Source organism: Streptomyces sp. NPDC006655 (assembly GCF_040703965.1).
Lineage (GTDB): Bacteria > Actinomycetota > Actinomycetes > Streptomycetales > Streptomycetaceae > Streptomyces.
In genome coordinates, this window is sequence record NZ_JBEYJU010000081.1 from 1 (window position 1) to 42,178 (window position 42,178).

Consider the following 42,178-nt stretch of genomic DNA (forward strand, 5'->3'; position numbering starts at 1 on the left):
GTTTTTTCCCCCCCCCTTATTTTTCCGTTTGTTTTTTGGGTGGGGGGGTTGGGGCGGCGGGGGGGGGGGGGGGGGCCCCCCCCCCGCCGCTGCTGCTCAGCCCTTGCCGAGGAGCTTGTTCATCTCCTTGATCTCGGCGTTCTGCCCGGTGACGATGGAGCCGGCCATGCTCGTGGCCGGGGCGTACGCGCCCTTGGCCTGCTCGGTCCCGGCCATCTCGACGGCCCCCCGGTGGTGCTGGACCATCATGGTCAGGAACATCGTGTCGAAGTCCTTGCCCTTGGCCTGCTTCAGCATGGTCATGTCCTTGTCGGACATCATCCCGGCCATGCCGCGGTGACCGCTGTGGTCCATGCCTGCCATGGGCACGTCCTCGCCCCAGGCCTTCAGCCAGCCGGTCATGGTGTTGATCTCCGGGTCCTGGGCCTTCTCGATCCGGGCGGCGAGGTCCTTCACCTGCGCGGAGGAGGCCCGGTCGGCGGCGAGGGAGGCCATCTCCAGGGCCTGCTGGTGGTGCGGGATCATGGTCTGGGCGAAGGACACGTCCTGCGCGTTGTGCGTGCCGGCGGAGGCGGACGCGGTCGCGCCGGCCGCCGCCGAGTGGGACGCGTGCGTGGCGCCGGCGCTGTCGTCGCCGCCGCACGCGGTGAGGGCGAGGGCGGCGGTCGCGGTGAGGGCGACGAGGACGGCGCGGGTACGCGTGGTGGTCATGCTGGATCTCCTGCGATGGGTGTGAGTGGGCACGCGGGAGCGCGACCGGCGCGCCGCACGCGCGCGGCCGGCTCGGGTGCCGCTAGATCCGCAGGAGCTGGAGTTCGGCGAGATCGGGTGGTGCACGGGCGGCGTCGGGTGCCGTCGCCGCGCGGGAGGAGACGGTGCGATCCGTCACGGGGACGTGCACCGGGTCCGGGGCCGGGGCGGGCAGCGCCGGGCCACCGCTGAGCGCGCCCGAGGCGCAGGTCGCGTCGGCGTGGTGCGCGTGGCCGCCGCCGCAGTGACCGTCGTCGCCGCAGCCGTCGTAGGAGGTGACCGTGACCGCCGTGCGCGGGACGGCCCGCTCGGGTGCGCCGTGGTGCCCCATGACACCGCCGGGCGCCAGCGCGTGCATGCCGAGCAGCCCGGCCAGCAGCCCGAGGACGAGCAGCGCTCGCCACCGCCTCTGGGGCGGTCGCTTCGGGGGCGGCTCGGTCGGACGCATCGGGGCCATCCTATGCATGCCCGGGGAGCGGCCCCGCACGGGCACCGCCCGGAACGTGCCGGAGGGCCGACGTCAGCCGGTGAGGTCGCCGAAGCGGCGGCGGACGGACTCGGGATCCGTCAGTTCGGCGCGGTGCAGGACGAGTTCGCGGCCGAGCAGCAGGGAACGGCGGGAGGCGGTCAGCTGGAGGGGGTCGGGCAGGGTGGTCAGGTCGGTGAGGTGGGCGAAGCCGATGACGCGGCGGATCAGCTCCGTACCCGCGAAGCCGACCGACTCCGTCCAGACCCGGCCCAGGAACCGCTCCAGGTAGGCGTCGTCGAAGAAGGTGTCGATGCGCGAGGGCCAGAGCCGGCGGAACTCGGCCTCGAACCCCTCCCAGCTGAGGCGCAGTTGCTCGGCGTGGTCGCCCTCGGTACCCAGCGCGTCCGCGCGGGCCTCGGAGACGAGGACGTTCGCCCAGTACAGGCCGAGGTCGAAGCCGATCGGTCCGACGAAGGAGAACTCGGGGTCGAAGACCCGGACGAGCTCGGCGCCGTCCCGCCGGCCCGCCATGACGCTGCCGGTGTGCAGGTCGCCGTGGAGCAGCGCCTGGCCGCTCGTCATGAAGACGTGCCGGAGGTCGGCGACCTCGGTGCGCAGCCGGGTGTCGGCGCGGAACGCGGCGGCCAGGTCGTCGAGTCCGGGGTGCCAGTGGTTGTGCTCGTGCTCGAGGTACGGCTCCGACAGCACCACGTCCTCGGTGATCTTGCAGAGTTCGGGGTTGGCGGAGGCGGCGATCAGTGCCTTGCGTGCGACGGAGGGCATCCCGAAGTCACTGGTGGCGAAGGAGAGCTGGGCGACGAGTTCCCCGATGCGCACCGAGGTGTACGGGCCGTAGGAGCCGCCCTCGTTGAGGTGGGTGCGCAGGACCGCCAGGTCGGAGAGGTCCTCCATGACGAGGACGTGGTTCTCGGCGTCGTAGCCGTGGATCGCGGGGATCTTGTCCGGGGCGACCTTGGCGATCTGCGCGTAGGCGCGGGCCTCGGCGTCGGAGCGGTCGGGGCTCAGCGGCCACGAGGGACCGGCGACGCGGACCCAGGGCAGGGCCTGCTTGACGGCGAGGCTGCGCGTTCCGGCGCTGTCCGAGGCCAGGAACACGTGGTTGAGGTTGCCGTCGGAGACCTCGCGGACGTGGATGTCGCCGAGGTCGTCCCAGTGGCCGCGCTCGCCCAGGTAGCCGGGGACGTCGCCGGCGTCCAGGATGCGGTAGCCCATCGTGTCGGTCTCCTTATGCGGTACGGCGCTTGGACAGGGTGAAGCTGAAGACCAGGGCCAGGATGAGGACGGCGCCCTCGACCACGTCCTGCGTGTAGTACGGCAGGCCCTTGATGGTCAGGCCGGTGGTGATGATGCCGATGAGGACCGCGCCCAGGGCCGTGCCCCACACGTTCGGGCGGCCCCGGCCGAGTACCGAGGTGCCCACGAGGGCGACGGCGACCGCTTCCAGGAGCTGGGAGGTGCCGGCGCTCACGTCGCCCTGGCCGATGCGGGAGGCCAGGATCAGGCCGCCGACCGAGGCGAGCACACCGGAGATGACGTAGGCCAGGGCCCGGTAGGCGCCGACGCGGATGCCGGCCAGCCGGGAGGCCTCGGGGTTGGCGCCGATGGCGTACAGGACCCGGCCCCAGCGGGTGCGGGCGAGGAAGACCCAGGCGGCGACCGTCAGCGCGGCGAAGATCAGGACCGAGACGGGGATCCCGAGGACAGTGCCGCGGTCGATGCGCAGGAAGCCCGCGGTGAACTTCCCGGGCGCCGTGGAGCCGTCGGACATCGTCATGCCCGGGGTGACGGACTGGCCGTCGACCAGGATGAGTTTGCCGCCCTGGATCACGAACATGACGCCGAGGGTGGCCAGCATGTCGGGGATCTTCAGCACGACGATCAGGAGGGCGTTGAGCAGGCCCGCGAGGGCGCCCGCCGCCAGCACCGCCACGATCGCGACCGCGCCGACCTGGTTGTGGACGACCATGGTCTGGGCGGCGACCGAGACGCCGAGGCCGGCGACGGCGCCGACGGACATGTCCATTCCGCCGACGGCCATGGTGAGGGTGACGCCGAGGCCGAGGATCGCGGCGACGGAGACGTACCGGAGGGTGTCGAGGAGGGTCGCCGACTCGCGGAAGGTGCCCTCGCTCAGCGCGAAGTACAGGAAGAGCGCGACCGTGACGAAGATGAAGCCGTACTTGATCACGGCGTTCTGGACGCGCGCGGCGGTGGAGGTCGCGGGCCGGGTCGCCGTCTTGGCGGGGACCTCGGTGCTCTGGGTGGTGGTCATGGTGCTGCTTCCTTCGGCGGCCGGTGTCGGAGGGTCTCAGAGGGACCCGGCGATGGTCTGGATGACGCGGTCGCGCTCCGCGTCCTCGCCGTACGCGTCGAGGTGGACCTCACCGGCCGCGAGGACGACGACCCGGTCGGCGATCTCCAGGACCTCGTCGACGTCGGCGGACAGGACGAGCACGGCCGCGCCCTCGGCGGCGAGGGCGCGGGCGCGGCGGCCGATGTCGCGGCGCGCGCCGATGTCCACGCCGCGGAACGGCTCGTCCAGGATGAGGACACGCGGGGTCTCGGCGAGCCAGCGGCCGACGACCACCTTCTGCTGGTTTCCGCCGGAGAGTTCCTCCACGGTGCTGTGCTCGTCGCGGGTGACGATCCCGAGGGCCTCGACCGTGCCGCGGCCCAGGGCGTCCTCCCGGGACCGGCTCAGCAGGCCCGACGGCGAGAGGGACCTGAGGAACGGCAACGAGATGTTCTGCGCCACCGACCAGCCCGGGACCAGCGCGTCGGCGTGCCGGTCCTCGGGGACCAGGTGGACGCCCGCCCGGATGGCGTCGGCGGGACGGCGCGGCGCGTAGGCCCTGCCGTCCAGCGTGACGGCCCCGGTGCGGAAGGGCTCGGCGCCGAACAGGCCGCGGGCCAGTTCGGTCTTGCCCGCGCCCAGCAGGCCGACGACGCCGGTGACCTCGCCGGTGCGCAGGTCGAGGTCGAGCGGGGCGCGGCCGTCGAAGAGCCGTACGCCGCGCAGCGACAGGACGGTCTCGCCCTGGTCGCCCTCGCGGACGGGGCGGGCCGTCTGGGCCTCCTGGGCATGGGCGAGCATCGCGCGCAGGGCGGTGTCCCAGTCGAAGGGCCGGGTCTGGTCCTCGGTGAGCCGGCCGTCGCGCAGCACCACCAGCCGGTCGGCGAGGGCGTCGATCTCGCCGAGGCGGTGGGAGACGTAGAGCACCGCGATGCCGTCCTCGCGCATCCTGCCGATCAGCGCGAAGAGGCGTTCGGCCTCGGCCGCCGAGAGCGCGGAGGTGGGCTCGTCCAGGATGAGCAGGCGGGGGCGGGTGGCCAGGGCGCGGGCGAGGATCAGCAACTGTCGGTCGGAGATGCCGAGTTCGGTTACGTCCTGGCGCAGGACGGGGTCGCTCCAGTCCAGGCCGAGGGCCGCCTGGATCTCGCGGGCGCGGGCCAGGGTGCGGCTGCCGCTGAGGAACGGGTTGCCGCGCCTGCGGGCCAGTTCCTCGAAGACCAGGTTCTCGGCCACGCTGAGGCCGGGCACGATGCCCTCGCCGATGCGCTGGTGGACGGTCTGGATGCCCAACTGGCGGGCGGCGGCGGGGGACGGGAGGGCCACGGGCTCCCCCGCGACCCGTACCTCACCGCCGTGGCCGGGGTGCACGCCCGACAGGATCTTGATCAGCGTGGACTTTCCGGCGCCGTTCGCCCCGAGCAGCGCGACCACGCTGCCCGGGGCGATGTCGAGCGAGACCCCGGCCAGCACCGTCTTGCCGCCGAAGGCCATGCTGACGTCCGTCAGGCCGACCGCGGGCGTTCCCTCGGGAGCCGTCTCAGTGGGCGACATTGGGGATCCAGTCCGCGGTGCTGACCTTGGAGAGGTTCAGCGCGGGCAGGGCGGTGCGCAGCTGGTCCATGTTCTCGATCTTGTTCTTGACCAGGAAGTCCCGGGTGATGGCGACGGCCGGGAACTCGACCGAGGACTGGTTCAGCCGGCCGGCCAGTTCCAGCGCGGTGGTGCGGACCACGGCGGCGCCCACGGCGGACGGGTCGGTGCCCGCGGTGGCGACCCAGGGGCTGCCCGCGGCCGTCATGTTCTGGATGTCGGCGTTGGAGACGTCCGCGCCGAAGACCTTCACCTTGCCCTGGAGCTTCTTGTTCTGCACGGCGAGGACGGTGCCCTTGGCGAGCTCGTCGTAGGGCGCGAAGACGCCGGTCACGTCGGAGTGCTGGGTCAGGGCGGCGGAGACCAGCGGGACGTTGTCGGTGGCGGTCGAGTCGGTGACCTTGCCGACCTTGAACTCCTGGGTCCAGCCGTTGGCGGTGAGCGCCTTCTTCCAGACCGAGTCGCGCTTGTCGAGGGCCGCGTAACCGGCCACGTTGACGTAGCCGACCTTGGCGTTCTTCCCGACCGTCTGGGCCATCACGTCGAGGACGGCCTGCGCCATGCTGGCGTCGTCCTGCTCGGTGCTGACGACGGACTTGTTGGTCTGGTCGACGTCGTACACGACGACCTTGATGCCCTTCTTCACGGCCTGGTCGATCTCGGGCTGGATGGTGGCCGGGAACCCGTGGTCGACGATGATCGCCTGAGCGCCGGAGTTGATGGCGGAGGACAGGTCGGTGGCCTGCTTGGCGTTGTCGGCCTGGGCGTCGTACACCGTCAGGTCGATGCCGAGGGCCTTGGCCTGGGCCTTGGCGCCGTTGCCCCACTGCTCGAAGTAGTCGCCGGCGCCGCTCTGCCGGACCAGGGCGACCTTGACCGTGCCCTTGCTGAAGGGGGCGGGCTTCTTGCCGGTGGCGGCCGAGGCCGAGGCGGCGGTGTCGCTGCCCGTCTTGGCGGCGGCGTCCGAGGACTGCGAGCAGCCGGAGAGGGCCAGGGCGGAGACGGACGCCAGGGAGAGCGCGGCGAGAGGCAGGCGGACACGGGACATGACGGGCTCCAGGTGCGAGGGTGGTGCGAGAAGGGCGACGCGAAACAGCGCGAGGAGGAGGGCGGTGGCTCGGACCGGAGCGGGAACGGACGCGTCATTGCGCAACGTGTGGGCGTGCGCCCGTGGGACGGGCGTGCGGGGGCTCCGGGAGGGGTCAGCGACAGCTGGCCGTGGTCGACCGGAGCAGGTCCACGTACAGCCGCCGCACGAGCAGCAGCGTCTTCATACGCAGATCATGAGAACGGTTTCGGCCACTCGTCAAAGGGTGGGAAGCGGTTTCTCAACAGATGAGACAACTACTGGGTCACACATGGTGGCCGTTCGCCCTGGAGTTACCATCACGGTGGCGGCTTCCGCCCCGGAACGGTGAGGCCTGATGACGACATCGCGCACGAACGCGCTGCTCACGCCCCACGCGCGTCGCTGTAGCGGCGCGCGATGTCAGGGCTGACCCACCGCACCGCCCCCGCGCCGCCCGCAACCCGCCTCTCTCGCTCGTCCGGCGCTGTCTCGGTATCCGGACTTTCCTTCCCTTCTCCTGGAGTTGCTTCCATGACGCTGCTGACGACGTGGCCGGAATCCGGTCCCGAGACCCAGGTCCGCCGCACTTCGGACCCCGCCGAGATCGCGGAGGCGCTCAAGCCGCTCGGCGTGCGCTACGAGCAGTGGCCGATCCGCGAGGACGTGCCGTTCGACGCCGACAGCACAACCGTGTTCGCCGCGTACGGCCCCGAGATCGACAAGCTCAACGCCGAGGAGGGCTTCACCACCGTCGACGTGCTCGGTCTGCACCCGAGCGACGACCCCGAGTACCCCGCGAAGGCGAAGGCCGCGCGGGAGAAGTTCCTCCAGGAGCACACCCACGACGACGATGACGAGGTCCGCTTCTTCGTCTCCGGCTCCGGCATCTTCTACCTGCACGTCGACGGGGAGGTGCACGCGGTCCTCTGCGAGAAGGGCGACCTGCTGGGCGTGCCGCGGGGCACCACCCACTGGTTCGACATGGGCACGAAGCCGTCGTTCACCGCGATCCGGTTCTTCCACGAGGAGGACGGCTGGATCGGCACCTTCACGGGTGCGGCCATCTCCTCCCGCTTCCCGGACTACGACACGATCGCGGCCGGGTACGGGGCGGACAAGGGCGCGGTGTGAGCGTCCCGGTCCCGCCCCCGCGGTTCGCCGTGGACGCCGTGGTGCTCGACATCGAGGGCACCACGAGCGCCACGGGTTTCGTCGTGGACGTGCTGTACCCGTACTCCCGCTCCCGGTTCGCGGCACTGCTCTCCGAGCGGAGCGGTGATCCGGAGGTGGCGCGGGCCCTCGCACAGGTACGCGAGCTGACCGGCGACCCGCACGCCGGACCGGCCGCGGTCGTCAGGACGCTGAACGCCTGGCTCGACGAGGACCGCAAGGCGACCCCGCTGAAGACCCTTCAGGGCCTCATCTGGTCGGAGGGTTTCGCCCGCGGCGACCTCGTCTCGCACTTCTACGACGACGTCGTACCGGCCCTGCGCGCCTGGCACGCCGCGGGCCTGCGCCTGTACGTCTACTCCTCCGGCTCGGTGGCGGCCCAGCGGGCCTGGTTCTCCTCGACCCCCGAGGGCGACCTGCTGCCGCTGGTCCACGGCCTCTACGACACCGAGAACGCCGGTCCCAAGCAGGAGCCGGAGTCGTACCGGCGTATCGCGGAGTCGACGGGCCTCGCGCCCGGACGGCTCCTGTTCCTCTCCGACCGGCCCGGCGAACTGGACGCGGCCCGTACCGCGGGCTGGCACACCGTCGGGATCCGGCGGCCCGGGGAGCCGTTCTTCCAGCAGGGCGTCGGCGACCACGCGCAGGCGGGGACGTTCGACGAGATCCGCATCAGCACGACCGGGAGCACCACGTGAGCGCCGACATCACCGCATCCGACCTCCGGGAGGCCGGGGCCGTCCTCGCCGCCGAGTCCGCCCGGTTCGCCTCCTTCGGCTGGATGCGCGGTACGTCCGGCAACCTGTCCGTGGTGGTCTCCCGGGACCCGCTGCGGCTCGCGGTCACCGCGAGCGGCCACGACAAGGGCGAACTGACGCCCCAGGACGTGGTGCTGGTCGACGGGCAGGGCACCGCCGTGGGCGAGGGCAGGCCGTCGGCGGAGGCGGAACTGCACGCGCGGGTGGCCGCGCTGACGGGCGCGGGCGCGGTGGTGCACGTGCACACCGTGGCGTCGGTGGCCATGGGGCACCGGCAGCCGGGCGGGATCGTCCTCCGGGACCTGGAGATGCTCAAGGGCGTCGGGCAGCCCGCCCATGACGTCGAGGTGACGCTGCCGGTCATCGGCAACAGCCAGGACATGAAGGTGCTCGGCGACCGGCTGGCGGCGGCCCGGGATCCGCGGATGCCCGCGGTGGTCGTCGCCGGGCACGGCCTGTACGTGTGGGGCGCCGATCCGCGGCAGGCCCGGCACCACACGGAAGTCGTCGAGTGGCTGCTGGAGCTGGAGCTGACGCGGCGCTGAGCCGAGCGCGCGGGCGGCCACGGGGGCCGCGGCCGGCCGGCCGTGGCCCCCGGCGTGTTCAGCGCAGCCGGTCCCCGGGCAGCTCCCCCGCCGACACCTCCAGCACACCCCGCTCGGTCACCAGCCCCGTGACCAGCCGGCCCGGCGTCACGTCGAACGCCGGGTTGTGGCCGCGCGACCCGGCCGGCGCCGTGCGGACGCCCGCCCACTCCAGCACCTCGTCCTCGCCGCGCAGTTCGATGTGGATGTCGTCGCCGGTCGGCGTCGTCAGGTCGACCGTGGTCGTCGGCGCCGCCACCAGGAACGGGATCCCGGCGTACGCGCAGGCGAGGGCCACGCCCACGGTGCCCACCTTGTTGGCCGTGTCGCCGTTGGCCGCGATCCGGTCGGCGCCGACGACCGCCGCGTCGACCTCGCCGCGCAGAATGGTCCCGGCGGCGGCCGCGTCGGCCTGGACGTAGTGCGGGATGCCCTCCTGGACGAGTTCCCAGGCGGTCAGCCGGGAGCCCTGCAGCAGAGGGCGTGTCTCGTCGGCGTACACGGACTCCAGGCATCCGCGCGCGTGCAGTTCCCGGATCACGCCGAGCGCCGTGCCCCAGCCGGCCGTGGCCAGCGCGCCCGTGTTGCAGTGGGTGAGGATCCGCAGCGGCCGGTCCACGCCGGCCTTCTTCAGCAGCCAGTCGGCCCCGTGACCGCCCATCGCGCGGTTGGCGTCGACGTCCTCGCGCTGGACGGCGGCGGCCTCCGCGAGCACGGCGTCGAGCCCCTCCGCGAAGCGGGCCATGACCCGGTCCACGCACACCATCAGGTTGACCGCGGTCGGGCGTGCCTCCCGGATGCGGGCCACGGCCTCGCGCACCCGCGCCTCGCTCCAGCCCTCGCGTTCGCCCTGGAGCAGCGCCAGCGCGACGCCGTAGGCGCCGGCCGCCCCGATCGCGGGCGCGCCCCGCACCACGAGCCGCTGGATCGCGTCCACCAGGGTGTCCACATCCCGGACGTCCACGGTCTCGGTGCGATGCGGCAGCCGGGTCTGGTCTATGAGCGTGAGGCCGGTTCCCGTCCAGTCGACGGCGCGCAGTTCCTGGGACATGACGGAACGCTCCTGATGTTTCGATGGTGCCCGCCACCGTACATGACCTGGGCGAACCACAGTTCGAGACAGAGGGGCGGTGGGCCGGGCCCGGGTGTTAGAGTCCTGCCCCCGCATGGCCGCACGGACGATCTTGGAGGCCCTGGTATGATCGTCACCCGGGGTTTCACCGGACGCTCGCGCGCCGAGGAGCGTGATCCGCGGCTGCCGCCCGGCCAGTACGACGCGGGGGACTCCTGGCCCGTGCTCTCCGCCGAGGTCACCCCCGACCTCGCGGCCGCCGACTGGTCGTTTCGCGTCGACGGTCTGGTGGCCGAGGAACGCACCTGGTCCTGGGAGGAGGCCCACACCCTTCCGCGGTCCGGGTACGAGGGCGACATCCACTGCGTCACCAGCTGGTCGAAGTTCGGGGTGCGGTTCGGCGGGGTGTCCCTGGACACCTTCCTGGAGCTCGCCCGCCCCCTCCCCTCGGCCACGCACGCCGTCGCGTACGCGCACACCGGGTACACCGCGAACCTGCCGCTGTCCGACCTGACCGGGGGACGCGCGTGGATCGCCTGGGAGTTCGGCGACGAGCCGCTGGAACCCGGACACGGCGGCCCGGCCCGGCTCGTCGTACCCCACCTGTACTTCTGGAAGAGCGTCAAGTGGATCGCGGGCCTGCGCCTCCTCGACCACGACGAACCCGGCTTCTGGGAGCAGAACGGCTACCACGCCCGCGGCAACCCGTGGCACGAGGAGCGCTACGCCGGTGACTGAGAAGACGGCCGAGCCCTTCGCTCCGCCGACCCGGTTCGCGGTGCCGGGACGGATCGCCGTGAGCAACCGGGCCGCGGCCACCTGGCAGCCGGCCCGGCTCGTCGAGATCCGCCGTGAGACGCCACGCGCCTCGACGTTCCGGTTCGCCGTGCCCGGCTGGGCGGGCCATCTGGCCGGCCAGCACCTGATGCTGCGTCTGACGGCCGCCGACGGATACGTCGCCCAGCGTCACTACTCGATCGCGTCGGCGCCCGGCGACGGCAGCCACGTCGAACTCACCCTCGACCACGTCGAGGGCGGCGAGGTGTCGGGCTGGTTCCACCGGGTCGCCCGGCTCGGTGACACCGTCGAGGTACGCGGCCCGCTCAGCGGGTTCTTCGCCTGGCCCGGCGACCGCCCGGCCCTGCTGCTCGGTGCCGGCTCCGGCGTCGTCCCGCTGATGTCGATGGTCCGCGACCACCGCCTGCGCCGGCTGACCGTCCCGATGCGCCTGCTGGTCTCGGCCCGCTCCCCCGAGGACCTGATCTACGCCGACGAGTACGGGGCGGAGACCACCCCCGTCTTCACCCGCACGGGCCCGCCCGGAGTACGGCCCGGAGTACGGCCCGGCCGCCTGTCCGCGGCCCACCTCGAACCGTACCTGGCGCAGCCTCCGGCCGGGGGCTGGGAGGCGTACGTGTGCGGCTCCAACGGCTTCGCCGAGCACGCCTCCCGGCTGCTCGCCGGGCTGGGCCAGCCCGTGGACCGGATCCGCGTCGAGCGCTTCGGCTGAGCCCGGCCCCGAGGGAAGCGGGGCGGGCGACGACTCGGCCGCCGCCGTGGTGAAATCCAACGAGACGACGTCCGACGAGCTGCGCGCGGTCACCGGCAGCGGGTCGGCAGGGGACCGACCGGGCATGGCCACAGTGACGACAGGCGCACATCGCCCCGGGCCCGCCGTGGCCGAGCCGACCCGGCAGGACGCCGGTTCCGGCGGGGACCGGCGGAAGTGAGGAGAGAGCCGTGTTCTACCACCTGCTCAAGTACGTGCTGCTCGGGCCGCTGTTGCGCGTGGTGTTCCGGCCCCGGATCGAGGGTCTGGAGCACGTGCCCGCGTCGGGGCCGGCCATCGTCGCCGGCAATCACCTCTCCTTCTCCGACCACTTCCTGATGCCGGCCGTCCTGAAGCGGCGCATCACCTTCCTGGCCAAGGCGGAGTACTTCACCGGACCGGGTCTCAAGGGCCGGCTGACCGCGTTCTTCTTCCGCAGCGCCGGACAGATCCCGGTGGACCGCTCGGGGAAGGAGGCCGGCCAGGCGGCGATCCGCGAGGGGCTCGGGGTGCTGGCCGAGGGAGAGCTGCTCGGCATCTACCCGGAGGGCACCCGCTCGCACGACGGCCGTCTCTACAAGGGCAAGGTGGGGGTCGCCGTGATGGCGCTGCGCGCCGGTGTCCCGGTGATCCCGTGCGCCATGATCGGCACCTTCGAGGCGCAGCCGCCCGGGAAGGTCGTCCCCACCCTGCACCCCGTCGTGATCCGCTTCGGCCGGCCTCTGGACTTCTCACGCTACGCGGGCATGGAGAGCGAGAAGGCGATCCTGCGCGCCATCACCGACGAGATCATGTACGCCATCCTGACCCTCTCCGGTCAGGAGTACGTCGACCAGTACGCGGCGGTCGTCAAGGCGGAGCAGACGGCGGCGAAGGGCGAGAAGGAGCGCAGGTTCCCGCGCGCGCCGCTGAGTTGACGTCGGACGGCGCAGGGGCGGCGGGAAGGGGCGGCGGGAACGCTCCCGCCGCCCCGCACCGCGGTGCGAGAAGGGTTACGGCTGCGGTGTGGCGTGCGGTGTGCAGGTGACGTCCGCGCCGTCCAGCTCGCCGGTGAGCAGGTAGGAGTCGACACGGCTGTTGATGCACGGGTTGACCAGGCCGGTCACGCCGTGCGAGCCGGCGCCCTGCTCGGTGATGAGGCGGGAGCCCCTGAAGCGCTTGTGCAGTTCGACGGCGCCCTGGTACGGGGTGGCGGCGTCACGGGTGGACTGCACGATCAGCACCGGCGGCAGGCCCTTGTGGGTGGTGACGTCCACCGGGGTCTGCTGCTTGACCGGCCAGGTGGCGCAGGGCAGGTTCATCCATGCGTTGGCCCAGGTCATGAACGGGTACTTCTTGTTGAGCTCGGTGTTGTCGCGGTCCCACTTCCGCCAGCGGGTGGGCCACTTGGCGTCGGTGCACTCGACGGCGGTGTAGACGGCGTTGCCGTTCTCCGAGGAGATGTTGCCGGCGGTGTCGGAGAGGTCCGGAGCGGCGGCGTCGACCAGCGCCTGGGTGTCACCGGCGACGTACTTGCTGAACACCGTGGCGACCGGGACCCACGAGGAGTCGTAGTACGGGGCGTTCTGGAAGAAGGAGATCAGCTCGGCCGGGCCGACGACCCCGCCGATCGGGTTCGCCTTGGCGGTGGCGCGCAGCTGGAGCCACTTGGCCTGGACGGCGTCGCGCGTGGTGCCCAGGTGGAAGGCGGAGTCGTGGGCGGCGACCCAGTCCTCCCAGTCCTTCCAGCGGCCCTCGAAGGCGATGTCCTGGCCGAGGTTGGCCTCGTACCAGATGTTCTCGCGGGACGGGTTGACGACGCTGTCCACGATCATCCGGCGGACGTGCCCCGCGAACAGCGTCCCGTACACGGCGCCGAGGTAGGTGCCGTAGGAGACACCGAGGTAGTTGAGCTTCTTCTCGCCGAGCGCGGCCCGGATGACGTCGAGGTCCCGGGCGGTGTTCGGGGTGGTCATCTGCTGGAGCACCGCCTTGCCGGTGCGCTCGGCGCAGCCGTCCGCGTACTCCCTGGCGAGCTTGCGCTGGGCCGTCTTGTCGGCCTCGGTGTCCGGCACCGGGTCGGCCTTCGGCGCCTTCACGAACTCCTGCGGGTCCATGCAGGAGATGGGCGCGGAGTGGCCGACGCCGCGGGGGTCGAAGCCCACGAAGTCGTATGCCTTGGAGGCGTTGACCCACAGGGGGTTCTTGTTGACGACCCGGAGCGGGAAGCGCATCCCGGAGCCGCCGGGGCCGCCGGGGTTGTAGACGAGCGCGCCCTGGCGCTCCGCCTTCGTCCCCGTGCTGGCTATTCGGTCGACGGCGAGCCGGATCTGCTTGCCGTAGGGCTTCGTGTAGTCGAGCGGCACAGTGACCCAGCCGCACTGGACGGGCTTGGCGAAGCCCCAGTCGGCCGGGCAGTCCGCCCAGTCGATGCCCGCCTTGGCGGCCCGCGCGGCGGCGATCGCCGCGCCGCGCTGCTGCCGGTCCTGGCCGCCGTGCCGGGCCTCGGCGCCGGCCGCGGGGGCCGCGAGCGCCCCGGTGATCAGGCTCGCGGTGACGAGCGCGCCCGCCGAACCGAGCGCCAGCGTCCGGCTCCTCGATCTGAAGTTGTCCCTCAAGTGGGCCCCTCCCCCTACATGGTTACGAATGGTCAGGGAGGATCTTTCCGGCTGCGACTCTCCTCTGCACAAGGCATGTCAGCCGTTCTTTACCAATCCGATATCCGGTTGACGTGCCCCGCTGAGCGGATCACCCTCCCCATTCCCCCAGGGCCGCGTCCAACACCCGCCGAAGCCGCAGCGCGTCCGCCGCCACCGCGCTCACCAGCACCGCGGGCCCGGCCAGCGGAGTGAGCGCCGCGTACTCCCCCAGCATCCGCGCCCGCACCGGCTCGTCGGCGAACTCCGGTCGTACGATGACGAGTTGACCCACGGCCCGGTGTCCCGCCACAACGGCGGGGCCGTCCCAGCCGCCGGGCGCGCCGGGCCCGCAGGCCAGTTCCTGATCGAGTACGACGCTCCCGGCGACCCGCACGGTGAGCCGGCTGCCCAGTCGTCCCGGTGTCTCCCCGGCCCGTCCGAGCACCTGCTCCTCACGCAGCACGAGCCGGCCGCCCGCACCCACCTCGACCCGGGTGGTGACGTACAGTTCGCTCCCCTTGGCCGAGATCAACTGCTCGGGCAGCCAGTGCAGTTCGCCGCCGTCTTCGACGTCGAGCCGGACGTCGTACCGGGCCTCGCCCTTCGACTGTCCCGGCAGCGCGATGGTCGCGGCGGCCGACCCCACCCGCAGCCGGGCGCCGCGCTCCACCGTGGCCTCGACGGCGAACCGGTCCCCGCCGAGCGGGCCGCTCATCGCCCCGACGACCATCACCCGGGCCTCGGCACCGCTCCCCCGGGTACGCCGCAGGGCCAGCGGCCCCTCGCCCTCCAGCACGGGCAGCGAGGTGCCGCCCCGCCCGTCCTCCCGTGCGACCATCCTCGCGGTCGCACGCACGCCGGTGGCGGTCACGCCGTCCATGCGGCGAGCCGCTCCCGCACCCAGCCGGCCACGTCGCCCACCCCGGTCTCACCGCGCAACGACTGGAAGACCACCGGCAGTTCGGCGCGCTGCGCCTTGGCGTCCGCGGCCATCCGGGCCAGGTCGGACCCCACGTACGGCGCCAGGTCGGTCTTGTTGACGACCAGCAGGTCGGCGGTGGTGACACCGGGTCCGCCCTTGCGGGGGATGTCGTCGCCCCCGGCCACGTCGATCACGAAGATCTGCGCGTCCACGAGTCCCCTGGAGAAGGTGGCCGTGAGGTTGTCCCCGCCGGACTCGACGAGGATGAGGTCCAGCGGCCCGACTTCCTCCTCCAGGTCCTCCACGGCTTCGAGGTTGGCCGAGATGTCGTCCCTGATCGCGGTGTGCGGGCAGGCCCCCGTCTCGACGGCGGCGATCCGCTCGGGGGGCAGCACGGCTTCCCTCAGCAGGAACTCGGCGTCCTCGCGGGTGTAGATGTCATTGGTGACGACGGCGAGGGACAGTTCGTCCCGCAGCAACCGGCACAGCGCGGCGACGGTGGCGGTCTTGCCGGATCCGACCGGCCCGCCGAGTCCGATCCGCAGGGCGCGCCGGGACCCGTCGGGCCGGCGGGCGTCGGCGCTGACGGCGACGGGACCGTGCCGGTGATCGTGGTCGAGATGCATGTACGGCTCCTTGTTCAGCAGGTTCTGCGGTCGGCCCGTCCGGGACCGTCCCGTCGGGCCGGGTGCGGGGTGGAGACGGCTACGAGGCGAACAACCGCACCGCCCACCCCGCATGCCACTCGGCGCCGATCTCCAGCAGCGGCGCGGACGCCGCCGGCAGTGCCTCGGCCCCGTCCCCGACCGCTCTGCGCGCCGCCTCCACCGCCCGGTCGGCCACCCGGTCCACCTCGGGCGCCAGCCGGCCGAGCACACCCGTCGCCTCGAACGGATCCAGACTCAGCAGCCGCACCACCGCCGTGGCCGGCCCGCTGACGCACTCGTACGCCGCGCAGTGGGCCGCGTCCTGGGCGGAGAGACCCGCCGCCCTGGCCACCACGCCCAGCACCACGGGCTGGTGGGCACCCTTGGGGAACTCCTCGGCCACGGCGTCGAGTTCAGCGCTCGGCCAGGTGGTACGCGCGGCCCTCAGCAGTTGCCGTCCGAGCCGGCGCGCGGCGCCCCGCAACGCGGGCGACGGGGTCCGCGCGTCGGCTGCGGCGTCCAACTCCCGCACCTCGACACCGAGTACGGCGGCCGCGGCGAGCGCACCCGCCACCAGCCCCGTGGTGTGCAGCCGGCCACGGCAGAACTCCTCGAGGCTCGCCGCCCCGGTGATCCGCCCGGCCTTCACGGCCGCCTCCGCCCCACCCGAGTGCGCATGGCCTCCGGCGGGGAAGCGGCCGTCGGCCAGCACCAGCAACGCTGCCCGGGACATCAGGGACCTCGGCTCTCAGAAGAGGAAGTAGCGCTGGGCCATGGGCAGTTCGGCCGCCGGTGCGGCCTCCACCAGCTCTCCGTCGATGTGCACCGCGAAGCTGTCGGGATCGATCCGGACACTGGGCCGCGCGTCGTTCTCCCGCATGTCCGCCTTGGTCACACCGCGGGTGGAGTCGATGGCGACGAACCGCTTGCCGAGCTGCAACCGCTCGGGCAGTCCGTCCTCGATCGCCAGCGGGGCGACGAAGTTGAAGGAGTTGGCGGCCGGGGCCCGCCCGATCGCCCCGTACATGGGGCGCGGCAGGATCGGCTGGGGCGTCGGGATCGACGCGTTGGCGTCGCCCATCTGGGCGTAGGCGATCTGGCCGCCCTTGAGGACGAGGTGCGGCTTGACGCCGAAGAACGCGGGCTCCCAGAGCACGAGGTCGGCGAGTTTCCCGGTCTCCACCGAGCCGATCTCCCGGGCCAGGCCCTGGGCGAGCGCCGGGTTGATCGTGTACTTGGCGACGTACCGCCGTACCCGGTGGTTGTCGGCCCGGCCGTCGCCCGGCAGGGCGCCCCGCCGCCGCTTCATCACGTGGGCGGTCTGCCAGGTCCGCAGGATCACCTCGCCCACCCGGCCCATGGCCTGCGCGTCGGAGGAGATGATGGAGATCGCGCCGAGGTCGTGGAGTATGTCCTCGGCGCCGATGGTCGAGGGCCGGATCCGGGACTCGGCGAACGCCAGGTCCTCCGGCACCGCCGGGTTGAGGTGGTGACACACCATCAGCATGTCGAGGTGTTCCTCGGCGGTGTTCACCGTGTACGGGCGCGTGGGGTTCGTCGAACTCGGCAGCACGTGCGGCTCGGAGACGACGGTCATGATGTCCGGCGCGTGCCCGCCGCCCGCGCCCTCGGTGTGGTAAGCGTGGATGCCGCGCCCGCCGATCGCGGCGAGCGTGTCCCCGACGAACCCGGCCTCGTTCAGCGTGTCCGTGTGGATGGCCACCTGGATGCCCGTCCGGTCGGCGACGGTCAGGGCGGCGTCGATGACGGCGGGGGTGGAGCCCCAGTCCTCGTGGAGCTTCAGGCCCAGGGCGCCGCCCCGGATCTGGGAGAGCATCGCCTCGTGCGAGACGGTGTTGCCCTTGCCGAGGAAGCCGATGTTGAGCGGGTACTGCTCCATCGCCTCCAGCATCCGGGCGAGGTGCCAGGGGCCGGGGGTGACGGTGGTCGCCTTGGATCCCTCGGCGGGGCCGGTGCCGCCGCCCACCAGGGTGGTGACGCCCGCCGCCAGCGCCTCGTCGGCGATCTGGGGGCAGATGAAGTGGACGTGGGCGTCGATGGCGCCCGCGGTCAGGATCCGCCCGTTGCCGGCGATGACCTCGGTCTCGGGCCCGATCACCAGGTCCGGGTGCACCCCGTCCATGGTGTCGGGGTTGCCGGCCTTGCCGATGCCGGTGATACGGCCGTCGCGGATGCCGACGTCGGCCTTGACGACGCCCCAGTGGTCGATGATCACCGCGCCGGTGACGATCGTGTCCGGGGTGCCTTCCGCGCGGGTGGCGCGGGACTGGCCCATGGACTCGCGGATGACCTTGCCGCCGCCGAAGACCGCCTCGTCACCGGCGAGCCCGGGGCCGCCCGAGCGGTCCTCCTCGATCTCCACGAGCAGGTCGGTGTCGGCGAGCCGGATCCGGTCGCCGGTGGTCGGGCCGAACAGGTCGGCGTAGGCGGCGCGGGAGATCTCAGGCATCGAGGGCACCTCCGGTCTCCCCGCGCAGCCCGGGCACCACACGGGCACCGGCGAGCGGGACGAGTTCGACGTCGACGGGGATGCCGGGCTCGAAGCGGACGGCGGTGCCGGCGGCGATGTTCAGCCGCTTGCCGCGCGCCGCGGCCCGGTCGAACTCCAGTCCGGGGTTGGCCTCGGCGAAGTGGTAGTGGGAGCCGACCTGGACGGGGCGGTCGGCGGCGTTCAGGACGGTCAGCGAGGTGGTCTCGCGGCCCTCGTTGTACACGACCGGCCCCTCGGCGAAGAGGACCTCTCCGGGAATCATCGGCGGCCTCTCAGACGATCGGGTCGTGGACGGTGACGAGCTTGGTGCCGTCCGGGAAGGTCGCCTCGACCTGCACGTCATGGATCATCTCGGGGATGCCCTCCATGACGTCGTCCCGGGTGAGCAGCTTGCGCCCGGAGGCCATCAGTTCGGCGACGGTACGGCCGTCACGTGCGCCTTCGAGGATGTGCGACGTGATGAGGGCGACCGCCTCGGGGTGGTTCAGCCTCAGTCCGCGGGCCCGGCGCCTCTCGGCCACGTCGGCCGCCACATGGATCAGCAGCCGCTCTTGCTCGTGCGGGGTCAGTTGCACGTCCCACCTCACAGTCCTCGCTCCGGACCGTGCGGGGTCCGGTTGCCGCAGCCACCGCGGCGGATCGGGCCCGCGAACCCGATCCGGCCAGGAAAACCGCTGGTGGCATGGATCGGCAGGCTAGTTTGCCGGAGTTTCGGTGACGTTAACCGGACCTTGATCACTCCATGACCGGCGCATGGGGGCGCACGGCTGGGCCGAACGGGTCGTCCCGTCACCGGCCGCCCCGCGCACGGCCGTCCGGGTGACCACCGCGCGCCGGGCACACGGCATCGGCCCTTACCCGGGACACCCCGGGGAGGGCCGATACCGGTGCCGACTGCCGTGCCGGCGGCTAGGAGCCCGCGGTCCCGCGGTGCTCCGCAGCGATGCCGAAGCGGCCGCGCTCGGGGCGTACGGCGGCGGTCTCGCGCACGCCGGAGACGGAGCTGACCACCTGGCTCTCGGTGGCTTCGGGGAGCTCTTCGAGGCGCTCGAGGTCGTCGGCGGAGACGAGGGCGACCAGCGGCTTGCCGTGGCGTGTCACGACCACGCGTTCACCGCCGTACACCACCCGGTTGATCAGTTCGGCGAGCTCAGCCCTGGCTTGCGTCACCGGAATCTCGTAGGCCATACACCCCAGCTTACGGGGCGCCCCCGGCGACACATCTTGTTCGGCGACAGCGGAATCTCCGCCCTGACGTATGTACGTCCTGTACATTTCTTACAGTCTGCTCAGCCGTCGAGACGCCCAGCCGCGAGGAAGTGGTATCGCCATGACCCGACCGTCCGCCCGTTACGTCCTGCCCGAGTTCACCGAACGCACCACCGCCGGGCAACGCACCCTGGACCCGTACTCCAAGCTGCTGGAGGAGCGGATCGTCTTCCTGGGCGCCCCCGTCGACGAGACCTCGGCCAACGACGTGCTGGCGCAGCTCATGTACCTGGAGTACGCGGCTCCGGAGCGGGACATCTCGCTGTACATCAACTCCCCGGGCGGGTCGTTCAGCGCGATGGCCGCGATCTACGACACGCTCCGGTACGTCACCTGCGAGGTGGCGACCGTCTGCCTGGGTCAGGCCGGGGCCTCGGCCGCGGTGCTGCTCGCGGCCGGCACCCCGGGCAAACGCTCGGTGCTGCCCGGCGCCCGCATCGTGCTGCAGCAACCGGCGCTGCCGGAACCGGTGCGGGGGCAGCCGAGTGATCTGCTCATCCAGGCGGCCGAGTGGGAACGGACCCGCGGGATGGTGGAGGAGATGCTCGTCCGGCACACCGGGCGCACCCCCGAGCAGGTCCAGCGGGATCTGGAGCGGGACCTGGTCCTGGACGCGCCGGGGGCGGTGGCGTACGGGCTGGCGGACCGGGTGATGCCCACGCACAGGCCCCCGCTCGGCCGGCCGCACGCGGGGTGAGCCGCCGATGCTGCCACCGGAGCTGCCGCCGCTGCCCGCGCTGACCCGCGCGGAGGGCGAGCTGATCGACCGTTACCTGGACGTGGTCGATCTGCTGGGCCGTATCAACCCGGCGCAGAACGAGGACACCTACCGCGGTCTGCGCGCCGCGCAGGCGCTGGTGCGCGCGGCGTCCGAGCTGCGCGACGCCCTGGCCCTGATGCATCGACGGGGCGAGACGGAGCTGCACGGGGACACGCTGGCACGGGCGTTGCGGGTGCTCGACGGCGAGCGCCGGACCGCTCGCGTCGCACTCCCGCCCGACTGCGTACGGTGACCTCCGCAGGACTCCGGTCCGATGCGTCGACGCCACGCCCGGACCGGAGTTGAAACGACCCAAAGGGGTTACCGCCGTTCGGCGGAGTGTGGCGTGGTTTTACCTGACCGAAAAAGCCGCTCGACTCGCCTGCGCCATGGTGGTCGTGGAGGGCTTCGACGCAGGTCCGGGGCTACGCAGGGGAGTTGACGGATAATCGAACACAGAGCTGTCCACCCGAACGGGTGGGTGGTGAGTAACCCCACAAATCCCCGATTCCGTTGGGATTTTCGGACACGAGTGCGTGAAGATCCCGTCTGACGACAAGCCCCCGCCACCACGGCGGGGCGGTCCGGGCGGACGCCGAGTCCTGCCGCCGCCCGGATGACGTCGACAGCAGTGCATCGGCAGGAGTGGAGGACCCAAGCACGACGGGTCGCCGGCACGGTCACGCCATGACCGGACCGAGCAGCCCTTGGGGTGAAGCCGTGGCAACGCGGCCGGGCAACTTCGCCAGCCCGAATCCGACAGGTCATCCTTCACAGGCGGCTGACGAAGGGTTGCGCATGACTGCGCTCAATCGTGTTCCGTCGCTCATGGCTCGGGCCGGTACGGCCTCGGCGCTGACGATCGCCGCCGTGGGCGGCTCGATCGTGATCCCTGGTGTCGCCTCCGACGCCTCGGCCGCCACGCTGGCGACGAAGGCACTGCAGGTCGCTGCCTCGAAAAAGGGCTCACCCTACCGGTGGGGCGCCACCGGACCGAACAGGTTCGACTGCTCCGGGCTCACGCTGTACTCGTTCAAGAAGGCGGGCAAGACCCTGCCGCGAACGGCGGCCCAGCAGTACAACAAGACCCGTCACATCTCGGCCGGCAGCCGCAAGGCCGGGGACCTGGTCTTCTTCCACTCGGGTTCCAGCGTGTACCACGTCGGCATCTACGCCGGGAAGGGAAAGATCTGGCACGCCCCGAAGACCGGGGACGTGGTGAAGCTCCAGAAGATCTGGACGAAGAGCGTCTGGTACGGCCGGGTCAGCTGACCCCGCCGCGCACCGGCCGGCGGGAGCCCAGGGCTACGGCTCCTGCTGGCCGACCGCGGTGACGGGGTGGGCCGGGACCGTCCAGGGCAGTTCGACGAAGACCGTCTTGCCGCCCTCCCGGGTGGGGCGGACCCGGAGTCTGCCGCCGTACTCGGCGGTGAGCCAGCGGATGATGACCATGCCGCGGCCGTTGTCCTGCTGGACCGCGGCGGGAAGTCTCCTGGGGAAGCGCGGATGACTGTCCGTGACGCCGATGCGCAGGTGCTCGTCACGGTCGAGGACGAGGTCCAGCGTGAAGGTGGGCGACTGCCCGAAGGTGTGCTGCACGGCGTTGGTGGCGAGTTCGGAGACGATGAGGCGGATGGTGTCCGCCGTTTCCGTCTCCGGTGGCAGTCCCCACTCCGCGAGGGTGTCCAGCGCATACGCCCGGGCCGCGGCGACCGAGGCGGGTTCGCTCGGCAGGGTGACGGATGCTTCCAGGTGGTCTGCCATGGCGACGTCGTCCCTTTCCTCGGGACCGGAGTCCGACTTCCTCGGGACCGGGGTCCGGCACGGTGGGGATGGTTCGAGTACGGTCCCGGACTGGTACTTCTCCGCCAGACTGCCATCACGGGGGCGGTCACGGGGAGCGATCCACCAAGATGTGCATATATCTGTCGCTCGAAGCGGTGAACTCTGCGACACCGGACCGTATATGGGCGGCCAGATTGAGTAGGGAGTAGCCCATGCAGAACGGTCCCGCGGTACGCCGCCGGAAACTGGGCACCGAACTGCGCATGCTGCGCACCGGTGCGGGTCTCACGAGCGGCGAGGCCGCCCGCCTGGTGGGCTGGCACCAGTCGAAAGTGAGCCGGATCGAGACCGGCGCCAGCGGTGTGAAACCGGCCGATGTGCGGTTACTCCTCGACGCCTACGGGGTGGCCGAGGGGCAACTGCGCGAGTTGCTCCTGGTATTGGCGGGGTCGGAGGACACCGCGGGGCGACACCACTGGTGGCACGCCTATCGAGGGGTGCTGCCGCCCGCCTACCGGGATTTCATCAGCCTGGAGTCGCAGGCGGGCGCGATGCGCACGCTGGAGACCTCGGTGGTGCCGGGGCTGCTGCAGACCGCCGAGTACGCCCGCGCGGTGACCCGGGCGGCCGCCGACGGGCTCGACGACGAGGCCCTCGACGCGCTGGTGGAGGTACGTCTGGCCAGGCAGGACGTGCTACGGGGCGATCCGCCGCTCAAGCTGAGCGCAGTCCTGGACGAGGCGGTGCTGCGCCGGGAGGTGGGCGGCCCGGGGGTGATGGCCCGCCAGCTGGAGCGGCTGACGGAGGCGGCCCGGTTGCCGCAGGTGCGGCTCCAGGTGCTGCCGTTCGCCGCGGGGGCGCATATCGGCATCACCGGCCCTTTCGTAATCTTCTCATTTCCGCGCACTTCCGATCTGGATGTGGTTGTTCTCGACCAGTTGACGAGTAGCCTCTACCTCGAACGGAAAGAAGACCTCCAGGCCTACGCGGAGGCCTTCAACACCCTTCAGATCCACGCCCTTTCACCCGAGGACTCGTTGGATTACATCGCCGGGATAGGTGACGGCGCGTAAGGAGGCACCATGACTGCACTGCCTCGGAATGTACCTTCAAGTACGGATCTGCCCGGTGTGCGATGGCTGCGCAGCAGCTACAGCACCGGAGCGAACAACTGCGTGGAGACGGCACGGCCGCACTCCGGCCCACCGGCCGGGCTGCTCGCCGTACGCGACTCCAAGCACCCCGCCGGGCCCGCGCTGCTCTTCTCCCCCGAGAGCTGGGCGGGTTTCGTGGCCACGTTCACCGGCTGATCAGCCGGCAACCGATTCCGTATCCGCATGCGCGCAAGGCCCGGCCGTGTCACGCCGACTCATGGTCGTGTCTCGCCGATCACACGTACAGCGCGTTCGATCTCGGCCCCGGAGAGGTCGGCACGGGCGGTCAGCCTGAGCCGTGAGATGCCGTCCGGCACGGAAGGCGGACGGAAACAGCCCACGGCCAGGCCTGCCGACCGGCAGTCGGCCACCCACCGCACGGCCTCCTCCGGGGACGGGGCCCGCACGGAGACCACCGCGGCGTCCGGTCGTACCGCCGACAGGCCCGCGGCGGTCAGCCGTGCGTGCAGTTCGGCGGCCACCTCGCGGGCCCGGGCCGCGCGGGCGGGCTCGCGCCGCAGCAGCCTGAGGGCCGCCAGCGCCGCGCCCGCGGCGGCGGGCGCCAGACCGGTGTCGAAGATGAAGGTCCGCGCCGCGTTCACCAGGTGGTCGATCACCCGGGCGGGCCCCAGCACGGCCCCGCCCTGGCTGCCCAGCGACTTGGACAGGGTCACGGTGACCACCACGTCGTCGGCCCCGGCGAGACGGGCCGCGTACGGCGCGCCCCGCCCGCCGTCCCCGACGACCCCGAGCCCGTGGGCGTCGTCCACGAGCAGTCCGGCGCCGCGCTCCCGGCACGCCTCGGCCAGTGCGGCCAGCGGCGCCGCGTCGCCGTCGACCGAGAACACCGTGTCGGAGACGACCAGCGCGGGCCCCTCGCGCGTGCCGAGCGCCTTGCGCACGGCGTCCGGGTCGGCGTGCCCGACGACCTGCGTGGTCCCCCGCGCCAGCCGGCAGCCGTCGATCAGGGAGGCGTGGTTGAGGGCGTCGGAGACGATCAGGGAGCCGTGCGGGCCGAGCGCCGTGACGGCGGCGAGGTTGGCCGCGTAGCCCGAGGAGAAGACCAGGGCCGCCTCGAACCCGCAGAACCCGGCCAGCTCGCGCTCCAGCTCGGTGTGCAGCTCCGTCGTGCCGGTCACCAGTCGGGAGCCGGTGGAGCCGCCGCCCCACGTCCGGGCGGCCTCGGCCGCGCCCTCGGCGACCTCGGGATGGTGGGCGAGGCCCAGGTAGTCGTTGCTCGCCAGGTCCAGCAGCGGCGAGTCGGCGGGACGGGGGCGCAGGTTCCGTACGAGCCCGGCGCGGCGGCGGAGTTCCGCCTGTTCGTCGATCCAGCCGAACGCCATGGCCCCTCCGGTGCTTTTGTAGGCAATGAACAGACCCTAGCGGGAGCGTCGGCCACCCACTGTGTGGCGATACCCACATGTCGATCTGACAGGGTTGTGCGAACTCTCCTTGGCCCGGAGCAGCCTCGTAGTACAGGATCGGCTCTCATGGACCTGCTGAACACGCTGGTGGACAAGGGGCTTCGGCGCGAGCTGCCGACCCGCGAGGAAGCGCTCGCCGTGCTGGCGACCTCCGACGACGACGTGCTGGACGTGGTGGCCGCGGCGGGCAAGGTGCGCCGGCAGTGGTTCGGCCGGCGCGTGAAACTCAACTACCTGGTCAACCTCAAGTCGGGCCTGTGCCCGGAGGACTGCTCGTACTGCTCGCAGCGCCTCGGCTCCTCGACCGGGATCCTGAAGTACAGCTGGCTCAAACCCGACGAGGCCTCCAGGGCGGCGGCCGCGGGCCTCGCCGGGGGCGCCAAGCGGGTCTGCCTGGTGGCCTCCGGGCGCGGTCCGACCGACCGGGACGTGGACCGGGTCGCCGGCACCATCAAGGCGATCAAGGAGCAGAACGAGGGCGTCGAGGTGTGCGCCTGCCTCGGACTGCTCTCCGACGGTCAGGCGGAGCGGCTGCGCGAGGCGGGCGCGGACGCCTACAACCACAACCTCAACACGTCCGAGGGGACGTACGGGGACATCACGACCACGCACACGTACGCCGACCGGGTGGACACCGTCAACAAGGCGCACGCGGCCGGCCTTTCGGCGTGCTCCGGGCTGATCGCCGGCATGGGCGAGACGGACGAGGACCTGGTCGACGTGGTCTTCTCGCTGCGCGCGCTGGACCCGGACTCGGTGCCGGTCAACTTCCTGATCCCGGTCGAGGGCACTCCGCTGGCCAAGGAGTGGAACCTCACCCCGCAGCGCTGTCTGCGCATCCTGGCGATGGTGCGCTTCGTCTGCCCCGACGTCGAGGTGCGCATCGCGGGCGGCCGTGAGGTGCATCTGCGCACCATGCAGCCGCTGGCCCTGCACCTGGCCAACTCGATCTTCCTCGGCGACTACCTGACCACCGAGGGCCAGGCCGGCCAGGCCGACCTGGAGATGATCGCGGACGCCGGGTTCGTGGTGGAGGGGTCCGACGAGACGACGCTGCCCCGGCACCGGGCCGAGGCCAGGGACGCGGTCCCTGGGTCGCACGCGGACGCCGGGTGCGGGTCGGACGCCGGGTGCGCGTCGGGGTGCGGTTCCCACGAGGGTTCCGGTTCCCACGCGGACGTGTGCGGTACGGCCGTCGCCAACGAGCCCCGCACCGACCTGGTCGCCGTCCGCCGCCGGGGTGCCGGAACGGACCTCGCGCCCAATGCCTGACCTGAGCCTCCCCGAGCTGCTGGAACTGGACCGGCGGCACGTCTGGCATCCGTACGGTCCGATGCCCGGCCGGGCCGAACCGCTCGTCGTGGAGTCGGCGAGCGGGGTCCGGCTGCGGCTCGCGGACGGCTCGGGCGAACTGGTCGACGGCATGTCCTCCTGGTGGTCGGCGATCCACGGCTACAACCACCCCGTGCTCAACGAGGCCGCGCGCGACCAGCTCGGCCGGATGAGCCATGTGATGTTCGGCGGGCTCACCCACGAGCCCGCCGTCCGGCTGGCGAAGCTCCTTGTCGACATGTCTCCGGAGGGTCTCGAGCACGTCTTCCTGGCGGACTCCGGTTCGGTGTCCGTCGAGGTCGCGATCAAGATGTGCCTCCAGCACTGGCGTTCCCTCGGCCGTCCGGCGAAGCAGCGCCTGCTGACCTGGCGCGGCGGCTACCACGGCGACACCTGGCAGCCGATGTCCGTGTGCGACCCCGAGGGCGGGATGCACGAGCTGTGGTCCGGGGTGCTGCCCCGCCAGCTCTTCGCGGACGCGCCCCCGGCGGAGTACGACGAGCGGTACGCCGACCGGCTGCGGTCGATGGTCGAACGGCACGCGCACGAACTGGCCGCGGTGATCGTGGAGCCGGTGGTCCAGGGCGCGGGCGGGATGCGGTTCCACTCCCCCGCCTATCTGCGGGTGCTGCGCGAGGCGTGCGACGCCCACGACGTGCTGCTGGTGTTCGACGAGATCGCGACCGGCTTCGGACGCACGGGGGCGCTGTTCGCGGCGGACCACGCGGCCGTCACGCCGGACGTGATGTGCGTGGGCAAGGCGCTGACCGGCGGTTACCTGACCATGGCGGCGACGCTGTGCACGTCCCGGGTGGCCGAGGGGATCTCGCGGGGCGATGTGCCGGTACTGGCCCACGGGCCCACGTTCATGGGGAATCCGCTCGCCGCTTCCGTGGCCTGCGCCTCGCTCGGGCTGCTGCTGGGGCAGGACTGGCGCACGGAGGTCAAGCGGATCGAGTCGGGCCTGCGGGAGGGGCTCGCCCCGGCCCGGGACCTCCCCGGGGTCCGGGACGTCCGGGTCCTCGGCGCCATCGGGGTCGTCCAGCTCGACCACGACGTCGACATGAAGGCCGCGACGGCGGCCGCGGTGCGCGCGGGCGTGTGGCTGCGCCCCTTCCGCGACCTGGTCTACACGATGCCGCCGTACGTCACCGGTGACGCGGACGTGGCACGGATCGCGCGCGCGGTGTGTGCCGCGGCGCGGGAGGGATGAACATGCCGATCCTGGTGATCACGGGGACGGGCACGGAGGTCGGCAAGACCGTCACCACGGCGGCGGTCGCCGCCGCCGCGGTCGCGGCCGGCCGCTCGGTGGCGGTCCTCAAGGCCGCGCAGACCGGCCTACGCCCGGACGAGCGCGGGGACGCCGACGAGGTCGCGCGGCTCGCGGGCGCCGTGACGGCGGCCGAAGTCGCCCGTTTCCCGGAGCCGTTGGCGCCGGGGACGGCGGCCAGGAGGGCGGGGCTGCCCCCGGTGTGTCCGCAGGACGTGGCGGAGGCGGCCGCCAAGCTGGCCACCGAGCACGACCTGGTACTGGTCGAGGGGGCGGGCGGGCTGCTCGTCCGGTTCGACGAGGCCGGCGGCACGCTGGCGGACGTGGCCCGGCTGCTGAACGCGCCGGTGCTCGTGGTGGCGTCGGCCGGTCTCGGCACGCTCAACGCCACCGAGCTGACGGCCCGCGAACTGCGAGCCCGTGAGCTGGAGTTGGTCGGCGTGGTGATCGGGAGCTGGCCCGCCGCACCGGACCTGGCGTCGCGTTGCAACGTCGCGGACCTGCCGGAGGTCGCCGGGGCACCGCTGCTGGGCGCGCCGCCCGCCGGAGCGGGTGCCCTCGATCCCGACGACTTCCGTGCGCTGGCCCCGAGTTGGCTGTCGGCCCGCCTGGACGGCAGCTGGGACGCGGAGGCGTTCCGGGCACGGGAGGCGGCGTAGGCCGACGGTCCGTCCGTCGGGTGCGGCGCCGTCGTGGCCGGTCGCGCAGTTCCCCGCGTCCCTGGAGGGGCGCCTCACCCGGCGCCCCCGAAGGGGCGCGGGGAACTGCGCGACCAGCCCCCACACAGCCGCACCCGACCTGCCGGAGATTCCAAGGATCTCTAGGACGACTCGCCGAGCAGCCGGACCAGTTCGATCCGGGAGCGGATCCCCAACCGGGCGAAGACACCGCGCAGATGGTGGTCGATGGTGCGCGGGCTGAGGTTGAGCCGGTCGCCGATCTCGCGGTTGGTGGCCCCCTCCGCCGCCATCCGGGCGACCGTCAGCTGCTGCGCCGTGAGCACGGCGGCCGGATCCACACCCGGGTGGGAGGCCAACGGCGCCCCCAGGGCCCGCAGTTCCGCGCGGGCCTGGGCGGCGCAGTGCGGGGCGCCGAAGGACTCGAAGGCCTCCAGGGCGCTGTGCAGCCGGTCCCTGGCCTCGGCGCGCTGCCGCGTCCGGCGCAGCGCGCCGGCGAACAGCAGCTCGGTGCGGGCGCGTTCGAAGTCACGGGTGCCGCGGGCGTGCAGGTCGAGCGCGGCTCGGTAGTGCGGGACCGCCTCGGCGCCGGGAGCGAGCAGGGCCCGGCAGCGGGCGCTCAACGCAAGGTCGTCGGGGCTGCGGACGGCGGTGGCCCAGCGGTGGTAGTCGGCGTGCGCGGTGCGGGCCACCCGGGTGTCGCCGGTGCGGACGGCGGCCTCGACGTAGTGCGGGGTGGCCAGGTGCCGGATCGCCCGGTGGCCGTGGCCGGGGCCGAAGCCCGCGAGGGCGCGCAGCCGGGCCGCCGCGGCGGGGAAGCGGCCGTGGGTCAGGTCGAGGAAGGCGAGGGCCCACTGGGCGAGGGCGGCGGCCAGGCCCAGCCCGTGCGCCAGGGCGTACGACCGGACGGCCGCCGCGCGCTCCCGGCAGGCCTCCTCGTCGCCCGTGACCGCTGCGAACATGGCGAGGGCGGCCCGGAGATGGCAGGCGCCGTTGTCCTGCCCGGTGGCGTGGGCCAGGGTGAGGGCCTCCTGGGCGGCGGCCTCGGCGGACCGGGTGCGGCCGGTCCAGAAGTCGGCGTAGACGCGGAACTCCATGGCCTGCACGACCGTCCCCGGGGTGCCGCGGGCCCGGGCCGAGGCGGCGGCGCGGAGGGTGGCGGCGACGGCCCGGGTGGGGTCGCCGAGCAGCAGGGCGGCGATGCCGGAGTGGATCAGCGGGCCGGGGGCGCCGCCGGGTCCGCAGCGTCCCGCGGTGCCCTTCAGGAGGACCCGGGCCTCGTCGTAGCGGCCCTCGAATGCGGCGGCGAGCCCGGCGAGGACGCCGGACGGGGCCAGTCCCAGCCAGTGGGCCACGGCCTGGGCCTCGCGGCAGCGTCCGAGGTCGCCGGTGTACACGGCGGCCTCGGTGGCGAGCGCGAGCAGGGCCGCGGCATCGACGGAACGTTCCTGCCGTACGGCGGCGGTGAGCAGGGCGTCGAAGGCCTCGGCGGCGTTGCCGGCTCTGAGGGCGAGGACCCCGCCCAGGGCGGGGTTGTCGGTGCGGGCGGCGAGCCGTCTCGCCCGGTCGGGTTCGCCGGAACGCCAGGCGTCGGCGGCGGCCGCGGCGAGCAGCCCGGCCTCCGCCACCGGGTCCGGGCTGAGTTCGGCGGCGCGTTCGGCGAGGGCGCGGGCGAGCGCGGGTCTGCCCTCCGCGCGGGCCCGGTCGGCGGCCAGACGCAGTTCCGCGGCGAGCCGGGCGCTGGGGCCGAGCGCGGCGGCGCCCCGGTGCCAGGAGCGGTGGGTCGTCTCCGCCTTGCCGCCCAGCACCCGGGCGAGCAGTTGGTGGGCCGCGCGCCGGTCGGCCGGTGAGGCGGTCTCGTAGGCGGCGATCCGGGTCCAGGCGTCCCGGAAGGACACCCCGCCGGCGCCGGCGTGGGCGATCCCGGCGGTCTCGGCGGCCTCCAGCGGGCGGGTGTCGACCCGGACGGCGGTGACCGCGCGCAGGAAGGCGTGGGTGGTGACCGGGTACTGGTCGGCGGCGGCGAGGAGCAGCAGCAGCCGGGTGTCGTCGGGCAGGGCGCGGATCTCCCGGCGCAGGGTGCCCAGCAACCGCGGTGCCAGTTCGGCCGGTTCCACGGGCAGCGGGTCGGCGCCCGCGGCCTGACGTTCGGTGAGGCGCGGCACGAGTTCGGCCGCGGCGCGCTGGTCCTCGTACACGAGGCGCCGGAGCCGGGCGCGTACGCCCTCGGGGAGCGCCGAAGCCGGGCTCGGCCCCGCGTCGGTGGTCCACGGTGGCGAAGTGCGGTCCAGAGGTGGGGGGTTCACCGGTATCACCACACGAATGACGTTACTGGCGAGTTAGTTGACTCGTAAAGACTGGCGACTTAGCCGATGCGGCGCGCGTAGACCCGTCCCGACACTCCTGACCAACCCCACCCGTTTCAGGAGGCATCATGCAACGCGCCAAGCGTCGCATCGCAACGGCTCTGTCGGCGATAGCCGGTTCGCTCCTTCTGTCACTCCCCCTGGCCGCGACTCCCGCGCAGGCGGCGAGCCACGACCCGATCGTGTTCGTGCACGGTCTGAGCGGCGACTCCAGCAGCTGGAACGACTGGATCGCCGACTTCGAGGCGGACGGCTACTCGTCCTCCGAGCTGTATGCGATCTCGTACGACTGGACGAAGTCGAACGTCACCACCGCCTCGACGCTGGCGACGTACATCCAGTCCGTCCTCTCCAGGACCGGCGCCTCGAAGGTCGACCTGGTGGTGCACTCCATGGGTGCGCTCAACAGCCGCTATTACCTCAAGAACCTCGGCGGGACCTCGTACGTGGACCACTTCGTGTCGGTCGCCGGGGTGAACCACGGCACGAGCATCGCCTCGCTGTGCGGGTGGCTCTACACGTCCTGCAAGGAGATGCAGACCGGCAGCTCCTTCCTGACCGCCCTGAACTCCGGTGACGAGACGCCGGGCAGCGTCTCCTACGCGGCGTACTGGTCGGACTGCGACGCGGCCGTCGTCCCGAACTCCTCGGCGGAGCTGAGCGGGGCGACCAACGTGGACGTCGGGTGCATCTCGCACACCGACATGAACAACGACCACGGCGTGTACGAGCAGGTGCGTGCCTTCATCTCCTGAGCCGCCGCGGGCAGCGGGGGTGCGACGGGCTCCTTCGGGGGACAATCACCGTAGACCTGCTTCCTTCCGTCCGGGAGGTCGTCATGCGGCTGATGTCCCTCAGTGCCGGGACACCGGTGCGGGATCCCGTCCACCACCCGCTGTTCGCCCGTTTCTACGCGCGGTGCAGTGTGACCGCCGAGACCCGACTGGGGATGGCCGCGATCCGGGAGCGACTGCTGTCGGGGCTGTCCGGGCGAGTGATCGAGATCGGCGCGGGCAACGGGCTGAACTTCGCGCGGTATCCGGGTTCGGTGGCGGAGGTGGTCGCGATCGAACCGGAGCGCACCCTGCGGCTGCTGGCGGCTCAGGCGGCCGTGCGCGCCGAGGTCCCGGTGGACGTGGTGCCGGGCGCGGCGGAGGCGCTGCCGGTCAAGAGCGAGGCCTATGACGCGGCGGTGCTGTCGCTGGTGCTGTGCAGCGTCCGGGACGTGCCGCGGGCGCTCGCGGAGGTACGGCGGGTGTTGCGGCCGGGCGGTGAGCTGCGGTTCTTCGAGCACGGCCGGGGCGGCGGCCCGGTGATGCGGTTCACCCAGCGGGCCCTGGACAGGACGGTGTGGCCGGTGCTGGCCGGCGGCTGCCGGCTGTCCCGCGAGCCGGTCGCCGCCCTGCGTGCGGCCGGGTTCGAACTCGGCCCGTACCGGCCGCTGTCGGTGCCGGAGACCGGGCCGCGGCTGCCGTCCTCGTACTGCGTGCTGGGGGTCGCGCGGCGCCCTCCGGAGCCCGGGGCCTGAGAGCCCGCTCAGCCGCTCACAGGCTCCAGCTGCGCAGCTCCTCGGCGATGTCGGCGACGCTGGCCCCGTCGGTCTTGACCAGCCGGGCCAGGTCGCGGACCTGCTCCGGCGAGGTGGCGACCTTCAGGCCGCTGGCGACCAGGTAGGCGTACGCGACCGAGGACGCGAACAGAGCGTTCGAACGCTCCAGCGCCGGGACGTGGATGAGGAGTTGCAGCAGGGCCGCGGCGCGGGCGTGCGGGGTGTCGTAGACGGGGACGTCGAATATCTCGGCCTGGTGCCGGGCCACGGCCGCGATCAGCGCGCCCCAGTCGGTGACCTGCGGGTCACCGGGGGTCTTCTGCTCGGCGAGCATGAGGAGCCAGGCGAGGTCGATGGTCAGGTCGCTCAAGGGATCAGTGACGGCCTTCGGTCTTGTCAGAGGTGTCGGTACCGTGCGTCTCCCCGAACTCCTCGGCGAAGACGGACTCGTACTGCTTCATGAAGTCGGCGGCGGCCTCGACGAAGGTCCGGCCCGCTTCACCCGTGTCCTGCATGACCAGTTCCTCTATGTAGCGGTTGACACTCATGCCGCGCGCGAGGGCGCGTTCGCGGGCCGCCTTGGCGGTGCCCTCGTCCACCCGCACGTTCAGCTGGGTCTTAGCCATACCTCGAAGCTAGCGCCGGAACGCTAGCAACGGCAAGCGCGCATCGGGACCGAAATGTGATACCGCCTGTGCGGCGGGTCACACTACGCTCGCCCCGGGCAAAGAGTCGCGACCGGGGGAGGCAGGCTTGTCCACAGCAGCTGCGAAGGCGGCCAGGGCCGACGGGATCGCGGCCCGCGCCCGCGGACTGACCAAGGCGTACGGGGCGGGCGAGACGGCCGTGCTCGCGCTGGACTCGGTGGACGTGGACATCGCGCGCGGCCGTTTCACCGCGGTGATGGGCCCGTCGGGCTCGGGCAAGTCCACCCTGATGCACTGCCTGGCGGGGCTGGACAGCGTGTCGGCCGGTCAGGTGTGGCTGGGCGGCACCGAGATAACGGGGCTGAAGGACCGCGAGCTGACGCGGCTGCGCCGGGACCGGATCGGGTTCATGTTCCAGTCGTTCAACCTGATCCCGACGCTCGACGCGGCCGAGAACATCACGCTGCCCATGGACATCGCGGGCCGCAAGCCCGACCAGGAGTGGCTGGACCAGGTCGTCGACACGCTGGGGCTGCGGGACCGGCTGAGACACCGGCCGGCCCAACTCTCCGGCGGTCAGCAGCAGCGGGTGGCCTGTGCCCGGGCGCTGGCCTCCCGCCCGGAGCTGATCTTCGCCGACGAGCCCACGGGCAACCTGGACTCCCGGGCGGGCCTCGAGGTGCTGGGGTTCCTGCGGGAGGCGGTCGACCGGCTCGGGCAGACGGTCGTCATGGTCACCCACGATCCGAGCGCCGCCGCCCACTCCGACCTGGTGCTCTTCCTCGCGGACGGCCGTCTGGTGGACCGGATCGAGAGTCCCACCGCGCAGGCCGTGCTGGAACGGATGCGGCTGTTCTCCCCGCGGCCCGGGGAGGACTGAGCCGGTGCTCAAGGCAACCCTGCGCAGCTTCCTCGCCCACAAGGGTCGGCTGCTGCTGTCCGCGCTGGCCATCGTCCTGTCCGTGGCGTTCGTCGCGGGCAGCCTGATCTTCTCCGACACCGTCACCCGCACCTTCGACCGGCTGTTCGCCTCCACCTCCGCCGATGTGACGGTGCGGCCGAAGGAGGACCTCAAGTCGTCGGTGCCGACGGGGGCCGTGGCAACCGTGCCCGCCGCGCTGGCGCACCGGGTGGCCGAGGTCGACGGGGTCGCCGCGGCGCACGCGGACGTGTCGGTGCAGAACATCGTGGTGGTCGACCGGCACGACAAGTCGGTCGGCCCCACGACCGGTGCCCCGACCATCGCCACCGACTGGTACCTCACCCACCGCAGTCCCGTGAGACTCACCTCGGGGCACGTCCCGCGGGGCGCGGGGCAGGCCCTCCTCGACGCGGACACCGCCGACAGGAAGCACGTCCGCATCGGCGACACCCTGACCGTGCAGGCGCGGCCGGGCAGCTTCCGCGTCGAGATCGTCGGCATCGCCACCTTCACCACCACCAACCCCGGTGCCGCCCTCGTCTACCTGGACCCGGCGGTCGCGGCCAGGGAACTGCTGGGCTCCCCCGGCCGGGCCACCAGCATCTCGGTGGACGCGGCGAAGGGCGTGCCGGACGCCGTGCTCAAACGGCGGATCGGCGCGGCCATCGGCACCGGGACGTACGACCTGAAGACCGCCGACGAGCAGGCGAAGTCCTCGGCGGCGGACCTCGGCGGCTTCCTCGACGTCATCAAGTACGTGATGCTCGGTTTCGCCGGGATCGCGACCCTGGTCGGTGTCTTCCTGATCGTCAACACCTTCTCCATGCTGATCGCCCAACGCACCCGGGAGCTGGGTCTGCTGCGGGCGCTGGGCGCGGACCGGCGGCAGGTCCGCCGGTCGGTGCTCACCGAGGCCGCGCTGCTCGGCCTGGTCGGCTCGACGCTGGGGCTCGGTGCCGGGATCGGGCTGGCGTTCGGACTGATCGGGCTGATGACCGCGTTCGGCATGAACCTCAAGGCCACCGAGATGGTCATCGGCTGGCCCACACCCCTCGCCTCGTACGTCGTGGGCGTCGGGGTCACCTTCGTCGCCGCGTATCTGCCCGCCCGGCGCGCGGCCGCCGTGTCTCCGATGGCGGCGCTCGCGGACGCCGAGATCGGCGGTGTGGGCAAGCCGTTGAAGGTGCGGGCCGTCGTGGGCTCGGTCGTGGGGGCGCTCGGGGCGGCCGCCCTCGCGGGCTGCGCGGCGGCCACCAGGACCGCCTCCGCCGCCTCGCTGCTCGGTCTCGGCGTCGTCCTCACCCTGATCGCGACGGTCATCGCCGGACCGCTGCTGGTCCGGCCCGTGATCCGGGTCCTCGGCGCGGCCTTCCCCGCGCTGTTCGGCTCGGTGGGCCGGATGAGCCAGCGCAACGCCCTGCGCAACCCGCGCCGGACCGGTGCCACCGCCGCCGCGCTGATGGTGGGCCTCGCCCTGGTCGGCGGGATGTCGGTGGCCAGCGCCTCCATGTCCAGGTCGTTCGACCAGCAGATCGACAAGACGCTGGGTGCCGACTTCGTGATCCAGAACGGCAACTTCCTGCCGTTCACCAAGGAGATCACCGACAAGGTCAGCGGCACCGAGGGCGTGGGGCTCGTCGTACGGCAGCGGTTCGCGCCGGTGGCGGTCCGGCTGCCGGACGGCAAGCGGGTCACCACCACCGCCGCCGGGTACGATCCGCAGGTCGATCGGGTCGCCCATGTCACCTACCGGGGCGGCGACAGCGCGGCGGCGCTGGCCGACGGCGGTCTCGGCATGGACGTCGGCTTCGCCGAGGACCACGGGGTGCGGCTGGGCAGTGAGCTCCCCGTGGAGTTCCCGGGCGGCAGGACCGCCGAGCTGCGGGTCGGTGCCCTCACCGGCCAGGACGGCGGCAGCGGCTTCGGCACCCAGGGCGGGCTGTTCTTCGGCATCGCCACCGTGGAGAAGTACATCCCCGACGGCCAGGACTCGTCGCTGTACGTGAACCGGTCCGCGGGCACGAGCGCCGACCGGCTCCGCGCGAACCTGGAGCGGACCCTCGCCCCGTTCCCGCAGGTGCAGGTCCGCGACCAGGCCGACTACAAGAAACTGGTCCACGACCAGATCTCCGTGCTGCTCTACCTGGTGTACGCCCTGCTCGGCCTCGCGATCGTGATCGCGGTGCTCGGCGTGGTCAACACCCTCGCCCTCTCCGTGGTGGAACGCACCCGGGAGATCGGGCTGCTGCGCGCGATCGGGCTGGCCCGGCGGCAGTTGCGCCGGATGATCCGGCTGGAGTCGGTGGTGATCGCGGTGTTCGGCGCCGTACTGGGGCTGGCGCTCGGCCTGGTGTGGGGCGTGTGCACGCAGCGGGTGCTGGCGCTCCAGGGCATGAAGGCACTGGCCGTCCCGTGGGGCACGATCGTCGCGGTCGTGATCGGCTCGGCGGTCGTGGGCATCGTGGCCGCGCTGCTGCCGGCGCTGCGCGCGTCCCGCATGAACGTGCTCGCCGCCATCGCGCACGACTGAGGCGCCCCGGGCCGGCGGCGAAGCGCCCCGGCCGGTCCGTCCGCATACTGGAATTGACCGGCCCGCACAGGCCGACGTGGTGGGATCGGCACATGACCGACCTGCGCGTACGGGCCGCCGCGCCCGACGATCTGGACGCCGTGCTCGCCTTCTGGAAGGCGGCGGCCGAGGGCACCAGCATCAGCGACGACCGCGCCGGGGTGGACCGCCTGGTCGCCCGGGATCCCGGGGCCCTGCTCCTCGCCGAGCTCGACGGCGAACTGGTGGGGACGGTGATCGCGGGCTTCGACGGCTGGCGCTGCCATCTGTACCGGCTGGCGGTGCACCCGGCGCGGCGCCGCCGGGGTGTCGGCTCGGCGTTGCTGGCGGCCGCCGAGGAACGCTTCGTACGGCTCGGCGGGCGGCGCGGGGACGCGATGGTGCTGGTGCGCAACGAGACCGCCCACCATGCCTGGCGCGCGGCGGGGTACGCGCCCGAGGAGAAGTGGCGTCGGTGGGTGAAGCCGCTGGCCGCGGCCACCGAGTGACACGCTTTGCCGATCCTTTACCATTGAGGGGTCGTCCCGTTTCTCCATGAAAGGTGTGTGAGCGTCCGCCCATGGGCGAGCCTCCCAGTCCTCAGCGCCGGCAACACCGCGCGGTCCCGTCCGCCCTGTCCGATCCTGGGACGGAGGTGACCCGATGACCGAAGTGCTCCTGCTGCTGGTGGCGATCCTGCTCTCACTCGCCTGCGGTGCCTTCGTCGCGGCCGAGTTCTCGCTGACCACGGTCGAGCGCGGCGAGCTGGAGCGTGCCGTGGAGCGCGGCGAACGCGGGGCCGCGGGCGCCCTCAAGGCCGTACGGCACCTGACGTTCCAGCTCTCGGGGGCCCAGCTGGGCATCACGGTCACCAATCTGGTGGTCGGCATGCTCGCCGAGCCCTCGATCGCCAAGCTGCTGGCCGGGCCCCTGGAGGCGATCGGCGTCCCGGCCTCGGCGGCGAGCTCGGTCGCACTGGTGATCGGCACCGCGCTGTCCACGGTGTTCCTGATGGTCGTCGGCGAGCTGGTGCCCAAGAACTGGGCGATCTCCTCGCCGCTGTCCGTCGCCAAGCGGGTGGGCAACGCCCAGCGCTGGTTCAGTGCGGCCTTCCGGCCCTTCATCACCCATCTGAACAACACCGCGAACCGGGTGGTTCGGCGCTTCGGCGTGGAGCCGGCCGAGGAACTGGCCTCCGCGCGCGGGCCCCAGGAGCTGGCGGCGCTGGCCCGGCACTCCGCCAAGCAGGGCGCGCTGGAGCCGGACACCGCCGAGCTGTTCGTGCGCACGCTGAACCTCGCCGACCTCACCGCGGAGAACGTGATGACCCCGCGCGTCCAGGTGGTCGCCCTGGAGGTCCGGGCGACCTGCGAGGACGTGGCGAACGCGACCCGCGCGACCGGCCTGTCCCGGTTCCCGGTCTACCGGGACAGCCTGGACGCGGTCGTCGGCACCGCCCACATCAAGGACGTCCTGGCGCTGCCCGCCGAGGAGCGGGCCCGGGTCCGGGTCGACCAGGTGATGCGCGAACCCCTGCTGGTCCCCGAGTCCCTCACCGTCGACCGTCTCCTGGACCGCCTCGGCGGCCGGCGCACCATGGCCGTCGTCATCGACGAGTACGGCGGGACGGCCGGCGTGGCCACGCTGGAGGACATCGTCGAGGAGGTCGTCGGCGAGGTCCGCGACGAGCACGACCCGCACGAGACCCCCGATCTCGCCCCCGCGGGCGCCGACGACCAGGGCCACGCGCTGTACTCGGCTGACGGCGCGGCCCGCATGGACCAGCTCGCGCGCGTGGGGCTGAAGGCGCCGGAGGGGCCGTACGAGACGCTGGCCGGGCTCGTCGCGGCCCAGCTCGGGCGGATACCCGAGACCGGGGACAGTGTCGAGGTCGCCGGCTGGCGGCTGGACGTGGTGGACGCGGCGGGGCGGCGGGCGTCCCGGGTGCTGCTGCACGCACCGCTGGACGACGAGACGGAGCAGGGGGCCCGGCGATGACCGCCGTACAGCTGTTGATCGGTCTGGCGACGCTGGTGGTGAACGCCTTCTTCGTCGGCGCCGAGTTCGCGTTGATCTCCGTCCGCCGCTCCCAGATCGAGCCGTACGCCGAGGCGGGCGACCGGCGGGCCAGGAGCGTGCTGTGGGGTCTGGAGCACGTCTCCGCGCTCCTGGCCGCCGCCCAGCTCGGCATCACGCTGTGCACGCTGGTGCTGGGCGTGGTCGCGGAGCCGGCGATCGAGCACCTGCTGGAGCCGGTGTTCCACGCGGTCGGCGTGCCCGAGAGCGCGGGCCACGTCGTGTCCTTCGCGATCGCGCTGGCCCTGGCGACCTACCTGCACATGCTGCTGGGCGAGATGGTGCCGAAGAACGTGGCACTGGCCGAGCCGGTGCGCAGCGCCCTGCTGCTCGGACCGCCGCTGGTCACGCTGTCGCGTGCGCTGCGTCCGGTGATCTTCACGATCAACGCGTTCGCCAACACCCTGCTCAGGCTGCTCCGCGTGGAGGCCAAGGACGAGGTGTCGGCGACCTTCACGGACGCCGAGCTCGCCGAGATCGTCAAGGACGCCAGCGAGGCGGGTCTGATCGACGACCGGGCGCAGGAGCGGCTGCACGACGCCCTGGAACTGGGCCGCCGACCCGTACGGGACGTGGTCGTACCGCTGGAACGCGTCGTGTACGCGCGCGTGGGCGTCACCCCGGTGGAGCTGGAGCGGCTGGCGGCCGAGTCGGGGTTCTCCCGCTTCCCCGTGGTCGACGAGGTACGGCGGATCGTCGGCTATCTGCACGTCAAGGACGCGCTGGACGCCCCGTCCCAGGACGTGGCGTTCCGGCTGCGGGACATGCGGCCCATCGCACGGGTGCGCGAGAACACACCGCTGGACGACGTGCTCACCGCGATGCGCGGCAGCCGCACCCATCTGGCGGGCGTGCTCGGCGACGACGGGCGGATGGCGGGCCTGGTGACCATGGAGGACGTGCTGCGGGAGCTGTTCGGCCAGCATGCGTGAGCCGGCGGCGGACGGGGCGGTGGCCACCAGGCCCCGTCCGCCGCGTGGACCACCCCGCCCCGTTGGGGACGGGGGGCCACCGGACCGACCGACCGACGGGTATGGGCCTGGGGATACCATTTCTGTCGCCATGCAGACGAACCCTGTGCCTCCCGCACACTCCAGCCTGGTCGCGGTCGGCGACTCCTTCACCGAGGGCATGTCGGACCTGCTGCCCGACGGCTCCTACCGGGGCTGGGCCGATGTGCTCGCCGCCCGGATGGCCGCCCGGACCCCCGGCTTCCGCTACGCCAACCTCGCCGTGCGCGGCAAGCTGATCGGACAGATCGTCGCGGAGCAGGTCGACGTGGCGGTCGCGATGCGGCCCGACGTGGTCACCCTGGTCGGCGGCCTCAACGACACGCTCCGCCCCAAGTGCGACATGGGCCGGGTCCGGGATCTGCTCACCGAGGCGGTGGAGCGGCTCGCGCCGGCCTGCGAACAGCTGGTGCTGATGCGCAGCCCCGGCCGCCAGGGCCCGGTGCTCGATCGGTTCCGGCCGCGCATGGAGGAGCTGTTCGCCTGCGTGGACGAACTGGCCGGGCGCACCGGCGCCCTCGTGGTCGACCTGTACGGCGCGCCCTCGCTGGCCGACCCCCGGATGTGGGACGTGGACCGCCTGCACCTGACGGCCGAAGGGCACCGCAGAGTCGCCGAGGCGGTCTGGCAGGCCCTCGGCCACGACCCCGAGGACACCGAGTGGCACACCCCGATGCCGGCCACCGCGCCGCCCGGCTGGGTCGCGCGCCGGGTCGCGGACGCCCGCTTCACCCGGCAGCACCTGCTGCCGTGGATAGGCCGCAGGCTCTCCGGCCGTTCCTCCGGAGACGACCGCGCGCCGAAGCGGCCGGAGCTGCTGCCGTACGAGGCGTAGCGTCGGTCCTGTGCACACTCGGGTGATCAGTGTCAGGGGCCGGATCCATGAGTTCGGCCCCCGGCTCCAGAACGCCCCCGCGGACGTCGTCTACGTCGGCCGCCGCTGGACCATGGGCGGCTGGGACCTGCCCGCCCACCCGCTCCGCAACCCCTTCGCCTACGACACCCCGAAGCGCAAGCGGGACGGCACCCGGGCCGAGGTGATGGCCATGTACCGCGCCTATCTGCTGGAGCGTCCCGACCTGCTGGAACTCGTGGCCGAACTGCGCGGCAGGACGCTGGCGTGCTGGTGCGCGCCCGAGCGGTGCCACGCCGACGTGCTGGCGGAACTCGCCGACCTGCCCCAGCCGTGACGTGGCTCTCGTAGCTTCACACGACCGGGGCCGTGGCGCTGGCCTGCATGAATCGACCAGTAGAATCCGTACACGTGACCTCTGCCGCAGCCGCCAAGCCCCGCATCCCGAACGTCCTCGCCGGACGCTACGCCTCCGCCGAACTCGCCACGCTCTGGTCGCCCGAGCAGAAGGTGAAGCTGGAGCGCCGGCTCTGGCTCGCCGTGCTGCGGGCCCAGAAGGACCTCGGCATCGAGGTGCCGGACGCGGCGATCGCCGACTACGAGCGGGTCCTCGACACCGTCGACCTGGCCTCGATCGCCGAGCGCGAGAAGGTCACCCGGCACGACGTGAAGGCGCGGATCGAGGAGTTCAACGACCTCGCCGGGCACGAGCACGTGCACAAGGGCATGACCTCCCGTGACCTCACCGAGAACGTCGAACAGCTGCAGATCCGGCTCTCGCTCGAGCTGGTGCGCGACCGCACGGTGGCCGTCCTGGCCCGGCTTGGCAAGCTGGCCGGCGAGTACGCCGAACTGGTGATGGCCGGCCGCTCCCACAACGTCGCCGCGCAGGCCACCACCCTCGGCAAGCGCTTCGCGACCGCCGCCGACGAACTGCTCGTGGCGTACGGCCGGGTCGAGGAACTGCTCGGCCGCTACCCGCTGCGCGGCATCAAGGGCCCGGTCGGCACCGCCCAGGACATGCTGGACCTGCTCGGCGGGGACGCGGCGAAGCTGGCCGAGCTGGAGGACCGGATCGCCCGGCACCTGGGCTTCTCGCAGGCGTTCACGTCGGTCGGCCAGGTCTACCCGCGCTCCCTCGACTACGAGGTCGTGACCGCGCTGGTGCAGCTGGCGGCGGCCCCCTCCTCGCTCGCGAAGACGATCCGGCTGATGGCCGGGCACGAGCTGGTCACCGAGGGCTTCAAGCCGGGTCAGGTCGGCTCCTCCGCGATGCCGCACAAGATGAACACGCGGTCCTGCGAGCGCGTCAACGGCCTGATGGTGATCCTGCGCGGCTACGCCTCGATGACCGGCGAGCTGGCGGGCGACCAGTGGAACGAGGGCGACGTGTCCTGTTCGGTGGTGCGCCGGGTTGCCCTGCCGGACGCCTTCTTCGCGCTCGACGGCCTCCTGGAGACCTTCCTGACGGTCCTCGACGAGTTCGGGGCGTTCCCCGCCGTCGTCGCCCGCGAGCTGGACCGCTACCTGCCGTTCCTCGCCACCACCAAGGTGCTGATGGGCGCGGTGCGGGCGGGGGTCGGCCGCGAGGTCGCCCACGAGGCGATCAAGGAGAACGCGGTCGCCACCGCGCTCGCGATGCGCGAGCAGGGCGCCGAGCGCAACGACCTGCTCGACAAGCTGGCCGCCGACGAGCGGCTGCCGCTCGACCGTGAGCGGCTGGCGGCCCTGATGGCGGACAAGCTCTCCTTCACCGGCGCGGCGGCCGCCCAGGTCGGTGTCGTGGTCGGCCGCGTCGAGGAGATCGTCAAGCAGCACCCCGAGGCCGCGGGGTACACCCCCGGAGCGATTCTCTGACCGGCCGTTCCCCTCGCTTCACCGCGGCACAGCTGGAGGCCGCCCGCGACCGGCTCGTCCCGGACGTGATCGCGGACGGTCTGCATGTGCTGTTCTGCGGCATCAACCCGGGCCTGATGTCGGCGGCCAGCGGCCACCACTTCGCCCGCCCCGGCAACCGCTTCTGGCCGGTGCTGCACCGTTCCGGTTTCACCCCGCGGCTGCTGAAGCCCGCGGAACAGGACGAGCTGCTGTCGTACGGGCTCGGCATCACGAACGTGGTGGCGCGGGCCACCGCGCGCGCCGACGAGCTGACGGCCGAGGAGTACGTCGCGGGCGGGCAGCTGCTGACGGCGAAGGTGACGCGAACCCGCCCGCGCTGGCTGGCGGTGGTGGGCGTCACGGCCTACCGTGCGGCTTTCGCCGACCGCGGGGCCCGGGTGGGCCCGCAGGAGCGGACGATCGGGGACACCCGCGTGTGGGTGCTGCCGAACCCCAGCGGGCTGAACGCCCACTGGACGGCGGCGACGATGGCGGAGGAGTTCGCGCGGCTGCGGGAGGCGGCACAGGACTAGGGTCTGTCTGACAATTCCCGTCGTCGCCCGGAGGGCGGCCGCGCGGCGTCAGGTGCGTGCTCTGGGGGTCCCCCCGGCCGGAGGCTGGGGGAGTGCCG

General features: G+C 72.5%; 45 protein-coding genes and 1 riboswitch. Of the genes, 25 read left to right on the plus strand and 20 right to left on the minus strand.

Annotated features, from left to right (window positions below):
- Nucleotides 1–96 precede the first annotated feature (96 nt).
- The 6 genes from AB0958_RS33575 to AB0958_RS33600 form a co-directional block, all read right to left on the minus strand.
- Nucleotides 97–711 carry a DUF305 domain-containing protein gene (locus tag AB0958_RS33575; protein WP_366894246.1) on the minus strand — a complete coding sequence of 205 codons (615 nt, stop codon included), beginning with the start codon at nucleotides 709–711 and terminating at the stop codon, nucleotides 97–99.
- Between the two features lie 82 nt (nucleotides 712–793).
- Nucleotides 794–1,198 carry a DUF6153 family protein gene (locus AB0958_RS33580; protein ID WP_366894247.1) on the minus strand — a complete coding sequence of 135 codons (405 nt, stop codon included), beginning with the start codon at nucleotides 1,196–1,198 and terminating at the stop codon, nucleotides 794–796.
- 72 nt (nucleotides 1,199–1,270) lie between these two features.
- Nucleotides 1,271–2,452: an S-methyl-5-thioribose kinase gene (gene mtnK / locus AB0958_RS33585; protein WP_366894248.1), complete on the minus strand. Its 1,182-nt coding sequence runs from the start codon at nucleotides 2,450–2,452 to the stop codon at nucleotides 1,271–1,273.
- 13 nt (nucleotides 2,453–2,465) lie between these two features.
- Nucleotides 2,466–3,512: an ABC transporter permease gene (locus AB0958_RS33590; RefSeq protein ID WP_366894249.1), complete on the minus strand. Its 1,047-nt coding sequence runs from the start codon at nucleotides 3,510–3,512 to the stop codon at nucleotides 2,466–2,468.
- Between the two features lie 36 nt (nucleotides 3,513–3,548).
- Nucleotides 3,549–5,084 (minus strand): sugar ABC transporter ATP-binding protein, encoded by a 1,536-nt coding sequence (locus AB0958_RS33595; protein ID WP_366894250.1) that lies wholly within the window; start codon nucleotides 5,082–5,084, stop codon nucleotides 3,549–3,551.
- Nucleotides 5,071–6,171: a substrate-binding domain-containing protein gene (locus AB0958_RS33600; protein ID WP_366894251.1), complete on the minus strand. Its 1,101-nt coding sequence runs from the start codon at nucleotides 6,169–6,171 to the stop codon at nucleotides 5,071–5,073. Before AB0958_RS33600 ends, AB0958_RS33595 begins: the two co-directional genes overlap by 14 nt.
- Before the next feature lie 552 nt (nucleotides 6,172–6,723).
- Between AB0958_RS33600 and AB0958_RS33605 the strand changes: the two genes are divergently transcribed.
- Genes AB0958_RS33605 through mtnB form a run of 3 tightly spaced genes read left to right on the plus strand, consistent with a single transcriptional unit; the run spans nucleotide 6,724 to nucleotide 8,665 of the window.
- Nucleotides 6,724–7,323 (plus strand): cupin, encoded by a 600-nt coding sequence (locus AB0958_RS33605; protein ID WP_366894252.1) that lies wholly within the window; start codon nucleotides 6,724–6,726, stop codon nucleotides 7,321–7,323.
- Nucleotides 7,320–8,060, plus strand: coding sequence for an acireductone synthase (gene mtnC / locus AB0958_RS33610; protein ID WP_366894253.1), 741 nt, complete (start codon nucleotides 7,320–7,322; stop codon nucleotides 8,058–8,060). Before AB0958_RS33605 ends, mtnC begins: the two co-directional genes overlap by 4 nt.
- Nucleotides 8,057–8,665 (plus strand): methylthioribulose 1-phosphate dehydratase, encoded by a 609-nt coding sequence (gene mtnB, locus AB0958_RS33615; protein ID WP_366894254.1) that lies wholly within the window; start codon nucleotides 8,057–8,059, stop codon nucleotides 8,663–8,665. The genes mtnC and mtnB overlap by 4 nt, the downstream gene beginning before the upstream one ends.
- 58 nt (nucleotides 8,666–8,723) lie before the next feature.
- Here mtnB and mtnA read toward each other — a convergent pair whose 3' ends face one another.
- Nucleotides 8,724–9,755, minus strand: coding sequence for an S-methyl-5-thioribose-1-phosphate isomerase (gene mtnA, locus AB0958_RS33620; RefSeq protein WP_366894255.1), 1,032 nt, complete (start codon nucleotides 9,753–9,755; stop codon nucleotides 8,724–8,726).
- 147 nt (nucleotides 9,756–9,902) lie between these two features.
- On the opposite strand from mtnA, the gene AB0958_RS33625 reads away from it, so the two are divergent.
- The 3 genes from AB0958_RS33625 to AB0958_RS33635 all read left to right on the plus strand — a co-directional run bounded on the left by AB0958_RS33625 (nucleotide 9,903) and on the right by AB0958_RS33635 (nucleotide 12,242).
- The gene (locus AB0958_RS33625) at nucleotides 9,903–10,514 is read left to right on the plus strand and encodes a sulfite oxidase-like oxidoreductase (RefSeq protein ID WP_366894256.1); all 612 of its coding nucleotides are present in this window, start codon (nucleotides 9,903–9,905) and stop codon (nucleotides 10,512–10,514) included.
- Nucleotides 10,507–11,286: a ferredoxin reductase gene (locus tag AB0958_RS33630; RefSeq protein WP_366894257.1), complete on the plus strand. Its 780-nt coding sequence runs from the start codon at nucleotides 10,507–10,509 to the stop codon at nucleotides 11,284–11,286. Before AB0958_RS33625 ends, AB0958_RS33630 begins: the two co-directional genes overlap by 8 nt.
- A 230-nt stretch (nucleotides 11,287–11,516) precedes the next feature.
- Nucleotides 11,517–12,242 (plus strand): lysophospholipid acyltransferase family protein, encoded by a 726-nt coding sequence (locus tag AB0958_RS33635; RefSeq protein ID WP_366894258.1) that lies wholly within the window; start codon nucleotides 11,517–11,519, stop codon nucleotides 12,240–12,242.
- A 75-nt stretch (nucleotides 12,243–12,317) separates the two neighbouring features.
- Here the strand turns inward: AB0958_RS33635 and AB0958_RS33640 are convergent, their stop codons facing one another.
- From AB0958_RS33640 to AB0958_RS33675, 8 genes are all read right to left on the minus strand, one after another.
- The gene (locus AB0958_RS33640) at nucleotides 12,318–13,922 is read right to left on the minus strand and encodes an alpha/beta hydrolase (RefSeq protein ID WP_366894259.1); all 1,605 of its coding nucleotides are present in this window, start codon (nucleotides 13,920–13,922) and stop codon (nucleotides 12,318–12,320) included.
- 130 nt (nucleotides 13,923–14,052) lie between these two features.
- A complete protein-coding gene (locus tag AB0958_RS33645; RefSeq protein WP_366894260.1) occupies nucleotides 14,053–14,823 on the minus strand; it encodes an urease accessory protein UreD in 771 nt (256 codons plus the stop codon).
- Nucleotides 14,811–15,491, minus strand: a complete 681-nt coding sequence (gene ureG / locus AB0958_RS33650) for an urease accessory protein UreG (protein ID WP_366894261.1) — start codon at nucleotides 15,489–15,491, stop codon at nucleotides 14,811–14,813. The genes AB0958_RS33645 and ureG overlap by 13 nt, the downstream gene beginning before the upstream one ends.
- Nucleotides 15,492–15,570: 79 nt before the next feature.
- Nucleotides 15,571–16,245, minus strand: coding sequence for an urease accessory UreF family protein (locus tag AB0958_RS33655; protein ID WP_366894262.1), 675 nt, complete (start codon nucleotides 16,243–16,245; stop codon nucleotides 15,571–15,573).
- A gap of 15 nt (nucleotides 16,246–16,260) precedes the next feature.
- The gene (locus AB0958_RS33660; RefSeq protein WP_366894263.1) at nucleotides 16,261–17,982 is read right to left on the minus strand and encodes an urease subunit alpha; all 1,722 of its coding nucleotides are present in this window, start codon (nucleotides 17,980–17,982) and stop codon (nucleotides 16,261–16,263) included.
- Complete coding sequence (locus tag AB0958_RS33665) at nucleotides 17,975–18,286, minus strand: urease subunit beta (protein ID WP_366894264.1); 312 nt, start codon at nucleotides 18,284–18,286, stop codon at nucleotides 17,975–17,977. Before AB0958_RS33665 ends, AB0958_RS33660 begins: the two co-directional genes overlap by 8 nt.
- A 10-nt stretch (nucleotides 18,287–18,296) precedes the next feature.
- Nucleotides 18,297–18,599 carry an urease subunit gamma gene (locus AB0958_RS33670; protein WP_046730081.1) on the minus strand — a complete coding sequence of 101 codons (303 nt, stop codon included), beginning with the start codon at nucleotides 18,597–18,599 and terminating at the stop codon, nucleotides 18,297–18,299.
- A 334-nt stretch (nucleotides 18,600–18,933) separates the two neighbouring features.
- The gene (locus AB0958_RS33675; RefSeq protein WP_366894265.1) at nucleotides 18,934–19,212 is read right to left on the minus strand and encodes a type II toxin-antitoxin system Phd/YefM family antitoxin; all 279 of its coding nucleotides are present in this window, start codon (nucleotides 19,210–19,212) and stop codon (nucleotides 18,934–18,936) included.
- Nucleotides 19,213–19,354: 142 nt separating this feature from the next.
- Between AB0958_RS33675 and AB0958_RS33680 the strand changes: the two genes are divergently transcribed.
- The 3 genes from AB0958_RS33680 to AB0958_RS33690 all read left to right on the plus strand — a co-directional run bounded on the left by AB0958_RS33680 (nucleotide 19,355) and on the right by AB0958_RS33690 (nucleotide 21,325).
- Nucleotides 19,355–19,990: an ATP-dependent Clp protease proteolytic subunit gene (locus AB0958_RS33680; RefSeq protein WP_366894266.1), complete on the plus strand. Its 636-nt coding sequence runs from the start codon at nucleotides 19,355–19,357 to the stop codon at nucleotides 19,988–19,990.
- A gap of 7 nt (nucleotides 19,991–19,997) precedes the next feature.
- Nucleotides 19,998–20,306 carry a hypothetical protein gene (locus tag AB0958_RS33685; RefSeq protein WP_046730013.1) on the plus strand — a complete coding sequence of 103 codons (309 nt, stop codon included), beginning with the start codon at nucleotides 19,998–20,000 and terminating at the stop codon, nucleotides 20,304–20,306.
- Nucleotides 20,307–20,663: 357 nt separating this feature from the next.
- A riboswitch (cyclic di-AMP (ydaO/yuaA leader) is annotated at nucleotides 20,664–20,848 on the plus strand.
- Between the two features lie 3 nt (nucleotides 20,849–20,851).
- Complete coding sequence (locus tag AB0958_RS33690; RefSeq protein WP_132887856.1) at nucleotides 20,852–21,325, plus strand: C40 family peptidase; 474 nt, start codon at nucleotides 20,852–20,854, stop codon at nucleotides 21,323–21,325.
- Between the two features lie 33 nt (nucleotides 21,326–21,358).
- Here the strand turns inward: AB0958_RS33690 and AB0958_RS33695 are convergent, their stop codons facing one another.
- The gene (locus tag AB0958_RS33695; RefSeq protein WP_366894267.1) at nucleotides 21,359–21,817 is read right to left on the minus strand and encodes an ATP-binding protein; all 459 of its coding nucleotides are present in this window, start codon (nucleotides 21,815–21,817) and stop codon (nucleotides 21,359–21,361) included.
- 233 nt (nucleotides 21,818–22,050) lie between these two features.
- Here AB0958_RS33695 and AB0958_RS33700 point away from each other — a divergent pair, with 233 nt between their 5' ends.
- Together AB0958_RS33700 and AB0958_RS33705 are read left to right on the plus strand one after the other, a co-directional pair.
- Complete coding sequence (locus AB0958_RS33700; RefSeq protein WP_366894268.1) at nucleotides 22,051–22,911, plus strand: helix-turn-helix transcriptional regulator; 861 nt, start codon at nucleotides 22,051–22,053, stop codon at nucleotides 22,909–22,911.
- A 9-nt stretch (nucleotides 22,912–22,920) separates the two neighbouring features.
- Nucleotides 22,921–23,148 carry a DUF397 domain-containing protein gene (locus AB0958_RS33705; protein WP_132887853.1) on the plus strand — a complete coding sequence of 76 codons (228 nt, stop codon included), beginning with the start codon at nucleotides 22,921–22,923 and terminating at the stop codon, nucleotides 23,146–23,148.
- 59 nt (nucleotides 23,149–23,207) lie between these two features.
- On the opposite strand, the gene AB0958_RS33710 is transcribed toward AB0958_RS33705, so the two are convergent.
- Nucleotides 23,208–24,335: an 8-amino-7-oxononanoate synthase gene (locus AB0958_RS33710; RefSeq protein WP_366894269.1), complete on the minus strand. Its 1,128-nt coding sequence runs from the start codon at nucleotides 24,333–24,335 to the stop codon at nucleotides 23,208–23,210.
- A gap of 147 nt (nucleotides 24,336–24,482) precedes the next feature.
- On the opposite strand from AB0958_RS33710, the gene bioB reads away from it, so the two are divergent.
- From bioB to bioD, 3 genes are read left to right on the plus strand one after another with little or no spacing between them, the layout of a single operon-like run.
- Entirely contained in the window at nucleotides 24,483–25,688 is a 1,206-nt protein-coding gene (gene bioB / locus AB0958_RS33715) for a biotin synthase BioB (protein WP_366894270.1), read from the plus strand.
- On the plus strand, nucleotides 25,681–26,961 hold the full coding sequence (locus AB0958_RS33720) for an adenosylmethionine--8-amino-7-oxononanoate transaminase (protein ID WP_366894271.1): 1,281 nt from the start codon (nucleotides 25,681–25,683) through the stop codon (nucleotides 26,959–26,961). The genes bioB and AB0958_RS33720 overlap by 8 nt, the downstream gene beginning before the upstream one ends.
- A 2-nt stretch (nucleotides 26,962–26,963) precedes the next feature.
- The gene (gene bioD, locus AB0958_RS33725; protein WP_366894285.1) at nucleotides 26,964–27,680 is read left to right on the plus strand and encodes a dethiobiotin synthase; all 717 of its coding nucleotides are present in this window, start codon (nucleotides 26,964–26,966) and stop codon (nucleotides 27,678–27,680) included.
- A 161-nt stretch (nucleotides 27,681–27,841) separates the two neighbouring features.
- On the opposite strand, the gene AB0958_RS33730 is transcribed toward bioD, so the two are convergent.
- Nucleotides 27,842–30,013, minus strand: a complete 2,172-nt coding sequence (locus tag AB0958_RS33730) for a LuxR C-terminal-related transcriptional regulator (protein ID WP_366894286.1) — start codon at nucleotides 30,011–30,013, stop codon at nucleotides 27,842–27,844.
- A 119-nt stretch (nucleotides 30,014–30,132) separates the two neighbouring features.
- On the opposite strand from AB0958_RS33730, the gene AB0958_RS33735 reads away from it, so the two are divergent.
- Entirely contained in the window at nucleotides 30,133–30,819 is a 687-nt protein-coding gene (locus AB0958_RS33735; RefSeq protein WP_366894272.1) for a triacylglycerol lipase, read from the plus strand.
- Between the two features lie 83 nt (nucleotides 30,820–30,902).
- Nucleotides 30,903–31,592, plus strand: coding sequence for a class I SAM-dependent methyltransferase (locus tag AB0958_RS33740; RefSeq protein WP_366894273.1), 690 nt, complete (start codon nucleotides 30,903–30,905; stop codon nucleotides 31,590–31,592).
- 16 nt (nucleotides 31,593–31,608) lie between these two features.
- On the opposite strand, the gene AB0958_RS33745 is transcribed toward AB0958_RS33740, so the two are convergent.
- Both AB0958_RS33745 and AB0958_RS33750 read right to left on the minus strand, forming a co-directional pair.
- Nucleotides 31,609–31,983 (minus strand): fic family toxin-antitoxin system, toxin component, encoded by a 375-nt coding sequence (locus AB0958_RS33745; protein WP_366894274.1) that lies wholly within the window; start codon nucleotides 31,981–31,983, stop codon nucleotides 31,609–31,611.
- A gap of 4 nt (nucleotides 31,984–31,987) precedes the next feature.
- Nucleotides 31,988–32,239 carry a toxin-antitoxin system HicB family antitoxin gene (locus AB0958_RS33750; RefSeq protein ID WP_366894275.1) on the minus strand — a complete coding sequence of 84 codons (252 nt, stop codon included), beginning with the start codon at nucleotides 32,237–32,239 and terminating at the stop codon, nucleotides 31,988–31,990.
- 127 nt (nucleotides 32,240–32,366) lie between these two features.
- Here AB0958_RS33750 and AB0958_RS33755 point away from each other — a divergent pair, with 127 nt between their 5' ends.
- The 9 genes from AB0958_RS33755 to mug all read left to right on the plus strand — a co-directional run bounded on the left by AB0958_RS33755 (nucleotide 32,367) and on the right by mug (nucleotide 42,080).
- On the plus strand, nucleotides 32,367–33,140 hold the full coding sequence (locus AB0958_RS33755) for an ABC transporter ATP-binding protein (protein ID WP_366894276.1): 774 nt from the start codon (nucleotides 32,367–32,369) through the stop codon (nucleotides 33,138–33,140).
- 4 nt (nucleotides 33,141–33,144) lie between these two features.
- Nucleotides 33,145–35,712 carry an ABC transporter permease gene (locus AB0958_RS33760; RefSeq protein WP_366894277.1) on the plus strand — a complete coding sequence of 856 codons (2,568 nt, stop codon included), beginning with the start codon at nucleotides 33,145–33,147 and terminating at the stop codon, nucleotides 35,710–35,712.
- A 92-nt stretch (nucleotides 35,713–35,804) separates the two neighbouring features.
- Nucleotides 35,805–36,239: a GNAT family N-acetyltransferase gene (locus AB0958_RS33765; RefSeq protein WP_366894278.1), complete on the plus strand. Its 435-nt coding sequence runs from the start codon at nucleotides 35,805–35,807 to the stop codon at nucleotides 36,237–36,239.
- Nucleotides 36,240–36,393: 154 nt separating this feature from the next.
- Nucleotides 36,394–37,728, plus strand: coding sequence for a hemolysin family protein (locus tag AB0958_RS33770; RefSeq protein ID WP_366894279.1), 1,335 nt, complete (start codon nucleotides 36,394–36,396; stop codon nucleotides 37,726–37,728).
- Nucleotides 37,725–38,738 (plus strand): hemolysin family protein, encoded by a 1,014-nt coding sequence (locus tag AB0958_RS33775; protein WP_366894280.1) that lies wholly within the window; start codon nucleotides 37,725–37,727, stop codon nucleotides 38,736–38,738. The genes AB0958_RS33770 and AB0958_RS33775 overlap by 4 nt, the downstream gene beginning before the upstream one ends.
- A gap of 130 nt (nucleotides 38,739–38,868) precedes the next feature.
- Complete coding sequence (locus AB0958_RS33780; protein ID WP_366894281.1) at nucleotides 38,869–39,651, plus strand: SGNH/GDSL hydrolase family protein; 783 nt, start codon at nucleotides 38,869–38,871, stop codon at nucleotides 39,649–39,651.
- A 10-nt stretch (nucleotides 39,652–39,661) separates the two neighbouring features.
- Nucleotides 39,662–40,006 (plus strand): DUF4326 domain-containing protein, encoded by a 345-nt coding sequence (locus tag AB0958_RS33785; RefSeq protein WP_366894282.1) that lies wholly within the window; start codon nucleotides 39,662–39,664, stop codon nucleotides 40,004–40,006.
- Between the two features lie 47 nt (nucleotides 40,007–40,053).
- Nucleotides 40,054–41,526 carry an adenylosuccinate lyase gene (gene purB, locus AB0958_RS33790; protein ID WP_366894283.1) on the plus strand — a complete coding sequence of 491 codons (1,473 nt, stop codon included), beginning with the start codon at nucleotides 40,054–40,056 and terminating at the stop codon, nucleotides 41,524–41,526.
- 65 nt (nucleotides 41,527–41,591) lie between these two features.
- On the plus strand, nucleotides 41,592–42,080 hold the full coding sequence (gene mug, locus AB0958_RS33795) for a G/U mismatch-specific DNA glycosylase (RefSeq protein WP_366894284.1): 489 nt from the start codon (nucleotides 41,592–41,594) through the stop codon (nucleotides 42,078–42,080).
- Nucleotides 42,081–42,178: the final 98 nt, after the last annotated feature.

Coding starts and splice junctions, on each gene's coding strand:
- AB0958_RS33680 (WP_366894266.1), top strand. CDS start 19,355: ATGACCCGACCGTCCGCCCGTTACGTCCTGCCCGAGTTCACCGAACGC.
- AB0958_RS33740 (WP_366894273.1), top strand. CDS start 30,903: ATGCGGCTGATGTCCCTCAGTGCCGGGACACCGGTGCGGGATCCCGTC.
- ureG (WP_366894261.1), bottom strand. CDS start 15,491: ATGCATCTCGACCACGATCACCGGCACGGTCCCGTCGCCGTCAGCGCC.
- bioD (WP_366894285.1), top strand. CDS start 26,964: ATGCCGATCCTGGTGATCACGGGGACGGGCACGGAGGTCGGCAAGACC.
- mtnA (WP_366894255.1), bottom strand. CDS start 9,755: ATGTCCCAGGAACTGCGCGCCGTCGACTGGACGGGAACCGGCCTCACG.
- AB0958_RS33780 (WP_366894281.1), top strand. CDS start 38,869: ATGCAGACGAACCCTGTGCCTCCCGCACACTCCAGCCTGGTCGCGGTC.
- AB0958_RS33665 (WP_366894264.1), bottom strand. CDS start 18,286: ATGATTCCCGGAGAGGTCCTCTTCGCCGAGGGGCCGGTCGTGTACAAC.
- AB0958_RS33675 (WP_366894265.1), bottom strand. CDS start 19,212: ATGGCCTACGAGATTCCGGTGACGCAAGCCAGGGCTGAGCTCGCCGAA.
- AB0958_RS33600 (WP_366894251.1), bottom strand. CDS start 6,171: ATGTCCCGTGTCCGCCTGCCTCTCGCCGCGCTCTCCCTGGCGTCCGTC.
- AB0958_RS33735 (WP_366894272.1), top strand. CDS start 30,133: ATGCAACGCGCCAAGCGTCGCATCGCAACGGCTCTGTCGGCGATAGCC.
- AB0958_RS33720 (WP_366894271.1), top strand. CDS start 25,681: ATGCCTGACCTGAGCCTCCCCGAGCTGCTGGAACTGGACCGGCGGCAC.
- AB0958_RS33605 (WP_366894252.1), top strand. CDS start 6,724: ATGACGCTGCTGACGACGTGGCCGGAATCCGGTCCCGAGACCCAGGTC.
- AB0958_RS33660 (WP_366894263.1), bottom strand. CDS start 17,982: ATGCCTGAGATCTCCCGCGCCGCCTACGCCGACCTGTTCGGCCCGACC.
- AB0958_RS33775 (WP_366894280.1), top strand. CDS start 37,725: ATGACCGCCGTACAGCTGTTGATCGGTCTGGCGACGCTGGTGGTGAAC.
- AB0958_RS33685 (WP_046730013.1), top strand. CDS start 19,998: ATGCTGCCACCGGAGCTGCCGCCGCTGCCCGCGCTGACCCGCGCGGAG.
- AB0958_RS33625 (WP_366894256.1), top strand. CDS start 9,903: ATGATCGTCACCCGGGGTTTCACCGGACGCTCGCGCGCCGAGGAGCGT.
- AB0958_RS33770 (WP_366894279.1), top strand. CDS start 36,394: ATGACCGAAGTGCTCCTGCTGCTGGTGGCGATCCTGCTCTCACTCGCC.
- AB0958_RS33700 (WP_366894268.1), top strand. CDS start 22,051: ATGCAGAACGGTCCCGCGGTACGCCGCCGGAAACTGGGCACCGAACTG.
- AB0958_RS33590 (WP_366894249.1), bottom strand. CDS start 3,512: ATGACCACCACCCAGAGCACCGAGGTCCCCGCCAAGACGGCGACCCGG.
- mtnK (WP_366894248.1), bottom strand. CDS start 2,452: ATGGGCTACCGCATCCTGGACGCCGGCGACGTCCCCGGCTACCTGGGC.
- AB0958_RS33750 (WP_366894275.1), bottom strand. CDS start 32,239: ATGGCTAAGACCCAGCTGAACGTGCGGGTGGACGAGGGCACCGCCAAG.
- AB0958_RS33690 (WP_132887856.1), top strand. CDS start 20,852: ATGACTGCGCTCAATCGTGTTCCGTCGCTCATGGCTCGGGCCGGTACG.
- AB0958_RS33655 (WP_366894262.1), bottom strand. CDS start 16,245: ATGTCCCGGGCAGCGTTGCTGGTGCTGGCCGACGGCCGCTTCCCCGCC.
- AB0958_RS33710 (WP_366894269.1), bottom strand. CDS start 24,335: ATGGCGTTCGGCTGGATCGACGAACAGGCGGAACTCCGCCGCCGCGCC.
- AB0958_RS33695 (WP_366894267.1), bottom strand. CDS start 21,817: ATGGCAGACCACCTGGAAGCATCCGTCACCCTGCCGAGCGAACCCGCC.
- AB0958_RS33765 (WP_366894278.1), top strand. CDS start 35,805: ATGACCGACCTGCGCGTACGGGCCGCCGCGCCCGACGATCTGGACGCC.
- AB0958_RS33580 (WP_366894247.1), bottom strand. CDS start 1,198: ATGCGTCCGACCGAGCCGCCCCCGAAGCGACCGCCCCAGAGGCGGTGG.
- purB (WP_366894283.1), top strand. CDS start 40,054: ATGAATCGACCAGTAGAATCCGTACACGTGACCTCTGCCGCAGCCGCC.
- bioB (WP_366894270.1), top strand. CDS start 24,483: ATGGACCTGCTGAACACGCTGGTGGACAAGGGGCTTCGGCGCGAGCTG.
- AB0958_RS33705 (WP_132887853.1), top strand. CDS start 22,921: ATGACTGCACTGCCTCGGAATGTACCTTCAAGTACGGATCTGCCCGGT.
- AB0958_RS33595 (WP_366894250.1), bottom strand. CDS start 5,084: ATGTCGCCCACTGAGACGGCTCCCGAGGGAACGCCCGCGGTCGGCCTG.
- AB0958_RS33575 (WP_366894246.1), bottom strand. CDS start 711: ATGACCACCACGCGTACCCGCGCCGTCCTCGTCGCCCTCACCGCGACC.
- AB0958_RS33645 (WP_366894260.1), bottom strand. CDS start 14,823: ATGGACGGCGTGACCGCCACCGGCGTGCGTGCGACCGCGAGGATGGTC.